This is a genomic window from Methanospirillum stamsii, from assembly GCF_003173335.1.
GTDB lineage: Archaea > Halobacteriota > Methanomicrobia > Methanomicrobiales > Methanospirillaceae > Methanospirillum > Methanospirillum stamsii.
In genome coordinates this window covers 114,975-159,794 of sequence record NZ_QGMZ01000004.1, presented here as the reverse complement: position 1 = coordinate 159,794, position 44,820 = coordinate 114,975, and the positions used below count along the sequence as shown (strand labels likewise).

The following is a 44,820-nucleotide window of genomic DNA, read 5'->3' as shown; positions in this document are numbered from 1 at the left end:
GAAATCGATGGGAATTAGGGTTACAATCCGATTATTCATTTAACTATTTTTCTGATTTCTTCAAGTGAAAGATTAGCTATTGCGGCAATTGATTCGATGGGGATTCCTGATTTATTCATGTTGATAACCATCTCGCGAATTGCTTCCTCTTTCCCCTCTTCTCTGCCCTCTCTTCTTGCCTCATTCTCCCTTATCGTCTGATCGATGAGCCACAACTCCCGTGCTTCGCTATACGCCCTTATAATAGGATCCTGGCTGATTACCTTCAGTTTATTGTACGCTTCATGTACCGCTTCACTTGCTTCTGCTGCCATGATCATCTCCTCTTCAGTTTCTGCTCCTAAAAATGTTCTCCATGCCCAAGGGTCGTTATTATAAGTAATGCCCTGCTTACTATTAGAGTTTCCCACCTGTATAAACATAAGTTCAAAATCGATACAGATCGGTTCATACCTGCTCTTTTCCAACGCATGAAAACAGGATACCGGTTTAGTATCTTTAAACCAGGAATGACCAAGAATACAGATACCGGTAGTCCGTTTCAATGAATCATAATCCTTCCCCTTTATGAGCTGAGCTCCATAGGCCCTGGCCCAGTAAAAAAGCATCCTTTTATGAATGGCTCTGTGTCGTTCTGCCTGCATTTCAATAAAGACCTGCTCCCCGTTCCCCGTGGTCAGTCTGATATCCAGAACACCTTCTTTTTCATCCGGATAATTTCGCAGAAGAAATGGGTTTTTCAAAGTGATGCCTGATTTCTGTTCGCCTGTGATCGAATCAAGCAGGGATGAAAGCAGATGTTTCGAGTCTTCAGACCCAAAGAGCACCTTGAAGACAAAGTCATTTTGTGGAAACAAAAGGTACTGTGAATGACTGGTAATAATTCCTGCCATGAGCCCTGACCTGTGTGATGGAATTGGGTAAAAAATTTGTGAAATCTATGATTCATACATCGTATCGGTTCGGGTTGTCTATACTCCGAACTGGAGTGGTATAAGTCTAGTGTAAATAACGGCCCGATTGAACAGTCTGACCGTTTGATCTTGAACAGTGAGGACGATCTAACTGAGTGGTACGAACGATCAGTTGAACATTTGTTAAAAATGGGCAGAGTATTCAGTTTTACCAAAAGGTTTCTATTTTCGCTGATCGACCATAAACGTCTATATAGGTCATCTTAAAAATTTCACAGGAAGGAAACACATTTGAGAAATCAGGTTCCTTTTGTGAAACGGAGAATAAAGGTTGAAAATCCCGTCTTATTTTTGAGAATATCTATTACAGAAAAATTGAAAACCTTTTGAAAAATTAATAATTCGTCAATCGATCTGGCATTTTTATCACTGCGTGTGTAGTGCGGTTTAATATAAACTCTCCCGGATCTTAATTAACTATATCCTCAATTATTATGCCTAATTCTCTTGTATCCTCACTATTTTCATTAAAATCCTTCGGGCACCAGGTTTTATCAAGGACAAACCGATATTTAAGCAGTCTACCCTTTTTATCCGGTGGTGTCTCCAAAAAAACCTTCGTCCTTTTAATAATTTTGACCGCTTTTACCATTTTATCAAATAAATATATGTCTGCATTGATTCCATCAGAGAATGGTGAATTATTCCTGAGAAAGAAAGTCACATCTCTGCTTCTATCCTGAACAAGTATTTCAAATTTTTTTTCAGTCCAAAAAAACTTTTTCTCATCTGATATCTCACCAGAATAAATACCCCGATTAAAATAACAGTTCATTTCAAAAAATGATGGGTTAAATCTGGAAAATATATCACGTATATTCAGACTTTCATAAGGGGGGTCACAATGTTTACATAATGGGATAGTATCTTTTTGATTGGATGTATGTAACGATCGAAAGTGTTGATATTCTGGAGAGTTCCAGATGTCCTGAATAGTCGAATCATTTGCATTTCCCAATACACATTTACAATCGTAATCATTACAACAAGGCACAACACGTCCGTCCCAGGTAATTACCATCCCGCGCCATGGTTCAATACAAAGGTGGCTATTCATAGGAGTGCCTTTTGGGCCTGGTGCCATTTGGTTTGCAAAAGAATGGTAATTTTTCAGAGTTACATGCACTCCATCAATATTTTGAAAACATCTGACGAAAGATTCAAGTTCAGGTTTATTTTCATCCAGGCATATAGCTTGAATAGTAATATTGAGGTCTGGTTTGTGATCCTGATATTCATCAAGAAAGGCCTTAAGATTCTCCTGAGTTTTCTGAAAATCTCCCCCTGTCCGTATTTTCTCATACGTTTCTTTTTGGAGAGAATCCAGGGAAATAATTAAATGGTCTAAATTACTGTTGAAAATTTTTTCACGGTTTTTTTCATTTAAAATCGTAGCATTTGTTGATAAAGACAGGGTTGTCCCTTTTTTTCCAGCATAATTGATAAAATCCTCAATTTTTGGATGGAATAATGATTCCCCAAAAAAGTGAAGGTATATGAAATCAACTTTCCCTCCAATTTCGTCAATAATTTTTTGGAAAAGAGAGAATTCCATGTATCCAACCTTCCGGGTCATCAGGTTGCGTGGGCACATTGGACAGGTAAGGTTACAAAAATTTGTGGGTTCAATTAAGAGATAATTTGGGAATGTACCAATTCTAACTTTTTTATCAAAGTACGTTCTTTTGTTAATTTTTCTTGATAGTCTGGCTATCTCACTATTTTGGGATTTATTTCTAAAAATATTAGTAATTTTCATATTTTAATAAAATTCCTTATTGAGTGTTTTTGATCATCTATATTATTATTGGTACTCATTATTAAACCATTAGTGAACTAATTAATGAGAAATAGGTTACTTTATGCATTCTTTGCCACTTGTATCAATCATTACTCCCTCGTATAACCAGGGAAGATTTATCCGTCAAACTATTGAGAGTGTTTTAAATCAAAAATACCCAAATATTGAATACATCATCATCGATGGTGGTTCTTCAGATAATACGCTAGAAATAATAAAAGAATACGAGAGTAAAATCAAGTGGATTTCTGAAAAAGATAATGGTCAGTCTGACGCCATTAACAAAGGGTTCTCGATGGCGAATGGGGAAATAATTGCATGGCTTAATTCTGATGATATATATTTAGAAGACGCAATTCAAAAAGCCGTCGATTTTTTCACGGTCTATCCGGATTATGGGTTAGTCTATGGTGAAGGATACCTCATTGATGAAAATGGAAATAATCATGGAAGATTTCCTTGTACACAAGAATTTGATGAATGGACATTGGTCCATAAATCTGATTATATCATGCAGCCAACAACTTTTTTTAAGAAGGAAGCATTTTTTAGGGTTGGCAAACTTGACACTAATTTGCATTGGTGTATGGATTGGGATCTTTGGATAAAACTTTCAAAATGCTACCCAGTTGGGTATATCAATGATTATTTAGCATGTTCTCGCGAGTATGATGAAACCAAAACTAGTACTGGGGGAATAAAAAGGTTTAAGGAAATCGTAAAAGTAATGCGAAAATATGGAAATTATCGATATCCCCCGGGATATTTTCTCTATGGGTGTGCAACACTCCTCACCATTACGAAAAACTATTTAATTGTTCATCAAATTGCAAGATTAATTACCTTTTTCATCTCCCATCTTGTTTTTTCTCCAATCCCCTTTTGGAAGGAATCTGAAAGTGCAAAAAGGTTTAAAGATGAATATTAACAATAATTTACCCAAATATGAATCTGATAATTTATTGAATCTCAATAAAAATTAAAAGGTGATTTGATATTATTTCAATAAAAAAAATCATTGATAATTTCATTAAAAATTTGAATCCAAATACCATTAATAGAATAATTCATAGACGAGAACAAAAATTTTCTAATTGCTCACAAAGATGTGATCAAACTCTTTCCCGGATATTCGAAATTGAATTAAATTTATCACGATTAAATAGTGAATTGAAGATTCTTATTGCACAATCTATTATCCAGAATTTAATTTATGATTCAATCAATGATATCCATAAAACGGAAATGAAAGTTTTTTCCCAATGGGGTGAAGATGGGATAATTCAATGGCTGATACAAAGGGTTCCAATTAAAAACCAGGTTTTTGTAGAGTTTGGAGTAGAAAATTATCGTGAATCAAATACCAGATTTTTATTAATTGCCAACAATTGGAAAGGCCTTGTAATCGATTCATCTGAAAAAAATATAAAAGATATTAAATCAAGTGAGATTTATTGGAAATACCAATTGCAGGCAATAGCAAGCTTTGTACACCGGGATAATATTAATTCATTATTAGAAGGTGAGGGAATTGTTGGGGATATTGGACTTTTAAGTATTGATATTGATGGAAATGATTACTGGGTCTGGGAAGCAATTTCTGTGATATCTCCAAGGATTGTAATTTGTGAATACAATAGTATATTTGGGGCAGAAAAGGCTATTTCAATTCCCTATAATCAAAATTTCCAGAGGACACAGGCCCATTATTCTAATCTTTATTATGGTGCTTCTCTTCCTGCTTTATGCAGATTAGCAGAACAAAAGGGATACGTTTTTGTAGGATCGAACAGTGCAGGGAATAATGCATTTTTTGTCCGAAAAGATCTCTCGTCCGGACTTCCCTCTCTTTCAGCAAAAGAAGGGTATGTGATGAGTTTATATCGGGAATCAAGAGATGAAGAAGGTAATCTCTCACATATTTCTGGTGAAAAGAGATTACAGGTTATTAGTGATATGCCGGTAGTAAACGTAATTAATAATTCAATATATTTAATTTCTGATATTTTTTTGAAAAATAATCAAAGTTTATGAGAATAAGTACAAATTTGAGGATATTATTATGAGAATCGGAGTCAATCTTTTGGATTTAATACCCGGGCATATTGGGGGCATGGAACAATATATTCGAAATCTCATTCAATATTCTAGTTCAAGAGACGATGTAGAGTTTTATTTATTCTTAAATAAACAAAATTATGTAACTTTTCCGGAGTTACCTCATAAAATTACAAAAATTCTGATTGAGAAAAAAAACAGAGGTATCGAATTTCTTCAAGAGGTACATGACCACGATCTTGATCTTTTATTCTGTCCCTTACTTAATTTAGAACCAACAAATATTTTGATCCCATCTGTGGTCACGATTCCTGATATGCAACATAAATTCTACCCTGAATTTTTCTCTAAAGAGGCCCTGGATCTAAGAGAAAAAAGTTTTGAATTTTCAGTAAAAAATGCAAATAAAATTCTCACGCTATCAGAATACTCGAAAAAGACCATTGTTTCATCATATGATGTTCAACAAGAGAAAGTTGAAGTAATCCACCTGGATGCAAGTACAACATTTCAATCAGATACCTATCAAAAGAGTAAAAGTATTTTAAGAAAGTATAAATTACCATTTCAGTATATTTTTTATCCTGCTAACTTTTGGAAACATAAAAATCATTATGTCCTGATTCAGGCTCTTTCAATCCTTCATACTAAATATAGAATAAAGGTCCATCTGGTTTTAACCGGGCAGAAAAAAAAGATGGATCCAGAAATTATCCGATTAATCCGAAAGGAGAAATTATCCCGGTATATTCATATAATTGGCTATATTGATCAAAGGGATTTGCAAAAAATATTCATTCGTGCAGATATTCTTGTCTTTCCATCTTTATTTGAAGGATTTGGGATTCCATTAATTGAAGCGATGAGATGTAACTGCCCTATAGTCTGTTCTAATAGGACGAGTATTCCTGAAATTGTGGGAGAAGCTGCACTTTTGTTTAATCCTGAAAACCCAGAGGATATTGCAGAAAAAATAAGTTTGGTAATTCATAATCCTGATATTCGGGATGAGCTCATTGAAAAGGGAAAAATTCAGTCATTAAAATTCTCCTGGAGTTCTACATCAGAAAGGACATTAGACGCTTTCTCTGAAACAATAAAGAATAGTGAAAAAAACCAGAAACTTCCTTTGGTTTCAATAATCACTCCTTCATTTAACCAAGGGAGATTTATTAAGGAGACCATTGAAAGCATACTCTCACAGAGTTATCCAAATATTGAATATATAATAATTGATGGAGGTTCAACGGATGAAACCGTTTCCATTTTACAGTCCTATACAAATCAGTTTACCTGGATATCTGAAAAAGATGAAGGACAGGCAGACGCTGTTAATAAAGGGATCTTAATGGCAAAAGGAGATATTATCGGGTGGCTCAATTCGGATGACATATATGCTCCACATGCTATTCGGAATGCTGTTTCAGCGTTAATAAAAAATCCAGATATTGATGTGGTATATGGTGAAGCATCCCATATTTCAGATATCGGAGATTTTATTGAAAGATATCCCACCGAGATATTTAATTATGAAAGGTTAGCAGAGTATTGTTATATTTGCCAACCATCTGCTTTTATCCGAAAAGATGCATTAATAGAGGTAGGATGTTTAGATAAGAACCTACAATTTTGTATGGATTATGATTTATGGATGAGATTGGGAAACATGCATAGATTCCTCTATATCCCATATGTAATCGCTCATTCTCGTTTATACATTCAAAATAAAACGCTCTCTCAGAAACGGAAAGTGCAGGAGGAGGCGATAGATACAGTATATAGGAATTATGGGTATGTTCCAATAAACTGGGTTTATGGATTAATTGATTTTAAATTGAATGGAAAACATAATATTTGGTTTTATCCATCGGTCTTTTTTGAATTTTTATTTATTAATAAGAAAAATCTTAAGTACGTACAGGAATTTTTTAAAAAAATTATTTTAAATCAAAAAGCCAAATATTTGAAACATCTTATTTTTTAATGAATCAGGAAACATGTAATAAGGAGAAAAATAATTCTTTATAGAGAATTGGCAATGTTCATGGTATTAGCCTTTTAATAATTCAATATTGGTTAGGTGAATAAATGAATTACTGGGAAAATAAAAAAATACTTGTTACAGGAGGAGCTGGATTTCTTGGAAAAAATGTGATACAACAGATGATTCAGAGGGGAGCTGTTCCATCGAATATTGTTATTCCACGAAGTAAAGATTGTGATTTAAGGGATAATTTAAATTGTATAAAGGTTGTTAAGGGAATTGACATAATAATTCATCTTGCCGCGAAAGTTGGGGGAATTGGATATAACCAGAAACATCCCGGGGATTTGTTTTATGATAATGCGATAATGGGTATCCAATTAATGGAGGCAGCCCGCATTGCAGGAGTATCAAAATTTGTTGCAGTGGGAACTGTTTGTGCATATCCAAAATTTACACCGGTTCCATTCAGAGAAGAAGAATTATGGAATGGATATCCGGAAGAAACAAATGCCCCTTATGGATTAGCGAAAAAGATGCTATTGGTGCAGGCACAGGCATATAGACAGCAATATGGGTTTAACGCGATTTATCTTCTACCTGTAAACCTCTACGGACCTGAAGACAATTTTGATCCGGAAAGTTCCCATGTAATCCCCGCATTGATCAAAAAATTTGTTGAAGCTAAGAAAAATGATGAGCCCTATGTAGAAGTATGGGGGACGGGTTCGGCGTCACGTGAGTTTTTGTATGTTGAAGATGCTGCGAGAGGAATTGTTCTTGCGACGGAAAAATATAATGGCAATGAATCTGTTAATTTAGGGGCTGGAAACGAAATACAGATAAAGCAACTTGTTGAAATAATTAAGGAAGTTGTTGGATATAAAGGGGAGATCAGGTATGATGTTTCAAAACCAGATGGCCAACCAAGAAGATGCCTGGATGTAAGTAAAGCTCAAAAGTATTTTGGTTTTCATGCAGAAGTTGATTTTTCAGAAGGATTAAAGCGGACTATTGAATGGTATTGTAATTTTTAAACTACATAATCAGCAATATTATCAAGAAAAAATAAATATTTTTAAATAAATGACATTTTTTGACATTAGTTATTTTCTGGTTTTTTTTAGTATATGGCTAATTTTTAGTTGTTTTGGAATTGGATTAACATTTTTGATATTTCCTAGAGAACTTTTGAAATACTCACTTATTTGTTGCCCGTTTATCGGGCTCACATTTTTTTCCTTTTGTACCTGGATAATTACAGAAAATGAGTTAAAGCAGATATCCAATTATTCTGATTATTTATTATTGATTGCCTTTTTTTTATTGATTATTTCGGTTTTAGTAAAAAAACAATCTGTTATTGAATCAATTCTTTGGACATATGAATCCCGGAAATATTTATTGATAATTTTTGCGGCGGTTTGTTTAATCTTTATTATTCCATATTTATCCTCAGTAAATCAATTGACATCTTATACAACTGGGATTGACCAAATACATTATGCAATTATTTCAAAAGACATTTCTCTAAAAAATAATCCCGAGTTAATTATTCAAAACCCATTTGTTCATAAAAACCATTATGCACATAGTTTAAAAAATATATATTCCCCATATGTTGCACCAGTAATTCCTGTTCTTTTCTTCCCTTTAGAGATTTATGAAGTTCAAAATATTCTTATTCATTTTTTCATCTTATTGGATGCAATATTACTTTGGATTCTTCTAATCGCATGCTTTAATTATCGAAAAGAAATTGCATGTATTATTGCCTGCCTGTTTGTTTTTAATTTTAACATTATTTGGTTAGTCAATGTATATCATTTTGGCAATATAATTTCAATGGGTTTTTTTATCATTTTATTCCTTACTCTGTATATTGGATATGGTTCATTTAAAAAATTAAAAGATATCATATTCTATATCCCCGTTTTTACTGCACTTATTTTCTCGTTAATAATAACTTATATTAATTACCTCCCCTTCTTTTTTGCAGTCTCGATTTTATTTTTATTATTTTCTTTTGTTTTGTCAATAAAATCTAAAAATGATATTACTTTACAATTTTTAACCTCTAAATTTGATATTATTCGTTTTTATTTTTTAAAATTTCAAAGAGAAATTTTTCCATCATTTCTATTATTATTATCTAGTTTCGTAATTGCCATAATTATCCAACCTGATTCTACGATTTCTAAAATAACTACATTTTATGGCCTTAATATTGCTGGGATCCCAATGCCCTTTCCTACTCCCTCCTCCATTTTTGGAGTAGTCCTATGGAGTGATAAATTACTATTCTTTCACATTGTTGCATCGATAATAGTTCTTTGGATAATTTATTGTTCAATTAAAAAATTTTCTTTAAAAAAGTCGCAGTTATTTTCTTTTATGTTAGCAATTATTACAGTTTTTATTTTTTCATATCTTTTTCTATTATATCAGACAATTTATATCAATTCCGTTATTTCTTATAAACTTCAAAAATTGGTAGGATTTTTTCTTCCATTATTGTTACCAGTGGCCTGCTATTACTTTGCAGATTATAAATTGAATTTGTTAAATATCAGAAAATTTTTATCTGATTTTAAAAAATTGGAGTTGGTGCAAAAAATAGTCTCCATAATTGTGATTTTAATTGTCATGAGTATTTTTTTTGTTGGTATATATTTTTCACAAACACCTGGAAAAGCATTAGAACAATCAACTATTGAATTATCAGATTATTTTGAAAAACATGAAATTAAATCATTGAATATCTGGGATCCGTCCTATTGGGACATGTGGATTATTTATTTCCTATTTGATAAGGTTCCATTATATCTCTCTCAAGATACTTATTATAATAAACAAAATGAAATGCTTGGAGATGTGAATCTTCACCGATTGGACGATATCGTAAATTACTCACAAATTATTAAGATAAATAATATGTATGGAATTATTCCCTCTAATATTTTAAATGAGGTTAAATTAGGAGAGGGCTGGTATACATTGGAAGGTTCAAATTTTAATCATTGGAGGTGGGGAGGAAATAAGGGATTGGATCCTGAAATATTTATTAATTTAAGTTATGAGAAAAATGTGAAAATTACAGTAGATTACTTTTTGATTAATCCTGAAGGGAAATTCTTTGACATTATGTTAAATGACAAAAAAATTAAAGAATGTAACTCATCTGGTTATTGTATTATTGAATCTATTGACATTCCAAGAGGGAATAACACGATGAAATTTCATCCGGAATTTGATTTCATTCTTCCGATGAATGATCCAAGGACCTTATCAATAGCCATGGAAAAAATTAATATTATTAAAAATGAGTGAAAACATGGAGAAATTTCTTTCAATAATCGTCCCTGTATACAAAGAAGAAGAAAATATTCTCAATTTTCTTTCAAGAACAGAAACTGTATTAAATAAAGTAACTGAAAAATATGAAATAATTTTTTGCTTAGATCCCTCCCCTGATAAAACTGAGGAAATTATTTTAAATGAGATTAACAGAAACGAAAGAATTCGTCTTATAAAATTTAGCCGAAGATTTGGTCAACCTGCGGCAACCATGGCTGGCATTCATTATTGTAATGGTGATGCCTGTGTCGTGATTGATGTTGATCTCCAGGATCCGCCAGAACTAATTATCTCAATGATTGTAAAGTGGGAGGAAGGATACAAGGTAGTTTATGCCAAAAGGCGTTCCCGAAAAGGGGAGACCCTGATTAAAAAAGCGATAACCAGGTTTGGATATAAATTAATAAATAAAATATCTGATGTTGATATCCCTCCAAATACGGGCGACTTTCGTCTCATGGACAGGATCGTAATCGACGAGTTAAAGAAGCTACATGAATCCCATGGTTTTTTACGAGGCATGGTTGCATTTGTTGGATTCAAGCAGGATTTTATTGAATATGATCGGGATGAGCGTGCCTCGGGAATTTCTAATTACAATAGATATGTTGGCTCACTCAAGATAGCAATCAATGGAATTGTTGGTTTCTCAATTCGTCCCTTGCAACTGGCTACTCTAACTGGTGGCCTTATTGCTATTGGTGCATTCATTTTGGGATTGTGGATACTAATTGAGAAAATATTTCTTCATGCTGAATTAACACCTGGTCTGACATGGACAATTGTTCTTATAACGTTTCTTTCAGGTGTACAACTTTTATCGCTTGGAATCATGGGAGAATATATTGGACGAATTTATGAGGAAGTAAAATGTCGCCCATTATATATTATCGATTACTCACAAAATTATCATAGAAAATAGAGAATATAAATAGATAAGTCTGAATATATGTTTAATAATCTCATTCTTTACAAATACTTTAAATATTTCGTTGTCGGTGCAATTGGCGCTATTACTGATTTTTCTATCTACACGGTTTTAATTAGAACCTTATTTTTAAATTATATTGTTGCTAATGCAATCTCAATTACTGTAGCACTAATAATAGTATTTTACATGCAAAAAAATTGGACCTTTCAATATGTCCCAATTAACAAGTCGAAGACATTTTTTAAATATTTATTATGTGTTGCACTTACTTATCTATTTAATAGTGGATTTTTATTTTTGTTAGTTGGAATTTTGGGATTTGAAGAGATAATATCTAAGATATTTCAAATTATTGTAAGTACTATTTGGGGCTTCATTTTTTCAAATTTTTTTGTTTTTACAAAGAAAGATAACTTGTCTGATTTGAATTAAAATCTTGTAAATTAACATTCTTTTTTTGATAAAACTAAACCAATACATAAATTCATTGAAATACTGGGAATAATTAATGGAAAATATGATGTTTCTTCGATTAAAAAAAATTTCTTCAATTCAATTATAATTTCTAGTGGTAAGTTTATATGCTCTATTGATATCAACCAATCATAACTTTGATTGTACCTTTTTTCAAAGATCCTTCGTGCAGAAATTTTTCTTGCAATTTCATACAATAACCCTCCTTCACATGGAATTACTGCTATAAATTTACCATCTGTTTTTAATAATCGATGTATTTCTTTCAATGCAGAGGGGAGATCTGGAAGATGCTCAAGTACATGAATCGCAAGAATACGATCAAAAGAATTATCCTCGAATGAAGTTTTTTTCTGACAATCACCAACTAAAGTTTTTACCTGGGGGTACTTGATTTTAATTTCTTTTATCAATTCTTCCCTTATTTCAATTACTGAATAATTTTGGATCGCTAAATTCTCATAGAATAAATGCTCTCCTAATCCGGCACCAATTTCCAATGTATTGCAACCTTGAAAAATCCCCTTTTTCGAAGCGAATCCATGATTAAACTTTTCAATGATTCCATATTTTTTTGGCAACACGGTCAGCCAATGTTTCATGAAATCATCACGGATTGCTATTTGTTCATTAGTTAGTGGAGGTATTATTTTTGGCCACGAAGTCTTTTTTGATTTTTTCATTTTTTTATTAAAAAAATTCATGCATTAAATTCTAAAACCGGAACTTAATGCATCATCATAAAACATCTGCACCGTTTCAAGTGACAATTGGTTTAGATCTTTTCCTAGTTGTGGTATTTTCTTTAGAATGTCATTTGTGATTGTGATTATATCACAACCGCAGGATTCAGCTTGAACAAGATTAAGCAATTCACGTGTGCTTGCCCAAAGAAGTTCCGTCTTTGGTTTTGAATTTAAAAATGCTTTTGCTTCACTCATGATTGGCATGGGATCAACACCAGTATCAGCAATTCGACCCGCAAAAACTGACACTATACTCGGAGTATCCGGAGAAAGAGCTTCACCGACCTTTTTTACTTGGTCTAAACTTAAAATCGCCGTGACATTCAGTTTTAGACCATCATGTGAAAGTTTTTTCACAAGTGATACGGTACTATCACCTTTAGTATTTGTAACTGGAATTTTAATATATACGTGTTCTCCCCAAGTAGCAATTTTTCTCGCTTCTTTTTCCATTCCTTCAAAATCATCTGAAAATACTTCGAATGATATGGGAAGATCAGGGATCGCTATTAATGCATTTTTTGCAAACTCCTCGTAATTATGAACTCCGGCTTTTTTCATGAGAGTGGGATTTGTTGTGAAACCACTCACAATGCCCTTCTTATATTCTTCTATCATTCCAGCCAAATCGGCCCCATCGGCAAATAATTTAATGTTAAATTTTTTTTCTTTATTCATCATTATTCTCATTATTTTCCATATTTATTATCGGTATTATTTCATAAATATTTTCAACAACATAATCAGGATAACTATTCCCTCGGTTTCCTTTTGAGAATGGGTAATTTATTAAAATAGTTTTAACTCCTGCTCTCTTTCCACATTCTATGTCAGTGTCACGGTCACCAATCATCCAGGATTGGTTGAGATCTATGGAGAAATCAACTGCAGCTTGAAATAAAAAATAGGGCTCTGGTTTTCTGCATTCACATATAATGGAATGGGAAGCAATGATTCCATCAGGGTGATGATAACAATAATAATAATGTGAAAAAGAAATTTTTTCAGAAAGAAAAACAGATTCTAATTTTTTATGAACGTTCAATAAATTTTCAAACGAGGTTTTTCCTTTGGCATAATCAGGTTGATTTGAAATTACGATAAGTAGGTAATTCTCTTTTTGAAGAATTTTTATAACATTTATTGCATCAGGAATAATAATTAATTCAGTAGGGTTATGGGGTGGCTCATACTCCCGAGTTGTGTTATGGTATACTAAATCATTAAGAATCCCATCACGGTCGAAAAATATTGCGCGATTTTTCATGATATCCCTTTTTTTTACAATTGAAAAAGTCTATTCATAATGGGAATTTTGTTTATAATTTGAATAAAAACCATTGATATTACCAACATAAAAGTAAATTCAAAGTAAATATTTGAATAATATATCTCCATAATTTGTGGAAATAAACCCGCAATATAAATTATAACAATATTGGCAACCATATGAAAACATAGAATCACCAAAGAATTCTTCTCGAAATATGAGAGAATTTTTTCTATTAATGAAAAATGTACTAAATATGCTGATAAACAATAAATTGCGAGTGATGCACAAATAGCAGTAAGCCAGAAAAAATAGAAATTATTAAAGAGGGCCTGTGAACTTTCGATACCTCCATTGATATTAAACGAGAAAAAAAAACCAATCATTGACAATACAAAAATCAATATGCTCGGTCTCTCTATTTGTGAATAATGCAATTTTTTAAAAAAATAACCCGGAATGATAAATATTTGCATAACTAAAGCAATATCTAAACCCCATGGTAGATGTATACTTTGTAATGCAATGTTATACCCGATTCCTACGATAATAATTACCAATATTAAACCCAATAAAAAATCTAAATTAATTATATCTAATAAAAATTTACCAATGATTAATGCTAATAACAAACTAGGTAAAAACCATAAAGGATTTAAAATGTTTGTTCCTGTTTGATACATAAATTGACCTATAGTCCCATATATCATCGCTTTTACATAATTAAACCATGAAAATGAATGAGGAAATTGTAATAAATAATAAGTTACACATAGTGTTAGACTTATTACTAAAAAATTTAAAAAATATGGGATAATTAGTCGATTTACTTTTTTTTGTATGAATTCTTTCCATGATATATTAATGCTCAACAAAACTCCCGAAATAAAGAAAAATAGAGGAATGTGGAAGGAGTATACCATACTTCTTAAAAATGATAAATTATTACTAATGTTTTCAATATTGATTTGATTTACTGCATGTCCAAAAACAACACATAATATTCCAATCCCTTTAGCAACATCTACCCAACGATAATATGTCAAATAATTCCTTCCCACTTCATATCAAACATCTGCATCGACGGACTTGACACAATCAAATGCCAGACAACTGCCTGGAATGCTTCGGTCTGGGGAGTGACGGACTTATCATTTACCGTCGGAATAATCACACATGCATCAGCCACTTTTCCAGTATATCCCCCATCACGACCAACAACTCCGATTATCTTCGTGCCAATACCCTTAGCATATCGAAGGGCATTAACAAGATTCACACTAACTTTCTTCTCCTCATTTCCTCCGCCGACAGAAAAGACAAAAATAGCATCCTTATTATTCAGGTGACTGCCCTTCAGCCAGTTTTCAAAAACCGTCTCCCAACCGTCATCATTTACCCGGGCAGTCAGTTCTGATACATTATCAGTCGGTGCATATGCTTCGATCCCCGCAATTTTTCTAAAATCATTCACCGCGTGAGAAGCATGTCCCGCTCCCCCTCCAACTCCAAGAATAAACAGACGACCCCTATTACTTCGAATTTCTTCGAGAATATGAATCATATTAAGGATTTGAGTACGGTCAATCTGGTTAATTATGGTAATTGCATCATCCAGAAAAGATGAAATATATTGTTCATCATTCATAAAATCACAATTTCTCTTAAATGTGGTTTCGAATCCTGATATATTCTGCGGTATCTTTTATTCCCTGTATTGAACCGATCTCATAAAAACGATCCAATATTTCATAGGCAGCAATCTTCTTCGCTTTTACATAATCTGACAGAACCATTGATAAATCGAAAGGCTGCTCAATAATATATGACTCAAAAATAGTTTTTTTCACAACTAGTAATCCATAATCGATGTACTGAATAGCGGGATCAAGCGAATTCTTATCATATTTCACGATCATGCCGTTCTCCATCTGAACATTGCTCGCATCGAATGTATTTCTGTTATGATACACCGTCATGAGAATGGGGAGGTTACATTCTCGAAACGACTGCTCGACTGATTCATAATCCACATCAAGATATGAGTCACCGTATTGGATCATGAATGCCCCTTCAAGCAATTCGGATGCCTTTTTTACCGCTCCCCCGGTTCCAAGCAGAAAATTCCCATCATAAGAATATCTGACATGAAGACCATATTGAGATCCATCCCCAACAAATGATTCAATCTCTTCACCCATATGCCCCACGCATAAAACCACCTCAGATACACCCTTTTCTTTCAAAAGGAGTAATTGATGGTGGATAAATGGGGTTCCGTTAATCTCTATGAGTGATTTTGGGATCTCTAATGTTACCGGATAGAGACGGGTAGCAAGACCCCCGGCAAGAATTACCACTGGCAGCATTATGAAGTTGTCACCACTTTACTACCATCATAGTCAAACCGGAATCGTACCTCCTGAAGACCTTCCTTTGCCATTGTATGCCGGAGTTTTTTATTATCCTCAGCATAAAACATAAGAAATCCTCCACCACCTGCACCGATCAGCTTTCCTCCAAGAGCCCCATTCTTCATTGCAATGTCATACCATATGTTGATGTGATCATTACTCATTGACTGGGAACGTTGCTTTTTATGCTCCCAATGGACATTCATAAGATGGGCAAACTCTTCCAAATCTCCGCATTCAAATGCTTTTTTACTTTTATAGCCCAGTTCTTTTATGAAATGGAGATTATCTATCATTGAAGTGTCATTGATCTTACTCTTCTCATCCTGTTCTTTGAGAACATTCGATGCTGATCTTGAATACCCGGTAAAGAATAGGAGAAGATGATCTTCCATATTATAGAGAGTTTCTTTTGATAATTTGAGTTCTTTCGTTTTTACTGAATTATCTTTACAGAAATTAAAACAATTAATCCCACCAAATGCAGAGATGTATTGATCCTGCTTACCAATGGGCTCTTTCAGAACATCGATCTCGATATGACACGCTTCCTCGGCAAGTTCATCAGGCTTGATAAATGTTTTATTATAGGCATGAAGAGCTTTTAAGAGGGCACAGGAAAAGGCACTTGAAGATCCAAGTCCCGTGCCTGCAGGAATGTCAGCAAGACTGGCTAGTTCAAAGTAATGCGAATCAATATTTAGTAATTTTAATGATTCCCGTATGATCGGGTGTTGAATCTGATGAATATTCTCAACCCTTTCCGTTTTTGAATACTTAATAATAATCTCTTTCTGGAAGGTATCATGCAGAGTGATATACACATACTTATCAATCGCTGCTGATATGAGGAATCCTTCATGTTGTTGATAGTATGAAGGAAGATCTGTCCCTCCTCCACCTAGAGAGATACGTAATGGACTTCTGGTTATAATCATATGTGTTCTTTATAAATGGTGGAGACTACTTTAAGAGCTTCACGTGCATCCCGGATACCCGGGTCCGGGTTTTTATTTGTTAAAATTTTCTGTTCAAAATCCATAAATTCCTCTTTCCATGAATTATCTGGAAATGGGTACTCCCAAATGGTTGTTTCAGGAGGTCCCATCTGGGGGAGCATCTTGTAGCAGGTAAGTCGTTCAGTTCCATAACTCCCTCCAATTCCATCAATTTGGAGTTTTCCATGTTCACAAAAAATTTCATAGGAAAATAGATTTTTCCATTCAGTACAACTTACCTGCAGCCATGCAATCTGACCCTGCGCAGTTTCAAGATACATAAATCCATTATCTTCGACTGGCATATTCCAAAAATACGTCCGAATAGATCCATGGATCTTCGTGAAATCACCTAAAAACCAACGAGATAAATCAATGAGATGGACCCCCTGATCAAGGAGTTCTCCCCCTCCTGATATCTCCGGGTCAGCCCGCCATTCCTTTTCATATCCGGGTCTTCCACCATGCCCGTATCTTCCCCTTATATACATTATGTTGCCCAATTCCCCCCTTTCTATGATTGAATGGGCTTTTTTGAGGGCTGGATGGAATCGAAGGTTATATCCTACGGTGACCTTGCTTTTACTCTCTTCCATCGCTTCAATAATGGGATCAAATTCTAAATAATGGCGGGCAGCAGGTTTTTCTACGAGTACATGTTTTCCTGCGAATACAGCTTCCAGGGTTATCGGTGCCAGCCAGTTATTTGAGGTAGATATGATAACAAGATCAATTTCTGGATCTTTGATGACAGATTGCCAGTCTGTTTCCACCCTGACACCTGGATATTTCCCGGCCAGGGAATTTGCCCTCTCTGATGAGATATCGGAGACTGCACATAAATATCCGGATGCGAGAGATTCTGCCCTCTTATGGCCAATTACTCCACAACCAATAATTCCAACTTTCATAATGATCATTCAATCGTTAGATTTCTATCCGCTGGAATAATTCTCCTCAAGGTATAGATATCTGTTTGTGATAATATATCCGAATATTTTGGGAGTTCTTTCCATGGATCCCACACCGCACTGATCAATTTACCGGTTATTGTGCTGCATTCAATACTCGTTAAGAAATACACCAATTCTGCCGCAATCTCTTCATTGTGGGTATTGTGTAATTGAAGATTTATTGCATTGTCATATTCTGAATCACCGGCAGATCTTTTTCCCGCTTTAATGATGTTGCAAGTCAGGTCACTATACATAATCCCCGGTGCAACACAATTCACAGTAATGCCGTGGGGTAATAATTCGCATGCAGTGGTCTCTGAAAACCGGACAAGACCAGCTTTGGCAGTGGCATAACTGGAGAAATTTGGTCGTGGGGAAGTTGCTCCTCCTCCTGATATATTGATGATCCTGCCATAATGATTCTCTATCATGCCTGGAATAAACCCTTTACATAACTGAACAGGAGCTATGAGACATGTTTTCATACATCTCTCCCATTCTGTCCAGTCATTCTCATAAATAGGTCCGACAGGGCCTTGACTAGCAGCATTATTGATGACAATATCTGGATCCCCACACTTTTCAATGATTTCTTTGATGAGGGCCGGTAATAACTCTGTTTCAGCCAAATCAAAAGAAAATATGAAAATTCTCTGTTCAGACTTCGTTGTGGACAAAAAAGTATCTTTCATCTTCTGGAGTTCAGAATAATTACGGGCGATAAGGATGAGATCTGAACCTGACTCAAAAAAATGGTGGGCAATCTGATTTCCAAGCCCTCGTGTTGCCCCGGTTATCAGTACCAGGGATTGTTGTCTCTTCATCGTTTCTCGAAAACCCACTGGTTTTTCTCCAGGTATTCCATTGTTTTTATGATACCTTCTTTTATTGAATATTTTGGTTTCCACCCAAGAGAGCGGATTTTAGAACAATCAAGAAATATGAATGGATTGTCCCCTATCCATCCTCTTTCTCCACCAGTGTAATCCCGTTTGGGTTTCACACCGATATGCTCACAAATCCAGGAGATTGAGTCGTTTACTTCGCAGTACTCATCCGTGCCCAGATTGAAGATATTAACGTTCGCATTGGAATGAGTAATAGCACACAGTATTGCGTCAATACAATCCTGAACATAAAGATATGATTTTTTCTGATGTCCATCCCCGAGAACTTTGAGCTCGGTTGGATCAGCGAGAAGTTGCCTGTAAAAATCAAAAACATGTCCATGGGTGTATCTTTCTCCTAATATTGATACAAACCTGAATATCCATGATTGAAATCCAAACCCTTCACAATATGCCTCAATCAGTCCTTCACAGGCCATTTTGGATGCTCCATATAAGGAAGTCTGGATAGGAAAAGGGGCATCTTCCGGGGTTGGTATAACTGATGCTTCGCCATATACCGAACCGGTTGATGAAAATGCAATCTTCTTTATTCCGTTTACTCGCATTGCTTCCAGAATGTTGAATGTGGCAATGGTGTTCTGCTGAAGGTCTTTTGATGGATGATCAGTTCCGAATCGCACATCTGCATTTGCAGCGAGATGGAAGACAAAGTCCGAACCTATGATTGCGTTATTCAATTGTTCTGTATCCAGTAAGTCGCCTTTGATAAGAGTAAATTTTTTATCTTTCCTTGATATCTCTAAAAAGTCATTGAGTCCGGTAGAAAAATTATCAAAAACAACAACTTCATGCCCGTTCTTTAATATTCGATCACAGAGGTTACTTCCAATAAACCCTGCTCCACCAGTAATAAAATATTTCATATACCTAATTATTTTTAAAAACTATTAAATAAATTATCTTTCATAGGTGAGAGTAAAACGAGGTGTAAATTATTATCTGAATTGGTGATTGCTAACAATGGAATCAAAATAGATCTGAAGATATAACGTCCTCATCTGATATTGTTCGAATAATTTTTGCTGGGTTCCCAGCAACAATAGTATATGGAGGGACATCCTTTGTTACAACGGAACCTGCACCAATGATCGCAGAATCACCGATTGTCACTCCTCGTAAAATTATTGCCATTGTGCCGATTAATACATCATTTCCAATAATTACCCTCTTCTAGATAGTACGTTATCATAAAATATTTTATTTATCGTCATCGTTATATAAAATGAGTTAGAAAATTTTTGAACCGTATCAAAATTTCTATTCCAATTTTCTTAAAACTTTGGTTTGAGATAAAATTCACAACAAAAAATAGGTAGTTCATAATAAATTCAATACTAATTCCTCTAATTAATAAACTTCTCATTTCTTTTTTTGAAAGACGAATATTTACTCCCAATTCTTTTTGACTAATTTCTATTTGTCTCTGATAATCCTCTACAGAGGTAATGGGAAATTCATAGGGAAAATCTTTAATGATTTCTTGTACTGAATTGGAATAAAGGGTGGATAAACTTTTCATTTTTGAATCAGGCCCATAAATAAACCCTTTTAAGCCGAGAAAAATTGCATAATATAATGCTGAAGAGGTGATTTTATTTGTTGTTACATATTCAAATGAGGAACAATTATCAATGAAATTGTACAAAAAATATGGATTTCGTAAATTGCCATTACAAATTACCTTAAATCCATTTTCTAAAAATGGATTCGCATAACCCCTTTGAATATCTATGTAATGCATACAAATAGTGATAGGATGAAATTTTGGAGGCAGATTACAGAGTTTCTCAATGTATTCATTGTAATCGATTATGACATCGATCTGTTCAATACCATGGTGTGGGAATACAATCGTCCCTTTTTTTTCTGAATCTATTTTAGATTTTATGTATTCTTCCAAATAAATTATCGGAGCACCTATTGTACGAATATTTTCGTAATAATTATTTCGAAAGAATTTATTCAATTTTTCATTAAAAACTAAAAATTTGCAATTTATATCTTGTGAAATATAAAAATCTGTATTTTCTTTAAGTGATTGAGGGCTATTTAATAAATCAAAAAATACCATTCCATGTTGAATGCGAAAATTTAGTGGAAAGAATAATGGGAGCCCAGCGTACTTTTTTAAGATATTACCTATACCATAAAATGTGTTACCATCCCAATATTCCAACTGTTGACAAAAACGTAAATATTTGTTGTTAATTTTTGCTTTTTTTCGATTATCGATACAGATAAATTTTTCATAATCTTGCATCTGAACCTCCTTTTCTTTTGTATTACAGTAAATTAGTAAATCGGCATAATTTTTAGTTTACTAATCTGAAAAAAAACGCTCTTCAAAAAACCAATAAATTAATAAAAATAATCTGTAGCATCATTATAAAATTTCATTAATATAAAATCATCACACAATTTCTCTTAATGAGTTTTTTGTTCTCCAACTCATTAATGGCCGAATATTCACAAATTCAAAAAGTTTTTCATTACATGAACTATATGGGTAAAATGAAATTTTAATATGAAAACCTTTCTGTATTGTGACATGCTCTAAATCTCCATTAATTAGTCCAAAAGTAAAGAAAATATGCCCCTCTCCAAAAATATTCTTTTGAAATCTACATATAGTTTCATAAGTCCCCGGTTCCCGAGGCATTGAGACTAATTCAGATTCATCATCATAATTTAGGGTATTCATTATCCGGTTTCCTTCACTATCCAATACCGTAATGAGCAATCGCAAATTTGTAACTTTGGTATAACATCTGTATCTCATCGTAATTTTAATCTCTTCATCAGAACGAAAGGTAGCTCGCTCATTACCATTCATATCGGATATTGTTATCTGCTGAAACCGGATTGTAGGATTTCTCTCTAAAATTAATCCGGTCATAATAGAATTTAGGTATTCTTCATCCAATGTGGTAGTTTCAATTCTATCCTCATTAACATATTGCGCAATACCCTTATGAGTATCACCCTCATAGACGAGATTCCCTGCTTCGAGCAAAATGACTTTTCCGCAGAGGTTTTTTACTGCATTCATATTATGACTGACAAATAACACGGTCCTTCCTTCCCCTGCAACCTCTCCCATTTTCCCAATACATTTCTTTTGAAACCTGGCATCACCAACCGCAAGAACCTCGTCAACAATTAAAATTTCAGGTTCTAAATGTGCTGCAACTGCAAATGCAAGCCTGACATACATCCCGCTTGAATACCGTTTAACCGGAGTGTCAATAAATTTCTCTACTTCGGCAAATGCAACGATATCATCAAACTTCTCATTGATCTCCTGCTTTGTCATCCCCAAAATTGCCCCGTTGAGGAACACATTTTCTCTTCCGGTAAGCTCAGGATGAAACCCGGTCCCTACTTCAAGAAGACTGGCAATCCGGCCTTTAATCTTAATTTTGCCCTCTGTTGGTGCGGTAACACGTGAAAGAATCTTTAAAAGAGTGGATTTTCCTGCACCATTTCTCCCGATGATCCCTAAAATCTCACCCTTCCGAACATCAAAAGAGATATTCTTTAAAGCCCAGAAACATTCGCACTCATTATTTTTTAAACCTGAATTCAATTGGTCAATCTGTGTGTTCGGATCCTCCGCACCCCGAATCCGTGCCCATTTACTCTGGATATCCTGGTACAAAGTATTATGACTAATTATTCCGAGTCGATATAATTTAGAAATATTTTCAACTTTAATGACAATTTCACTCATGATCTTCACACAGTATCCATGAACGATCTTTCTACTTTACTAAAGAACAGGATTCCAAGGAATAATATGAATGCTGTTATTATAAGACTCAATACTATCTGCCAGGACTGGATCATTCCGCTGCCAAGAAAGGCAAATCTGAATGATTCAACAACGGCTGTCATGGGGTTTAAACTAATGAGCCATATCCATTGATGTGGTACTTGAGATAAGGGATAGACAATGGGAGTCGCGTACATCCAGAGTTGAATACCGCATCCTAGTGCAAAAGTGAGATCACGATACCGGGTGGTAAGACTTGATACGAGAATTCCCATACCAAGTCCCAATGCTGCCATCTGAATAAGAAGAAATGGAACCAGGCACAGCCAGATATTGGGCGATATTGGGGCACCAGAAATAAGATAATACAGATAAATTATCAAAAAAAGTCCAAACTGGATCAAAAATGAAAAGATATTTACAATTACTATCGAAACTGGAATGACCAGCCGGGGAAAATAAACCTTCCCAAAAATGCCCGAATTAGCTATGAACGTATTTGATGTGGCAGTCATGCAGTTGGAAAAGTATGTCCATGCGATGATACCTGCAAGATAAAAGAGGACCGGGGGTTGTCCATCTGTTGGGATTCTTGCTATGGAACCAAAAATAATTGCAAATACAATTGCAGTAAACAACGGCGGCAATAAAAACCATGCCGGACCAAGTATTGTTTGCTTATATACCGCAACAAATTCTCTCCGAACAAAAAGAACAATGAGGTCACGATATCTCCATAATTCTGCAAGGTCAATATTGAACCACCCACTTCTGGAGTGAATTTCCATGGTCCACTCTGTCTCTTCTTTCATCTCTTTGTTAGGTCCTTTCGAATATTTTCTGGTTTTTTGAATTATTTAATCACGAGCATTAACAATTTTTTATAATGTGTACTATAAACTTCAGAATTCATAAAAAAATCCATACTAAATGAGAATCATGTCCCTTATCTCTCGTTCAAACCGTGGAATATCAAATTTTTCTGCCTGCCTTATGCACTCATCCCTGTAATGTTCTGGGTATTCTGAAACCTTCATAATTGCATCACGAATATGAGAGACTTCTGCAGGAACAAGCATGCCAGTCTTTTCGGTAACCGTCTCCCGAAATCCACCTTCATTCACTGCCACAACAGGCTTCCCACTAGCCATCGCCTCCACCGGAGTCAGACCAAAATCTTCATGCAACGCAGTGGTGATATGCCCCTTGCATCGTGAATACAGATCCAATACTTCCTCTTCACCCACTTCACCAAGGTATGTAACATTTGATGGAAGGTTTTCAAGGATTCTTGTTGCATATCCGGCAGCATGATCACCCTTCGCATACCCTCCTACGATTACAAGTCTCTCATCAGGTAATGATCGGAAGGTTTCGATCTGCAGTTCAAGTCTCTTTTCCGGATACAACCGGTTGACAGATAACCAAAAATCCCCATACTCCCGGCAGGAATAGCGGGAGATGTCCACTGGTGGATAAATAACCGGTGTATCCCGGTTATGAAACTCTTTCACCCGGTCAGATACGGTCTTTGAAATTGAAACGATGGTATTGATATTTTCAACAGCCCTCTGATTCCAGGGTCGATGCAAATGTGCCCATGAAGAAAAAAGGGCTCCCCTTACAGGACCTAGTTTGGATTTAAAATTCATGTAATTATCATAAAATGCACGAACCGGAGTAAAACAGTACCACATATTTGGGTGATGAATCGCTGCAGCGTGAATACTCCAGTTGCCGGTAAAAATAAAAAAGTCATAATCATCCCGATAATCTGCCAATGAAAAATACAAAGACGCTGAAATCTGTTTCAATGGCGGCACTTTTACCGTTCTATGAAGGGATTGCACCGGAGTTGTTGACTTTAAGACCTGAAGTGCATCAGTATCGGTGGTGATGATATCTGCATGTAATATGTCCGCGAGAACGAGGACTGTTTTTTCCCCTCCCCCTACTGCTCCGAAAAAATCGTGAAAAATACCAATTTTCATGATTATATTATTCCATTATTTTATGGGAGAACAAAAAAATTAAAAATCTGTAGTAATTATTAACTCTCTTTCCCATTACTGGTACGGAAAGATTTTCCAGATTATCTTCTCCTTCACCAATAGGATTTACTCCGACAGCGCTCACAAAAGAATTCGAAATAATCATTTTTGAGTTTATTAAATCTGATTGTTAGCCTATTAGATTTTTTTCCATTGAGGGTTCGGCACATAGAGCCTCTACGTTCATCTGGCGGAAATTTTGAGGATCAATTTTTTCTATGCCAACCTATTTCGGTTCACGAATAATCAATATGATTCACTCATGGGGATTTATACTATAAATTTTTTCGGAGATATGAGGATCAACGTTAGAATAAGGCACTAATGGTGAGAATTAATTATTATGAGTAGAATTAAATCGGTTAAACAATTCATTCATATGAACATACAATATCTCTGCAAACCTCTTGTATTGACATTCTGGGAAAATATCCCAGATTTTTTATCTTTTTAATGTCCGCGATAATAAATGGGTTATCTGAAGGACGAAACCGTTCTGGATCAATGGAAATAGGTATGGTTCCTTTATCTGTTAATACATTTATTCCTCCTGAACCAAGCGAAAAGAGTGATAAATTGTTCGCAATTAACCGGTCAATTTTTGAATATTCTCCCCGAACTCCGAACAATTCATAATCTTTTAGAATCAGTGGGTCTTTACAATAAAATGAATTATTATAGGATGAAAGAGAAAGGACTGAATATCCTGCTGCTTCAATTGAATGTAGTAAATAAGTTAATATTGATGTCGCTCGCATTGAACCAAGATTATATACTTCTCCATACTGTCCCCGATCAATGACACTGCAATACCCCGCTACGGCATCGGAAACATGGGTAAAATCTCTGAAAACTGCGACATTTCCTATCTGAATAGATGAAACCTGGCCTCTTTTAAATTCAATTATTTGCCTTGCCAGAGTGGAGGTTACAAAATTCTCTCCTCTTCCTTGCCCTTCAATGTTAAATGATCTAATTACAATATTCTTCATACCATACGAGTTGTGATATGATCGCATCATAAAATCCCCATATACCTTACTTATGCCATAAGGAGAAACGGGGCGGAGTGGATTTTCTTCAGAAACCGGAACCTCTGGAATCCTTGTAGGGTTTGGGAATACTTTTTTATTTTCTGCTAAAATATTGTCATATTGTGTTTGAGAACTGATTACAAGTCCGTATTCATCTGCAGACCCTGGGAAAATTATTTGAGGATCGTATTTGGAACCTTGAATAGTTTCCAGAAGATTCGTAGTCCCTCTGCAATTAATTTCACATGTTTGAACTGGATCAAGAAATGAGGCCCCAACATGTGACTGGGCAGCGAGGTGGATGATAATATCTGGTTCAGAAATTTTTAGTGCATCATGAATATTATCTGAATAAAGAATGTCTCCAATAATTATCGTATTATTCGGATGAGAGACCGGATTCCTCGGCTTTTTATTTCTGGATAGCCCAAAAATTTTAGCTCCCTGGCTAAGAAAGGATTTTTGCAGATGATGTCCTAAAAAGCCATCTGCCCCGGTTAGTAGAATCCTCTTTTCTGAAAAATTCAATAAACCACTTCTCTTCAATTTATGACCGCAGCAGATATTTTGTTTTATATAGGAAATTCAGTTATTATTATCTGAATATAATTTTGAAATACCATAAGCAATCTTCAGTCTTTTCCCCACCACCGGTATGGAAACTCTTTCCGGATAATTTCATCCCCTTCACCGACCGGTTCAAGCCCTGCTGCCCGCATATCTGCATCCACCATGATCTTCATCAGTTCTTTAAACCGGATTTTCGCTTTCCAGGAAAGTTTCTTTTCAGATCTCGAGGGATCTGCCTGTAAAGCTTCTACTTCAGTCGGACGGAAATATTTCGGGTCGATCTTCACATGTTCATTCACATCAAGGCCGGCATAGGAAAAGGCTGCATCCACATACTCCTGGACAGAATTGGTCTGACCAGTTCCGATAACATAATCATCCGGAGTATCCTGTTGAAGTATCCTCCACATACATTCTACATATTCGGGTGAATACCCCCAGTCTCTTTTTGCTTCAAGGTTACCAAGGTATAGGTATTTCTCTTTCCCGGCAAGGATTGCAGCGATACCCCGGGTGATTTTTCGGGTTACGAAGGTCTCACCACGTCTTGGAGATTCATGGTTAAACAAAATTCCATTACAGGCGAACATGTTGTACCCGTCGCGATAATTTCGGGTCATCCAGTATGAATACACCTTGGCACATGCATAAGGACTCCGTGGCCAGAAACAACTATCCTCATTCTGTGGTGGCGGGGTATGCCCAAACATTTCACTGGAGGAAGCCTGGTAAAACTTTACCGAAGGATTACTTCTTCGGGCTGCTTCAAGAATTCTTGTCGTGGCAAGTCCGGTAATATTTCCTGTATATTCCGGAGTATCAAAACTTATTCTGACATGACTTTGTGCCCCAAGATGGTAGATTTCATCAGGTTTAATATTGTAGAGAACATGTGATATCATCTCAGAATCTGAAAGATCCCCATAATGGAAAAAGATCCTGGCATCGGGTTCATGGGCATCGATATAAATATGATCAATCCGTTGAGTGTTAAAGGTAGATGCACGGCGGACAAGACCATGGACCTCGTACCCTTTGGAGAGAAGAAACTCTGCCAGATACGATCCGTCCTGCCCGGTTATTCCGGTAATAAATGCTCGCTTCATAATTCTTCTATGTCCGGTTGATTTTCATCTGAATAGACGATAATTCTTTGTAAATCAGTTCATCACTAATGTCACTTATGAAAAGAGTCCCATTGGTAATATCCTATTAATTAGATACCAATAGACATAAAATATAACGTATGATTATATTCGTAACAGGTACTGCCGGTTTTATCGGTTCAAACTTTGTATATCATTACCTGGCCAACCACCCGGAAGACATTATCATCGGGTATGATGCCCTGACCTATGCCGGGAACCCTGAAAACGTAGAAAACCTTCCGGAAGATCAGAAATCCCGTTTCATTTTCATCAAAGGCGACATCACTGATCCGGGGGAGGTTCAATCGGTATTTTCCCGGTATGATATCCTGGGTGTCATCAACTTTGCCGCAGAATCCCATGTTGATCGGTCAATTCATGATCCGGCAATCTTCCTGAAAACCAACATCCTGGGAACCCATACACTCCTTGATGCAGCAAAAGCAGCATGGCTCAAGGATGGAAAGTGGAAAGAGAAAACAACCTTCCTCCAGGTCTCCACCGATGAGGTCTATGGCTCACTCGGTCCGGATGGTCTCTTTTCCGAGACAACACCTCTCGATCCACATAGTCCCTACTCTGCAAGTAAAGCAGGATCAGATCTCATTGCAAAAGCATATCATGACACCTTTGGCATGCCGGTGGTAATCACCCGATGCTCGAATAATTACGGGCCGTATCAGTTTCCGGAAAAACTCATCCCCTTGATCATCACCCGGGCCCTGGAACACCAGTTCATTCCGGTATATGGTGATGGGAAACAAGTCCGTGACTGGCTGTATGTCATGGATCACTGCCGGGCAATAGACCTGATCTTTCATAAAGGAAAAGTTGGGGAGGTATACAATATCGGTGGTTCAAATGAACGGGAAAATATCGTTATTGTTAAAACAATATTGCGGCTGCTGAGTGAAATGACCGGGGATCCGGATATCAACGAAGACCTGATCGCACATGTTACCGACAGGCTTGGTCATGACCGGAGATATGCCATAGATGCCTCAAAGATCAACCGGGAATTGGGGTGGGTGCCGGAAACATCTTTTGAAGAGGGAATCCGGAATACGATCCGGTGGTATCTGGAGCACCAGAGGTGGGTAAAAAATGTCATCTCCGGTGAATACCTAAGTTTTTACCAGAAAAACTATGGGTGAATCTGTAAACCGAGAAAAAATTGCCATGACCCCTCCTTTTTATACGTCGGGCCTGATGAGTATCATCATGCCGCTTTTTGAGAGTAATTTCCTAAAAAGGGTCTGGAAACAGATAGTTCATACACAGGATTGCCGTTTGAATGAGAAATAAAAGATAGATGGTTTGAATTCTTTTTTTCACAAGATGACTATTATGTACAGGTGTAAATACCCTCATAAGAAGTCCTGAAATTTAAATTTTTTGAGAGATAAGCGATTCACATCGTTGTATGAAGATATGGGCACCGGTCAGAATCTCATCTGACTCTTCCTGAGTAATTCTTTTTGTTATAGAATAATCGGCTTCTTCTCGAAGAGTCTCAGACAAAGGCAGATATTTCCACACCATCTCTTCAAATTCTCCCACTCTCACAAAATTACTATTCAGTTGTGAAATCGTCCCTTTGTGAGTCCTTGTTATAATATCCTTTGTTAGAAGCACCGCTTTTGCAGCATAAAACATTGAATAATATGCCCTGGATATAGCGTCATTATAATGGTGGTTTTGATCCCAAACTATGCCTTCAATTAGGGAATAAATTGAGTTTGAGCTTCTTCTCGAGCTCACGAACCTTCTTTGGCACTTCTGTAACTTGGTCAAACCCATCATAAGTGATTCTCATTACTTTTGAAAACGCCAATAGCACGTCCTTTGGCGAATATTCTGCAGTTAATCCCTCCCTTTTAATGAGAATCATCAGCTTGCAGTAGAGATACAGACAGAGAAAACCAATAAACAAATGGCCAAATACTGCACTCCGATCTCCAAGATATAGTACATCCGCCTGAATTTCATTCTTCAGCGTATCAAAGTGCCGTTCAACCAGGTCCCTTGTTTTGTATAACTCATAAATTTCCTGTGGAGATTTATCTAAATTTGAAACGAATAGGATTCTCCCTGCTTTTTTCTCTCGTATTTTCGCTTCTTCTGGCGTAATATTTCCCTTCTCAACCAGTTCAAAAAGTGTTTTGTTCTCCTCAAGTTCCAGATCTTTATCTTCAAAAAGATAGAGTATCTTCCCATCAATCTCCCTTTTTCCACCCCGAATCAAACGTTTATGATATATAAACCGATCTGTGAGATGAATTCTTGTGTTATACCAGTTACTGTTTCTTCTCTGGGGCACCACAGCTGAACAGTTACGATCAAAGATTCCATCCAAGACCTCATCAGACACAAAACCACGATCTACAATAAGAATCGCGTCATTTAATTTTATTTCATCCATCGAAGGAAGAAGTGTTTTTACGTCTTTAACAGATCCTGGAATCACCCTGATCATTACTGGGAGGCCCGTCTCAAGACCACTAAACAAGGCTACATTTACCTGCGGAAGTGAAATTTCATTATGATTTCGACCCCATTCTGCGAATGTCAAGTTATCTGAGAGGGAGAACACAAATGATAGATCATAGATGAGATGATGGTTTTCCTGCCAGAGGTGTTTAAACACCATATCCTGGCCAATTTTATCATCTCCGATAGATTTCAGTGTCATTGAGAGATTTTTGGGAGAGCAGTTTGGAGAGATCTTCAATACGTTGTCTAGTTTTTCCCATGTAGATTTGATTCGTTTGAGAGGTAGATAGCCCGATATACGAGTAAAAACGAAAGCAATTATCTCTTCCCAATGTTCAGGAAAAGCCTCTTTGAGCACAGGGATCATATCCTTAAATTCATCCCCCAAAAGTCTAGCATTTCCATATTCAAAGACGGATTTCGCTCTTGGGAGGGTTGAAGACTGAGAAGTCGTATTTTGGGATGGCCGAGTTGAACCTTTTGTTAAAAGACCACGATCTGGAGTCAGGCGTCCAATATATTTAGATATCTTCTTTGTTTTTTTCGTATCCCTGTCGTAGGTACTTGTTGAATAATAGACATAGGGTTTACCCTGGATGTATTTGATCTCAAGGCACTGTTTTCCCTTCCTCCGCTCTTCTGCAAGCCACTCCGTAGCCCAGGTTTCCATGACATAATATTAGGGATAAATAGTATAAAGCTTTTTCGGTGATATGCAGAGTAAGTGGAGAAAAAAGAGATATTTGTGAAAATTAATCCCTATGAGCGGAATAGTTTGGGTTTGATGTAGTTCGCATGCCACGGTATAAGTATCCTGAGCACGTCTGATAAAAAGAGATATTTCATCTCTATTAGGCAATTTGCCTTCCCTCCATTAATACAGTTTTAATAAACGAGAAATCCCTCTCTTGTTCGAACTCGTCTTCAGAAAAAACTTTTATTGATAGGTATACATTTGTTTTGGTAAAAAAAGAGCAGGCAATCCACATAATATCTAATTTGGATTTTACCGGCAATTTAGAAGTAATAACCAATAAATCAACATCAGAACCAGAATCACCTTCACCCCTGGCCCATGAGCCAAACAGAATTACTCGTTTTATTTTATCCCCATATTTCTCTTGTATCTGTGATGTATATGAATAAATGGCGTTAGAAATTACCTTTTCATCGCTCGCAAAATCCCCCCGTTCCCTATTCATCCTGAATACATGTGTAATTCAGATGTAATATATACCTTTATGAGAACGGACATCTGCCTTTCAGCTTTATATTTTTGAAAAGAAAGAATTCATGACCAATATCATGTTCCCTTGCTAACAATCTTCTTCCCTCTTCAGCAAGTGAACGCATGTCTTGCTTCTATAATCCAAAGTTCAATAGCTTCAGTTATTGCATTACTTAATGCACCTTTCTTATTTCCACACTCACGGGTAATGGTTTCTCTGAATCGTTTTTCAACATCATCAGATAGAGATATTGTTACCGTGCCCATAGATATATTTAGATTTTTTACATATTTACATAGACCTCTGATAAGACCTGATAAAACGAATTGCTTTACTAACAGCCAAAACACCTGGATGATGCCCTCACCTATGCCCGGAACCTTTAAAACTTAGAAAACCTCCCGGAAAAATAAATACTCCCCGTTGCAATAGTATGATCAGTTATGGCACCATCCTCAAAACCAAAACCTTCAATACCTGATCAAAATTCTCATGATGGGCCGCTCTCTTTTGAAAAAGTCTGGCTCATGTTCCAGGAGACAGATAAGAAATTCAAAGAGACAGACAAGAAGTTTCAGGAGACAGATAAAAAACTCAATCAATTAGAGAGATTATTCACCTCACAATGGGGAAAACTTGTCGAATCCCTGGTGGAAGGAGATATCATCACAATACTAAATCAACGTGGTATAGAAGTAACTGATACCATTAAGAGGAGGAAAGGCCGTCGTGATGGTATTGATTACGAGTTTGATATCATTGCAATTAATGGATCTGAAATAGTCATCGTAGAAGTGAAGACTACATTAAGACCAGAAGATATCAGAAATTTTTTGAAAAAACTGAAACAGGCGAAGAACTGGATGCCGGAATATGCTGAAAAAAGGATATATGGAGCAGTAGCATTCATATCAGAAGATGCTGGCACAGCAGAAATGGCAGATAAAAAGGGCCTTTTTGTTATACGAGCCACCGGAGACAGTGCCAGTATAGTAAATGAGGATAGTTTTGCTCCAAAAGTCTGGTAACTATTAGACAATAGAATTGTTAAGGATCCCATCTTTTTTGAATTGATAGCAAAAGTGTCCGGAACCAATGAAGGAAAATAGAAATATTTCAAAATAGAAAGAGGGAATCTGGATGAAGAACTCGGAAAACGCCCGGATACGGGGCTCATTTATCTTGTTCTTACTGACACTAACAATCTTCTCTCTGTGGTAATTGGAGAGCAGATGCTGGAAAAATAGGATGATCAGATTTCTCATCAAGAAAGAGCCAATCAGGAGTTTCAGGATATGAGATATTAAAGAGTCTCTTTATACAAAATATCAATATATTATGCAGAAATTATATGGAATTCAGAAAGAGCCCTAATAAGCCTTCTTACTTGAACGGATTTATCACTTCAATCCAGGGAATTTTCCTGAACGTTATCTCCCTGCTCCAAACTTTCTCAAACAATTGTAAAGCAATATCATGTTTCTCTTTCTCAAGAGAAGTCCATGCATAGACAAAAATGTCTGTGTCTATTAACGCATCAGGTACGCTCATAGAGTTCCTTTCGATTGGAATACTGCCATTTACCAATATCATGTTCCTTTGCTAACAATCTTCTTCCCTCTTCAGCAAGTGAACGTATGTCAACTTCTTTAATCCAAAGTTCGATTGCTTCAGTAATTGCACTACTTAAGGCACCTTTCTTATTTCCACACTCACGGGTAATGGTTTCTCTGAATCGTTTTTCAACATCATCAGATAGGGATATTGTTCCCGTACCCATACATCAATTTAAACTTTTCACATATTTACATACATCTCTGATAAGACCTGATAGAACGAATTGCTTTCCTGACAGCCAAAACACCTGGATGATGCCCTCACCTATGCCCGGAACCTTTAAAGCTTAGAAAACCTCCCGGAAAAATAAATACTCCCCGTTGCAATAGTATGATCAGTTATGGCACCATCCTCAAAACCAAAACCTTCAATTACTGATCAAAATTCTCATGATGGGCCGCTCTCTTTTGAAAAAGTCTGGCTCATGTTCCAGGAGACAGATAAGAAATTCAAAGAGACAGATAAGAAGTTCCAGGAAACAGATAAGAAATTCAAAGAAACAGATAAAAAACTCAATCAATTAGAGAGATTATTCGCCTCACAATGGGGAAAACTTGTTGAATCCCTGGTGGAAGGAGATATCATCACAATACTAAACCAGCGAGGCATCGAAGTAACTGATACCATTAAGCGGAGGAAAGGCCGCCGCGATGGTGTTGATTACGAGTTTGATATCATTGCAATAAATGGATCTGAGATAGTCATCGTAGAAGTGAAGACTACATTAAGACCGGAAGATATTATAATTTTTTTGAAAAAACTGAATCAGGTGAAGAACTGGATGCCGGAATATGCTGAAAAAAGGATATATGGGGCAGTGGCATTCATCTCTGAAGATGCCGGCACCGCAGCAATGGCAGAGAAAAAGGGCCTTTTTGTGATCCGTGCCACCGGAGATAGTGCCAGTATAGTAAATATGAATGGTTTCATCCCAAAGATCTGGTAACTTTTTTCAGGTTTCTCCGGTCTCAAGCGAAGTCCATGCAGAGTAAAAAATGTTTGAATCTATAAACGAATCAGGTACGTTCATAGAGCTCCTTTCGATTGGAATAATGCCATTTGCCAATCTCATATTCCTTTGCTAATAATCTTCTCCCCTCTTTAGCAAGTGAATGTTGGTTCGCTTTACCTGAAATTTCTTCCAAGGAGGGTCCGACTCTCCATGCAGATACCTTTTGATATAAATGAGCAGCACAAAGGGATTAACATTCACAACATATATACTAATATAATTGATCTAATTACCTCCATGAGTTTTCTTAACGATAAAAAGCCCGATACATCCATATTTTATAAAAATTTCACGTTTTTTTTTGGACAGATAAAACCCTGGAAAAATGTTGGCGTAAGGGCCTTATTTTTCAAAATCCAATTCAATACTTGTTTTTATAAGGGGGTTTAAATCCCTCTCTCCTGTCCGGCATATAAAGTATCGACTGAAAAAAGATAAGGCCATAGCGGCCCTTCAGTAAAGAGTCACCACTAGTCCAATATTGGTCCCCATATCAAATTTGAGAGAGGAGTACTTCCATCTATTCCTTCTCAAATTTCGGGAATATTTTTTTCAGTAAATGAGCAAAATAAACATTAAATTAAAATTCCCATGGAATAACGATATTTTCAGGTGAATATCTGACTTTTTACAATGAAATAAATTCCTCATTTGATAAACCCATAGCACGAATAAATGCATGAATAGTACCGATAGGAATTGGTTGTCCTGGGTGATTGGGGATTGTTACGGAACGTTTTATGTCTGGATGGTAATAAATATCGTGTGAGCCTTTTCCATGGCGTTTTAATACATATCCGGCTATTTAGTTTACCGGCCACTTCTTTGGATTGATATGATGGTATTCGTGTCATACGGATACCGGAATTGGCACATGGATATCTAAAAGATATTGTGATTCATGATCTGTTTCAATGTTATTATTGCCTTTCTCTTCTAATTCTATAGATATCAGGTGTCGTGCAACATCTTCAGCTATTTCAATAGTTTCATCAATACTACTACCCTGAGCAATTAATCCCGGAAGTACATCACTCGTTGCCAGAAAGAAACCCTCAGGGAGATATGTTATTGTGATTGGAATAATGATTGTTTTCATAGATATCACCTGTTACATGAATGATTCAATAATTGATTATTTTGAGATGGTATCATAAAATTAGTGTCAAACATTTATACTTTTTACTAGTTTTCCGGATTAAAAAACTAAAAATTTCTTCTCCGTGAAAGACTGAAATCTGGATATTTTTTCGAATTTTTTAGTCTTGAGATGAACCTGACGATATAAATTCTGATGTTTTTTTTAATTCCTGGAATCCTGGATTAGGATCTCCCTTATTATTATGCACATTTTGAAATTTATTCCCGGAAAAATAAATACTCACTGATGCAATAATATCTCATTCATTATCCTTTCAGTATTGACCGACAATAATTATTCATATAATAATTATAGAAATAATAATTAATGAAATTCTATGGCCGGGAAGCTGAACTTCACCTGATGGAGCAGTTATACAAGAAGACTCCCTCATTTCTTGTTATCACCGGAAGAAGAAGAATTGGTAAAACAACACTTGTCAGGGAATTTATTCGCTCCCGGCCTTCACTTTACTTTTTTGTTGATAATCACAAAAAAATAGATCTTCTCATGGAGGAATATGCACAAATCCTGTCTCATCATTTCAATCTTCCCCCGTTCTTCTCAATAAAAAAACCCTCCGATCTCTTTACCTTTCTCATCCAGATAAAAGAACCGATCATTGTAGTATTTGATGAATTTCAACGATTTAGTCAGATATATCCCTCTTTTTATTCAGAACTGCAAAATGCATGGGATCAACGTCCAGCTGACTCAGGAGTCTTCCTTATCGTAACCGGATCTTCAATCGGCATGATGAATCGTCTCTTCCAGGATGGTGGGGCACCCTTATTCAAGCGGGCAGATACCCGGATAACTTTACGACCCTTCGGTATTACGGAAATATTTCCTGTGCTCGATGATCTGACTTCTCTTCCTCTGGAAGAGAAGTTAAAAATTTATTACTTATTTGGCGGAATCATCCACTATTATTATCTTTTTGAAAAATTCTCCTGCCATAATTTTTCTGACATTCTTGAAAAAATGATATTTAGTGAATTTGGACCACTTAGGCGGGAGATCTCTGATATCCTTGTTGAGGAGTTTGGAAGTGAGCACGCAAGTTATCATGCAATAATTACAGCTCTTGCCGGTGGAAAAACATCAATGAAAGAGATTGGAGATAGGGCAGGTATTTCTGTTACTTCACTTCACCCGTATCTGGACAACCTGATAAACCTCCTTGGAATCGTTACCTATCAGGTGCCAATCGGTGATAAAAAAGGTCGTTCAAGACTTGGAAGATATTTCCTGACAGATCCGTTCTTTAGATTTTATGCCAGGTTTGTATACCCGAATATGAGTACCTTTGAAGCCGGAAAATTTTCATCATTGATTACCACCGTCCATAATGGATGGAACTCTTATGCAGGGAAATGTTTTGAAGACCTTGTAAGGGAAGTAATAAGCTCTGACAATTCCTTTCAGTTTGAATTAACAGGCCCCTGGTGGAACCGGAAAGGTGATGAGATAGATATTGTGGCAATAAAACCTGATCGGACACTCGTGGTGGAATGTAAAAACCGTGAACTGACTGGAGACCAGGCCCTGGATATTATTAATATGGTAATGAAAAAAACTGATCTCATCGCTTTCCTTACTCATCCGGTTACTTGTGGGGTGGCAGCCCGGAGAGTGATGGGTAAAGAGAACCTGAAAAAGGACGGCAATTTTATCTGGGACCTTCAGGACTTTTCGTCATTTCTTGAAAAACCATCTGGATTACAATAAATTCAGTCTCAAATATCCAATGTTTTTAAACCTAAAAAAATTGTGAATGATAGTTATTTCTTCTCATAATCAGCAACACTATAAAAAAAACTACGATTGGATATTCATGAAACGTTTAATTATAACAGCATCTGGTGAAGTCCAGCGTGTCGGATACCGGGATAGTCCGAAATTGCTCTGGATATGATGTTGAGATTATTGCAGAAGGAAACGAAGCTGACTTGGATCAGTTTATATCGCAAATCAAAATTATTGAAGAACCCATCTGTGTTGAATCGATAAAAATCGAATCCGGAACCTATGATGGAAAATGGAAATATTTTGAGATACAAAGGGGGAATCCGGATGAAGAACTCGGAGAACGCCTGGACGCTGCCCTCACATATCTGGTACGAATTGATTATAACAGTCGCCGTTCTGTAAAAATTGGAGAACAAATGCTAGACAAACAGGATCAGATGTTGGCTAACCAAGATTATCAGATCTCTCTTCAAAAAGTTACAAATCAGGAGATTCAGGAGATGAGATCAGATCTAAAAGATTCAATCCATACAAAATATCAATTTATTGAACAACGATTACATTAAATTCAGACAATTCTGAAAAATGCAGGTATGATGTCATAGACATCAATTATCCTTGTGATATATCATTCAAATTTCGGCACATGTCTCTGAAAAGACCACCGCCGGAGATTGAAAAACCTCAATTTTTGAACATATCCGCTTTAGAAAAAGATGGGTTCTCTCATACTCTTGTTTTTGTATAATTTCATTCACAGAGCCATGGTTGGTATTCGTTCCTGGTTTAACTAATTGGAAAATAGTAAACTCTCGGTTTATCCCATAAACCCGGAGCATCCGTCCCGTTCACACTGAAGAAGCATCATACTCACGTGGAGTGCAGTAAAGATCAATTGAAGCCCGATTATCACACTAGATAACGAAAGAACTGCATTCGTAATCTGTGTCAGTGGTCCGGTCACAGATATCCACTGGCTTAAAATGTACATCCCGCTGGCAAACCCCAGAATCATAAATAATACCCCGGTAAAGAGCAGTTTTTCCAGTGTCTGATACCGAAGAATCTGGGAAAACCAGGGACCACAATCATCCAGCTGATGGGTGACACTGTATGATTTCATCACAACACCTGAGAGGAGAAACTGGAGCCCTCCAAGCACCAGGATATCACCCAGAATAAATGAATGAAGACCCTGCATCTCAACCGATTTTAAAAAACCCACTCCTGCCATGAGGGAAAATCCAAGAAGTATGAACAATAATCCCGGAACTATTAAAAAACGGAGCGGCCGGACCAGCATGATAAACCTGACATGTCTCCATCCGTCTGCAAAACTATGAAGTTTCGATGGTCCTTTCCGGGGATAGTACGTAATCGGGATCTCTTCAAACCGGAGTCCTTTTTTTGCTGCTTCAATAAGCATCTCGGAAGCAAATTCCATTCCTCCGGTGTGAAGACTTAATTTCTGCAGTGCCTCCTTACTTATGGCCCGCATCCCGCTGTGGGTATCTGAGAATTGTGAATGGAACGTAAAATTGAGAAGTCTTGTCAGGAGAGGGTTTCCAATAAACTGGTGCAGCCATGGCATCGACCCCGGAAGAATGGTCCCTTTCAGTCTTGATCCAATCACCATGTCTGCCTTTCTCTGAGCGATAGGCTTTACTAACTCGGGTATCAAGGTGAAATCATAGGTGTCATCGGCATCTCCGATTACAATTATCTCCCCTTTTGCATGGGGAAACGCAGAGATGTATGCATTCCCATATCCTCGTCTCTCCGGATGAATAACCCGTGCACCATGTGAGCGGGCGATATCCGGCGTTGAATCGGTTGAAGAATCTGAAACGATTATTTCATACTGAATATTTCCCCGCAGACATCCCACTTTGATCTTCTCAAGGCAGGATCCTATCGTTTTTTCTTCATTCATGGCCGGTATGATTATGGTAACGATTGGACCCATGTATGTCAATATGTGTCTGATTTGAAAGGTTATATTTTCTGGGAATCGACAATATGTGTTTTCTATCCTCAAATATGCAGATATGCTGTGTAAATAGAAAATTCTCGAAAAAATACAACCAATACCCTTGTCCCCACACTGACAGAATGTATATTGGCTCACTCATCTAATAGAAGAGTATGAAAAGAGTAACAATAATCGCCGGAGGTGATGTCCAGGCAGTCGGATACCGTGAATATGTGCGAAAGGCAACTTTCAGAAGAGAGATCACCGGATATGTGAAAAATTTGGAATCCGGTGATGTTGAGATTGTTGCAGAAGGAAAAGAGGAAGTTCTCAAAAAATTCCTTGCAGATATAAATATTACCGAATATCCAATTGACGTCAGAACATTCTCAGTTTCCTGGGGCACAGCGATATCAGAATATAAAAAATTTGAAATAATCCGGGGCAATAAAGAAGACGAATTGTTTGAGCGGATTGATGTGGCAGGTGCCCTGTTATATCGGGTGGTTGAAAATACATCCTTAAGTCTTGTAAAACAGGATCAAATGCTTGAAAAGCAAGATCAAATGCTTGACAAACAAAACCAGATGCTTGATAAGCAGGATGTAATGTCTGGAAAAAATGATTCATTCATATCTGTCCAAAAAGAAACCCTGGATGAGATAAAAGGTTTCAGAAAAGATTCTGCAAATTATCTTGAAACAGAGTTTACAGAGATAAAAAAGAAATTAACTGCCATTGAAAATGCTTTAATCCGGGAAGGAATATCTGTTTGAGATTTTATCTTTTGTTAACATTCTGCTTTATTTTACAGATATATAAAGCAAAAAAGAATTCCTTTTTATAATCATATCCTACTTATCTGATTCTTCGTCCTGATTATCAAGCGACGTTTTCCGGAGGACAATACTATTTTTAAGATCTTAATATGCCCGGTATGTCTTTACAAAATTATACTCACTGAAAGATCCAAAGGATGGTTTCAATTGGAACAACCCTCTCATTATTATAAACCGGATTCCATTAACCGCCCAACATCGTGAACTCTGGTACTGGCATACTATGAAAATCACTCTTTTTTGCAATTCAGATTCCCGGATCACAAAAATCAGATCGTCTATAGTATATGGATACTTAAGGAAAAAGTCAGATACTACTTATAATGACAACACTTAAAACCTGGCTGAATACGTATTCATCACATCTTCTCATTCTTCTGGTCATTATATCAGCACTCTTTGGACTCTGGCTTCGGTTTTTACCCATGGAATATCTTGGTGACGGTCCGGTCCAGAAACTCATATTCATGGACACCTGGTATTCAATGCGCCAGATAGAACAGATAACCGCGAATTACCCCGGATATGCCTGGTTTGATCCCATGACTGCATTTCCTGTCGGGAAGGATGTTGACTGGGGCCCGTTATTTCCATTCCTCTGCGCATCTGCCTGTGTTCTCTTTGGTGCGTTAGCAAGACCGGAAAATATGATAATTGCATCATATATTCCCCCGTTATTATTTCTTCTCCTTATCCCCATTATCTGGTACCTTGGAAAACTTACCGGAGATGAAAAAACCGGATGGATTGCAGCAATACTTCTTCCAGTAATCTCCGGGGAGTTACTCTATCGTTCATTTTACGGATACCTTGATCACCATATCACCGAGACCCTGTTTTCCACCCTTTTTATTACCCTGATAATTACTCTCCTCATAACTATTGGCAACATTAAAACTGCCCGTTACTCTAAAAAAAGTATCTTACTCGCGGTGTCAGCCGGAGTTGCATATTTCCTTGGTATTATGAACGTGCAGACCATGGTGCTTTTTGCAGCTATTTGTGCCCTGATTTTTCTTATTCATGCCCTGTTAACACGGGACCGGGACAATCTTATTTCTCTCTTTCTGCACACCTGTCTCTTTTTTATAACATTTACAATCCTGTATCTCCTTCTTGGATTGAGTCATGATGGAATATCTCTAAGCAACTATTCCATCGGTCATGTACTGGTTGCTTTAGCATTACCTCTTGAACTCGGATTTCTAACTCTTACTGCTCATATCTGTGAAAAAAAGTCTCCTTATTATTATATCGGGATTGTTTCAGGGGCTATAATCGCAGGGTATGTTTTCATCGCAGCATTCATACCGGAGTTGGCATCGCAGATTACCGGTTATATGAATTATTTCTTTTTCTTTTCATATACTGAATCTTTTATTAATGAGATGCAGATGTGGGAACCGGTTCGAGCATGGTATTCCTACAACATTGCCCTTTTCCTTGCATTTTTAGGAATAATCATATGTATCATCAGACTGATTCGCTCGTACCAGCCGGCTTTGATGGGACTTTTAGTCTGGGGAATGGTGCTCATATTTGCAACCGTTATGCATCTCCGGTATGAATATTACGTGAGTGTAGTGATTGTTCTGTTTTCTGCAGTTACACTCAGTACCCTCTATTCAAAAATTGTAGCAAGTGAAGAACCTGAAACCCGTTCAAAAAAGAGTTCTGAACCACCCCGGCAGGTTATCCCATTCAGGGCTATCGCAGTTGTCGGAATAATCATGTTATTAATCACTGCATTTTCTGCCCAGACGGTAATGACCGTTGCCGATAAACAGATAGGCCTCATATCAATCAGTAATGACTGGGCTGATTCTCTGGTCTGGTTATCAGAAAACTCACCGGATCCTGGTGTTAATTATTATAATATTTATCAGAAAACAGAATTCTCCTATCCTGAAGAATCCTATGGAGTTCTCTCATGGTGGGATTATGGCCACTGGATCTCATTCCTGACAAAGAGAATTCCGGTTACCTCGCCGTTTCAGGACAACGTCCCCGCGGTTGGGAAATTCCTGGCTGCACAATCTGAAGATGATGCCGAGCATTATGCAAAAGAAACAGGAACCAGGTACATTATTACCGATTATGCAACGGTAACATCAAAATTTGCAGCACTTCCTCTCTGGGCATATGGAAAAGACAGCATTTCCGAATACCAAGAAACGTATTATCAGCAGTCTCCGGGGACCGGAAGATATGATGCAATCCTGGTCCTGAAACAGCCTTTCTTTAACAGTACTGCATCAAAACTTCATCTGTTTGATGGTTCGTGGTTTGCCGGAAGAGGCGGGACTCTGTTATCAGTCTCACATAATTCACAAAATGGCGGTTCCTTCTCTCAAATTATCCGGGCACAGGAAATATCTGCTGAAGAAGCAAAAACGGTTCCCACATCATCTGACAAGGTCACCGGGTCTATCCAGTTTACCAAACCAATCACCGATGTGGCTGGTCTTGGTCATTACCGGCTTATTTATGAGTCTCCCTCTACGGTTGCCGAGGACGATACTCATCAAATAAAAGAAGTCAAGATCTTTGAACGGGTAAACGGGTACACACTCCCCGGAACCGGAACCATTGAGCTGCCCATGACAACAAACCAGGGGCGGAACTTTACCTGGAAACAGCAGAGTTCGAATGGAACATTTACCCTCCCCTACAGCACAAAAAATAATCCCTATGATGTCCGGGCAACCGGACCATACCGGATCCTTGAGACCGGAGAAACAGTTGAGGTCTTGGAAGAACAAGTAAAATAATTTATTTTATTTTCTTTGGTAATCATCCTCTGTTCTTTCAATATCATCCTCTTCCAGGTATTCACCAATCTGAACTTCTATTACTTCAAGTGGAATTTTTCCGGAATTACCAAGGCGGTGCATAACTCCGGCAGGAACGAAGGTGCTCTCTCCCGGGCGAATAAAGAATTGTTTTCCGTCCAGTTCAACATCTGCGGTTCCATGGATAACAACCCAGTGCTCACTCCGGTGATGGTGGCGTTGTAATGACAACCGGTTTCCCGGATCCACGGTGATTCGTTTGATCTGAAACCCCGGACCTTTCTCAAGTCCGAGATACGCTCCCCACGGCCGGTAGACAAGCTGATGTATCTCAGTAATCGGGTTATTCTTCTTCTTCAAACCCTTTACCAGATCACCAACTTTTTCAGCCATATCACGCCGACAGATGAGCAGGGCATCCGGAGTCTCAACCACGATGGTATTCTGGATACCGATTAGTGCTGCAAACCGATCCTGCGTCGTGACAAAATTGCCCTGCGAATCGATAGCAACACAATCCCCGGTATTTTCCTGTTCATCCTTTTCGGATATTTCGTACCATGCATTAAAATTACCCAGGTCTGACCAGCTGGTTGAAAGGGGCACTACTGCGATGGCATCTGAATGTTCAAGAATCCCATAATCAATGGAGATTGATGGAAGTTCATCCCATACCACACCTTTTTCAAATGCAGATGCGATATCCGGCTGATACTTTGTCAATTCAGATTTAAACACCGGCACAGAAAAGAGAAAAATTCCGCTGTTCCAGAAGTATCCTTTGTCAACGTATTCTTTTGCTGTCCTGGCATCAGGTTTTTCCTTAAATTCCCTGACCTTAAATCCTGTCTGTAAGTTCTCTCCCGGAGAGATGTATCCATACCCGGTGTGCGGGATAGATGGTACAATTCCAAATGTTACGATTTGGGAATCAGTGAGTGGTAATGCCTGTTTCAATTCGCGGATGGCATCCTCTCCAAGGAGATGATCACTGGGAAAAACAAAAACACGGGCATCATTACTTTTTTTCTGTATTTCTGTTACTGCCCAGGTGATGGCAGGGAGTGTATTTTTTCCGGATGGTTCCAGTAAGATCTGTTCATCAGAAATCTGGTATCCAAGTTCAGAGATCTGGTTTTTTACAAGGAAATGATGAAGTGAGTTTGTTACGATAAAGATACAATCTGGTCTGCACATCTCAATTGACCGGAGATATGTCTTTTGAAATAATGAATGACCGTTAACCTGGAGAAATTGTTTCGGGTAATATGTTCGTGAAAGTGGCCAGAGTCTTGTTCCTATTCCTCCGGCAAGTATGACCGAATAGATCTGATGCATCAGTATTATGTTAACCAGATTGACAATCAACCCTCCGATGAAAAATCATGAAGGTCTGTGAGGTCATATAGTTACCAGCGTATGTACCACCATTCCATTCACATATTCATCATCATTTTTATCGCGATATTCTCTGCCGGATGTATGTCCCACGAATCACCTCCTCCTGAATCGATTCCGGGACCTTCAATAATTGAGATAGAAGATATTGCAACAGCGGGCTCGGTGTTTACCATCACTGATGCAACCGGCAGGGAAGTTGAAATTCCAAACAACGTCTCCCATATTTTGTGCGCAGGGCCCGGGTGTCTGCGATATCTCGCGTACTTACAAAAGCCGGAATATGCAGTAACGAATAATCCGGAGGAGCGATATGTTATTCGTCCGGCCTGGTTACCCTATCTTGTTGCATATCCTGAACTGAGATCTCTCCCTTCCGTTCAGGTACCTGTTTACCCGGCACAGATCCAGTCCCTAAGCCCTCGTCCGGATGTGATAATACTCATGAACGTCAGTGGGCCGTATTCTCCGGATGAGTTATCTGAAATGACGGGCATTCCGATTGTTGTGTTGAAAGAAGGGAATCTGGTTGACTTGCGAGAGGATTTCAATTATTCACTACGAGTTTTAGGTCTTCTCACCGGTAGCAGTGACCGGGCTCAGGAAGTAATCCGCTTTTTTGATAAAATTATTGATAACCTGAAGAGCAGGGTTTCAACAATCCCGGAATTTCAGCATAAATCTGCGTATATCGGAGCGTACACAGATGATAAGCCGGCTGGTATTCTTTCATCATCATGCAGGTATTTCCCATTTGATCTGGAAAAAGCAAGAAATGTTCTTGAGGAGACATGTCTGACAGATAGTGGATCTGAGTCTATTCTCCTGAGTGCTGGCAGGATAAAAAAACTCAGTGCAGATGCAATATTTATCGATCTCTCTACTCTTGAAAAGAAAGAAAACGCAATTCATGAGCTCGAAAATATTCCGGATTTTGCAGAAACTGCGGCGATAAAAAGCGGGATGGTGTATGGACTGTATCCGACCAGTATCTATGGTGAAAGTCATGAGATAGATCTTATCAATGCATATTGTATCGGGAAAGCACTGTACCCTGACAAATTCATCGATGTGGATCCAAAAACGATGGCAGAATATATCTTCACCTACCTATATGGAAAATCAA

General features: G+C 37.1%; 43 protein-coding genes and 1 pseudogene (1 of these 44 cut by a window edge). 15 read left to right on the top strand and 29 right to left on the bottom strand.

Features of this window, described 5'->3' with window-relative positions; translation table 11 throughout:
- Positions 1-35 precede the first annotated feature (35 nt).
- Together DLD82_RS01535 and DLD82_RS01530 are read right to left on the bottom strand one after the other, a co-directional pair.
- Positions 36-893, bottom strand: coding sequence for an Rpn family recombination-promoting nuclease/putative transposase (locus tag DLD82_RS01535; RefSeq protein ID WP_109939332.1), 858 nt, complete (start codon positions 891-893; stop codon positions 36-38).
- Positions 894-1,383: 490 nt separating this feature from the next.
- Complete coding sequence (locus DLD82_RS01530; RefSeq protein ID WP_109939331.1) at positions 1,384-2,733, bottom strand: radical SAM/SPASM domain-containing protein; 1,350 nt, start codon at positions 2,731-2,733, stop codon at positions 1,384-1,386.
- 112 nt (positions 2,734-2,845) lie between these two features.
- On the opposite strand from DLD82_RS01530, the gene DLD82_RS01525 reads away from it, so the two are divergent.
- The 7 genes from DLD82_RS01525 (at position 2,846) to DLD82_RS19485 (ending at position 11,537) form a co-directional block, all read left to right on the top strand.
- Complete coding sequence (locus tag DLD82_RS01525) at positions 2,846-3,703, top strand: glycosyltransferase family 2 protein (protein WP_181391191.1); 858 nt, start codon at positions 2,846-2,848, stop codon at positions 3,701-3,703.
- Between the two features lie 317 nt (positions 3,704-4,020).
- Positions 4,021-4,809, top strand: a complete 789-nt coding sequence (locus DLD82_RS01520; protein ID WP_146199654.1) for a hypothetical protein — start codon at positions 4,021-4,023, stop codon at positions 4,807-4,809.
- 28 nt (positions 4,810-4,837) lie between these two features.
- Positions 4,838-6,817, top strand: a complete 1,980-nt coding sequence (locus tag DLD82_RS01515; RefSeq protein WP_109939328.1) for a glycosyltransferase — start codon at positions 4,838-4,840, stop codon at positions 6,815-6,817.
- 104 nt (positions 6,818-6,921) lie between these two features.
- Positions 6,922-7,854: a GDP-L-fucose synthase family protein gene (locus tag DLD82_RS01510; RefSeq protein ID WP_109939327.1), complete on the top strand. Its 933-nt coding sequence runs from the start codon at positions 6,922-6,924 to the stop codon at positions 7,852-7,854.
- 367 nt (positions 7,855-8,221) lie between these two features.
- Positions 8,222-10,147, top strand: a complete 1,926-nt coding sequence (locus tag DLD82_RS01505; protein ID WP_146199653.1) for a hypothetical protein — start codon at positions 8,222-8,224, stop codon at positions 10,145-10,147.
- Positions 10,140-11,096 (top strand): glycosyltransferase family 2 protein, encoded by a 957-nt coding sequence (locus DLD82_RS01500; RefSeq protein ID WP_219968282.1) that lies wholly within the window; start codon positions 10,140-10,142, stop codon positions 11,094-11,096. The genes DLD82_RS01505 and DLD82_RS01500 overlap by 8 nt, the downstream gene beginning before the upstream one ends.
- Positions 11,097-11,123: 27 nt before the next feature.
- A complete protein-coding gene (locus DLD82_RS19485; RefSeq protein ID WP_109939325.1) occupies positions 11,124-11,537 on the top strand; it encodes a GtrA family protein in 414 nt (137 codons plus the stop codon).
- Between the two features lie 11 nt (positions 11,538-11,548).
- On the opposite strand, the gene DLD82_RS01490 is transcribed toward DLD82_RS19485, so the two are convergent.
- The 17 genes and pseudogenes from DLD82_RS01490 to gmd all read right to left on the bottom strand — a co-directional run bounded on the left by DLD82_RS01490 (position 11,549) and on the right by gmd (position 27,407).
- Positions 11,549-12,262 (bottom strand): class I SAM-dependent methyltransferase, encoded by a 714-nt coding sequence (locus DLD82_RS01490; protein WP_109939350.1) that lies wholly within the window; start codon positions 12,260-12,262, stop codon positions 11,549-11,551.
- 24 nt (positions 12,263-12,286) lie between these two features.
- Entirely contained in the window at positions 12,287-13,006 is a 720-nt protein-coding gene (locus DLD82_RS01485) for a transaldolase (RefSeq protein WP_219968281.1), read from the bottom strand.
- The gene (locus tag DLD82_RS01480) at positions 12,996-13,592 is read right to left on the bottom strand and encodes a D-glycero-alpha-D-manno-heptose-1,7-bisphosphate 7-phosphatase (protein ID WP_109939324.1); all 597 of its coding nucleotides are present in this window, start codon (positions 13,590-13,592) and stop codon (positions 12,996-12,998) included. Before DLD82_RS01480 ends, DLD82_RS01485 begins: the two co-directional genes overlap by 11 nt.
- Before the next feature lie 14 nt (positions 13,593-13,606).
- A complete protein-coding gene (locus tag DLD82_RS01475) occupies positions 13,607-14,641 on the bottom strand; it encodes an acyltransferase family protein (protein ID WP_181391190.1) in 1,035 nt (344 codons plus the stop codon).
- Positions 14,638-15,243: an SIS domain-containing protein gene (locus DLD82_RS01470; RefSeq protein WP_109939322.1), complete on the bottom strand. Its 606-nt coding sequence runs from the start codon at positions 15,241-15,243 to the stop codon at positions 14,638-14,640. Before DLD82_RS01470 ends, DLD82_RS01475 begins: the two co-directional genes overlap by 4 nt.
- Before the next feature lie 16 nt (positions 15,244-15,259).
- Positions 15,260-15,964 carry a sugar phosphate nucleotidyltransferase gene (locus DLD82_RS01465; RefSeq protein ID WP_109939321.1) on the bottom strand — a complete coding sequence of 235 codons (705 nt, stop codon included), beginning with the start codon at positions 15,962-15,964 and terminating at the stop codon, positions 15,260-15,262.
- On the bottom strand, positions 15,964-16,947 hold the full coding sequence (locus DLD82_RS01460; RefSeq protein ID WP_109939320.1) for a GHMP family kinase ATP-binding protein: 984 nt from the start codon (positions 16,945-16,947) through the stop codon (positions 15,964-15,966). The genes DLD82_RS01465 and DLD82_RS01460 overlap by 1 nt, the downstream gene beginning before the upstream one ends.
- Complete coding sequence (locus DLD82_RS01455; RefSeq protein ID WP_219968280.1) at positions 16,944-17,927, bottom strand: Gfo/Idh/MocA family protein; 984 nt, start codon at positions 17,925-17,927, stop codon at positions 16,944-16,946. The genes DLD82_RS01460 and DLD82_RS01455 overlap by 4 nt, the downstream gene beginning before the upstream one ends.
- Positions 17,924-18,805, bottom strand: coding sequence for an SDR family oxidoreductase (locus DLD82_RS01450; RefSeq protein ID WP_181391189.1), 882 nt, complete (start codon positions 18,803-18,805; stop codon positions 17,924-17,926). Before DLD82_RS01450 ends, DLD82_RS01455 begins: the two co-directional genes overlap by 4 nt.
- Positions 18,784-19,737, bottom strand: coding sequence for an NAD-dependent epimerase/dehydratase family protein (locus DLD82_RS01445; protein WP_109939318.1), 954 nt, complete (start codon positions 19,735-19,737; stop codon positions 18,784-18,786). The genes DLD82_RS01450 and DLD82_RS01445 overlap by 22 nt, the downstream gene beginning before the upstream one ends.
- Positions 19,738-19,855: 118 nt before the next feature.
- Positions 19,856-20,035: pseudogene (locus tag DLD82_RS01440) on the bottom strand (DapH/DapD/GlmU-related protein); the annotation flags it as partial.
- Between the two features lie 52 nt (positions 20,036-20,087).
- On the bottom strand, positions 20,088-21,134 hold the full coding sequence (locus DLD82_RS01435; RefSeq protein WP_109939316.1) for a hypothetical protein: 1,047 nt from the start codon (positions 21,132-21,134) through the stop codon (positions 20,088-20,090).
- Between the two features lie 150 nt (positions 21,135-21,284).
- Positions 21,285-22,604, bottom strand: coding sequence for an ABC transporter ATP-binding protein (locus DLD82_RS01430; protein ID WP_109939347.1), 1,320 nt, complete (start codon positions 22,602-22,604; stop codon positions 21,285-21,287).
- Positions 22,605-22,609: 5 nt separating this feature from the next.
- Positions 22,610-23,458: an ABC transporter permease gene (locus tag DLD82_RS01425; RefSeq protein ID WP_109939315.1), complete on the bottom strand. Its 849-nt coding sequence runs from the start codon at positions 23,456-23,458 to the stop codon at positions 22,610-22,612.
- Between the two features lie 114 nt (positions 23,459-23,572).
- Positions 23,573-24,637, bottom strand: a complete 1,065-nt coding sequence (locus DLD82_RS01420; RefSeq protein WP_109939314.1) for a glycosyltransferase — start codon at positions 24,635-24,637, stop codon at positions 23,573-23,575.
- A gap of 431 nt (positions 24,638-25,068) precedes the next feature.
- Positions 25,069-26,259: a GDP-mannose 4,6-dehydratase gene (locus DLD82_RS01415; protein ID WP_181391188.1), complete on the bottom strand. Its 1,191-nt coding sequence runs from the start codon at positions 26,257-26,259 to the stop codon at positions 25,069-25,071.
- A 104-nt stretch (positions 26,260-26,363) separates the two neighbouring features.
- Positions 26,364-27,407 carry a GDP-mannose 4,6-dehydratase gene (gmd, locus tag DLD82_RS01410; RefSeq protein WP_109939312.1) on the bottom strand — a complete coding sequence of 348 codons (1,044 nt, stop codon included), beginning with the start codon at positions 27,405-27,407 and terminating at the stop codon, positions 26,364-26,366.
- A 140-nt stretch (positions 27,408-27,547) separates the two neighbouring features.
- Here gmd and rfbB point away from each other — a divergent pair, with 140 nt between their 5' ends.
- Positions 27,548-28,603: a dTDP-glucose 4,6-dehydratase gene (gene rfbB / locus DLD82_RS01405; protein ID WP_109939311.1), complete on the top strand. Its 1,056-nt coding sequence runs from the start codon at positions 27,548-27,550 to the stop codon at positions 28,601-28,603.
- 232 nt (positions 28,604-28,835) lie between these two features.
- Here rfbB and DLD82_RS01400 read toward each other — a convergent pair whose 3' ends face one another.
- From DLD82_RS01400 to DLD82_RS18355, 4 genes are all read right to left on the bottom strand, one after another.
- Positions 28,836-29,249 carry a HEPN domain-containing protein gene (locus DLD82_RS01400; protein ID WP_281267959.1) on the bottom strand — a complete coding sequence of 138 codons (414 nt, stop codon included), beginning with the start codon at positions 29,247-29,249 and terminating at the stop codon, positions 28,836-28,838.
- A complete protein-coding gene (locus DLD82_RS01395; RefSeq protein WP_109939309.1) occupies positions 29,167-30,612 on the bottom strand; it encodes a transposase in 1,446 nt (481 codons plus the stop codon). Before DLD82_RS01395 ends, DLD82_RS01400 begins: the two co-directional genes overlap by 83 nt.
- 181 nt (positions 30,613-30,793) lie before the next feature.
- Positions 30,794-31,144 (bottom strand): nucleotidyltransferase domain-containing protein, encoded by a 351-nt coding sequence (locus DLD82_RS01390; RefSeq protein ID WP_109939308.1) that lies wholly within the window; start codon positions 31,142-31,144, stop codon positions 30,794-30,796.
- A 134-nt stretch (positions 31,145-31,278) separates the two neighbouring features.
- Entirely contained in the window at positions 31,279-31,437 is a 159-nt protein-coding gene (locus tag DLD82_RS18355) for a hypothetical protein (protein WP_181391186.1), read from the bottom strand.
- Between the two features lie 177 nt (positions 31,438-31,614).
- Between DLD82_RS18355 and DLD82_RS01385 the strand changes: the two genes are divergently transcribed.
- Positions 31,615-32,199, top strand: coding sequence for a hypothetical protein (locus DLD82_RS01385; RefSeq protein WP_109939307.1), 585 nt, complete (start codon positions 31,615-31,617; stop codon positions 32,197-32,199).
- A gap of 355 nt (positions 32,200-32,554) precedes the next feature.
- Here the strand turns inward: DLD82_RS01385 and DLD82_RS18350 are convergent, their stop codons facing one another.
- Both DLD82_RS18350 and DLD82_RS01375 read right to left on the bottom strand, forming a co-directional pair.
- Positions 32,555-32,722: a hypothetical protein gene (locus DLD82_RS18350; protein WP_181391185.1), complete on the bottom strand. Its 168-nt coding sequence runs from the start codon at positions 32,720-32,722 to the stop codon at positions 32,555-32,557.
- Entirely contained in the window at positions 32,709-32,951 is a 243-nt protein-coding gene (locus tag DLD82_RS01375) for a hypothetical protein (protein WP_109939305.1), read from the bottom strand. The genes DLD82_RS18350 and DLD82_RS01375 overlap by 14 nt, the downstream gene beginning before the upstream one ends.
- 177 nt (positions 32,952-33,128) lie before the next feature.
- Here DLD82_RS01375 and DLD82_RS01370 point away from each other — a divergent pair, with 177 nt between their 5' ends.
- Positions 33,129-33,734: a hypothetical protein gene (locus DLD82_RS01370; RefSeq protein WP_109939304.1), complete on the top strand. Its 606-nt coding sequence runs from the start codon at positions 33,129-33,131 to the stop codon at positions 33,732-33,734.
- A 694-nt stretch (positions 33,735-34,428) separates the two neighbouring features.
- Here DLD82_RS01370 and DLD82_RS19285 read toward each other — a convergent pair.
- Complete coding sequence (locus DLD82_RS19285) at positions 34,429-34,605, bottom strand: type II toxin-antitoxin system HicA family toxin (protein ID WP_109939346.1); 177 nt, start codon at positions 34,603-34,605, stop codon at positions 34,429-34,431.
- A 45-nt stretch (positions 34,606-34,650) separates the two neighbouring features.
- Positions 34,651-34,899, bottom strand: coding sequence for a type II toxin-antitoxin system HicB family antitoxin (locus DLD82_RS01355; RefSeq protein WP_109939302.1), 249 nt, complete (start codon positions 34,897-34,899; stop codon positions 34,651-34,653).
- A 369-nt stretch (positions 34,900-35,268) separates the two neighbouring features.
- Between DLD82_RS01355 and DLD82_RS01350 the strand changes: the two genes are divergently transcribed.
- Positions 35,269-36,672, top strand: a complete 1,404-nt coding sequence (locus tag DLD82_RS01350) for an ATP-binding protein (RefSeq protein ID WP_109939301.1) — start codon at positions 35,269-35,271, stop codon at positions 36,670-36,672.
- A 134-nt stretch (positions 36,673-36,806) separates the two neighbouring features.
- The gene (locus DLD82_RS01345) at positions 36,807-37,259 is read left to right on the top strand and encodes an acylphosphatase (protein WP_181391184.1); all 453 of its coding nucleotides are present in this window, start codon (positions 36,807-36,809) and stop codon (positions 37,257-37,259) included.
- A gap of 251 nt (positions 37,260-37,510) precedes the next feature.
- Here DLD82_RS01345 and DLD82_RS01335 read toward each other — a convergent pair whose 3' ends face one another.
- Positions 37,511-38,659 carry a glycosyltransferase family 2 protein gene (locus DLD82_RS01335; protein WP_109939298.1) on the bottom strand — a complete coding sequence of 383 codons (1,149 nt, stop codon included), beginning with the start codon at positions 38,657-38,659 and terminating at the stop codon, positions 37,511-37,513.
- Positions 38,660-38,838: 179 nt separating this feature from the next.
- Here DLD82_RS01335 and DLD82_RS01330 point away from each other — a divergent pair, with 179 nt between their 5' ends.
- Positions 38,839-39,441 (top strand): acylphosphatase, encoded by a 603-nt coding sequence (locus DLD82_RS01330; RefSeq protein WP_109939297.1) that lies wholly within the window; start codon positions 38,839-38,841, stop codon positions 39,439-39,441.
- A 386-nt stretch (positions 39,442-39,827) separates the two neighbouring features.
- Complete coding sequence (locus DLD82_RS01325) at positions 39,828-42,275, top strand: oligosaccharyl transferase, archaeosortase A system-associated (protein WP_109939296.1); 2,448 nt, start codon at positions 39,828-39,830, stop codon at positions 42,273-42,275.
- 6 nt (positions 42,276-42,281) lie between these two features.
- Here the strand turns inward: DLD82_RS01325 and DLD82_RS01320 are convergent, their stop codons facing one another.
- The gene (locus DLD82_RS01320) at positions 42,282-43,634 is read right to left on the bottom strand and encodes a mannose-1-phosphate guanylyltransferase/mannose-6-phosphate isomerase (RefSeq protein WP_109939295.1); all 1,353 of its coding nucleotides are present in this window, start codon (positions 43,632-43,634) and stop codon (positions 42,282-42,284) included.
- Positions 43,635-43,691: 57 nt separating this feature from the next.
- On the opposite strand from DLD82_RS01320, the gene DLD82_RS01315 reads away from it, so the two are divergent.
- A protein-coding gene (locus DLD82_RS01315) for an ABC transporter substrate-binding protein (RefSeq protein WP_146199652.1) crosses the window boundary here: on the top strand, positions 43,692-44,820 show its 5' portion. Its footprint extends 65 nt past the window's final position; the window shows 1,129 of its 1,194 coding nt (coding positions 1-1,129); its start codon is at positions 43,692-43,694; the stop codon falls past the right edge of the window.

Excerpts from the sequence above, each read along its gene's own strand:
- DLD82_RS01500 (WP_219968282.1), top strand. The coding sequence starts at position 10,140 with ATGAGTGAAAACATGGAGAAATTTCTTTCAATAATCGTCCCTGTATAC.
- DLD82_RS19485 (WP_109939325.1), top strand. The coding sequence starts at position 11,124 with ATGTTTAATAATCTCATTCTTTACAAATACTTTAAATATTTCGTTGTC.
- DLD82_RS01520 (WP_146199654.1), top strand. The coding sequence starts at position 4,021 with ATGAAAGTTTTTTCCCAATGGGGTGAAGATGGGATAATTCAATGGCTG.
- DLD82_RS01470 (WP_109939322.1), bottom strand. The coding sequence starts at position 15,243 with ATGAATGATGAACAATATATTTCATCTTTTCTGGATGATGCAATTACC.
- DLD82_RS01535 (WP_109939332.1), bottom strand. The coding sequence starts at position 893 with ATGGCAGGAATTATTACCAGTCATTCACAGTACCTTTTGTTTCCACAA.
- DLD82_RS01490 (WP_109939350.1), bottom strand. The coding sequence starts at position 12,262 with ATGAAAAAATCAAAAAAGACTTCGTGGCCAAAAATAATACCTCCACTA.
- DLD82_RS01515 (WP_109939328.1), top strand. The coding sequence starts at position 4,838 with ATGAGAATCGGAGTCAATCTTTTGGATTTAATACCCGGGCATATTGGG.
- DLD82_RS01355 (WP_109939302.1), bottom strand. The coding sequence starts at position 34,899 with ATGAAAACAATCATTATTCCAATCACAATAACATATCTCCCTGAGGGT.
- DLD82_RS01480 (WP_109939324.1), bottom strand. The coding sequence starts at position 13,592 with ATGAAAAATCGCGCAATATTTTTCGACCGTGATGGGATTCTTAATGAT.
- gmd (WP_109939312.1), bottom strand. The coding sequence starts at position 27,407 with ATGAAGCGAGCATTTATTACCGGAATAACCGGGCAGGACGGATCGTAT.
- DLD82_RS01330 (WP_109939297.1), top strand. The coding sequence starts at position 38,839 with ATGAAAAGAGTAACAATAATCGCCGGAGGTGATGTCCAGGCAGTCGGA.
- DLD82_RS01320 (WP_109939295.1), bottom strand. The coding sequence starts at position 43,634 with ATGCATCAGATCTATTCGGTCATACTTGCCGGAGGAATAGGAACAAGA.
- DLD82_RS01385 (WP_109939307.1), top strand. The coding sequence starts at position 31,615 with ATGGCACCATCCTCAAAACCAAAACCTTCAATACCTGATCAAAATTCT.
- DLD82_RS01395 (WP_109939309.1), bottom strand. The coding sequence starts at position 30,612 with ATGGAAACCTGGGCTACGGAGTGGCTTGCAGAAGAGCGGAGGAAGGGA.
- DLD82_RS01375 (WP_109939305.1), bottom strand. The coding sequence starts at position 32,951 with ATGGGTACGGGAACAATATCCCTATCTGATGATGTTGAAAAACGATTC.
- DLD82_RS01425 (WP_109939315.1), bottom strand. The coding sequence starts at position 23,458 with ATGAAAGAAGAGACAGAGTGGACCATGGAAATTCACTCCAGAAGTGGG.
- DLD82_RS01485 (WP_219968281.1), bottom strand. The coding sequence starts at position 13,006 with ATGATGAATAAAGAAAAAAAATTTAACATTAAATTATTTGCCGATGGG.
- DLD82_RS01465 (WP_109939321.1), bottom strand. The coding sequence starts at position 15,964 with ATGCTGCCAGTGGTAATTCTTGCCGGGGGTCTTGCTACCCGTCTCTAT.
- DLD82_RS01445 (WP_109939318.1), bottom strand. The coding sequence starts at position 19,737 with ATGAAATATTTTATTACTGGTGGAGCAGGGTTTATTGGAAGTAACCTC.
- DLD82_RS01390 (WP_109939308.1), bottom strand. The coding sequence starts at position 31,144 with ATGAATAGGGAACGGGGGGATTTTGCGAGCGATGAAAAGGTAATTTCT.
- rfbB (WP_109939311.1), top strand. The coding sequence starts at position 27,548 with ATGATTATATTCGTAACAGGTACTGCCGGTTTTATCGGTTCAAACTTT.
- DLD82_RS01420 (WP_109939314.1), bottom strand. The coding sequence starts at position 24,637 with ATGAAAATTGGTATTTTTCACGATTTTTTCGGAGCAGTAGGGGGAGGG.
- DLD82_RS01325 (WP_109939296.1), top strand. The coding sequence starts at position 39,828 with ATGACAACACTTAAAACCTGGCTGAATACGTATTCATCACATCTTCTC.
- DLD82_RS01400 (WP_281267959.1), bottom strand. The coding sequence starts at position 29,249 with ATGGGTTTGACCAAGTTACAGAAGTGCCAAAGAAGGTTCGTGAGCTCG.
- DLD82_RS01530 (WP_109939331.1), bottom strand. The coding sequence starts at position 2,733 with ATGAAAATTACTAATATTTTTAGAAATAAATCCCAAAATAGTGAGATA.
- DLD82_RS01350 (WP_109939301.1), top strand. The coding sequence starts at position 35,269 with ATGAAATTCTATGGCCGGGAAGCTGAACTTCACCTGATGGAGCAGTTA.
- DLD82_RS01510 (WP_109939327.1), top strand. The coding sequence starts at position 6,922 with ATGAATTACTGGGAAAATAAAAAAATACTTGTTACAGGAGGAGCTGGA.
- DLD82_RS18350 (WP_181391185.1), bottom strand. The coding sequence starts at position 32,722 with ATGAGCGTACCTGATGCGTTAATAGACACAGACATTTTTGTCTATGCA.
- DLD82_RS01370 (WP_109939304.1), top strand. The coding sequence starts at position 33,129 with ATGGCACCATCCTCAAAACCAAAACCTTCAATTACTGATCAAAATTCT.
- DLD82_RS01435 (WP_109939316.1), bottom strand. The coding sequence starts at position 21,134 with ATGCAAGATTATGAAAAATTTATCTGTATCGATAATCGAAAAAAAGCA.
- DLD82_RS18355 (WP_181391186.1), bottom strand. The coding sequence starts at position 31,437 with ATGGGCACGGTAACAATATCTCTATCTGATGATGTTGAAAAACGATTC.
- DLD82_RS01335 (WP_109939298.1), bottom strand. The coding sequence starts at position 38,659 with ATGGGTCCAATCGTTACCATAATCATACCGGCCATGAATGAAGAAAAA.
- DLD82_RS01460 (WP_109939320.1), bottom strand. The coding sequence starts at position 16,947 with ATGATTATAACCAGAAGTCCATTACGTATCTCTCTAGGTGGAGGAGGG.
- DLD82_RS01430 (WP_109939347.1), bottom strand. The coding sequence starts at position 22,604 with ATGAGTGAAATTGTCATTAAAGTTGAAAATATTTCTAAATTATATCGA.
- DLD82_RS01455 (WP_219968280.1), bottom strand. The coding sequence starts at position 17,927 with ATGATCATTATGAAAGTTGGAATTATTGGTTGTGGAGTAATTGGCCAT.